Annotated in this window: 44 protein-coding genes, 7 tRNA genes, 5 rRNA genes and 2 riboswitches (1 of these 58 cut by a window edge); of the genes, 16 read left to right on the top strand and 40 right to left on the bottom strand. The window is 52.8% G+C overall.

Going from position 1 to position 57,671, the window contains the following annotated elements:
• Window positions 1-87 precede the first annotated feature (87 nt).
• The gene (locus ACXAD4_RS00295) at window positions 88-888 is read left to right on the top strand and encodes a Cof-type HAD-IIB family hydrolase (RefSeq protein WP_475237772.1); all 801 of its coding nucleotides are present in this window, start codon (window positions 88-90) and stop codon (window positions 886-888) included.
• Window positions 889-983: 95 nt separating this feature from the next.
• On the opposite strand, the gene ACXAD4_RS00290 is transcribed toward ACXAD4_RS00295, so the two are convergent.
• Complete coding sequence (locus ACXAD4_RS00290) at window positions 984-1,442, bottom strand: EVE domain-containing protein (protein WP_475237770.1); 459 nt, start codon at window positions 1,440-1,442, stop codon at window positions 984-986.
• Window positions 1,443-1,510: 68 nt separating this feature from the next.
• On the opposite strand from ACXAD4_RS00290, the gene ACXAD4_RS00285 reads away from it, so the two are divergent.
• From ACXAD4_RS00285 to ACXAD4_RS00270, 4 genes are all read left to right on the top strand, one after another.
• Window positions 1,511-2,554: a COG3650 family protein gene (locus ACXAD4_RS00285; RefSeq protein ID WP_475237767.1), complete on the top strand. Its 1,044-nt coding sequence runs from the start codon at window positions 1,511-1,513 to the stop codon at window positions 2,552-2,554.
• An 81-nt stretch (window positions 2,555-2,635) separates the two neighbouring features.
• Window positions 2,636-3,217 carry a tRNA-uridine aminocarboxypropyltransferase gene (locus ACXAD4_RS00280; protein WP_475237765.1) on the top strand — a complete coding sequence of 194 codons (582 nt, stop codon included), beginning with the start codon at window positions 2,636-2,638 and terminating at the stop codon, window positions 3,215-3,217.
• 93 nt (window positions 3,218-3,310) lie between these two features.
• Entirely contained in the window at window positions 3,311-4,741 is a 1,431-nt protein-coding gene (locus tag ACXAD4_RS00275) for a coniferyl aldehyde dehydrogenase (protein WP_475242671.1), read from the top strand.
• A gap of 19 nt (window positions 4,742-4,760) precedes the next feature.
• Window positions 4,761-5,330, top strand: a complete 570-nt coding sequence (locus ACXAD4_RS00270; protein ID WP_317524716.1) for a TetR/AcrR family transcriptional regulator — start codon at window positions 4,761-4,763, stop codon at window positions 5,328-5,330.
• A 73-nt stretch (window positions 5,331-5,403) separates the two neighbouring features.
• Here the strand turns inward: ACXAD4_RS00270 and ACXAD4_RS00265 are convergent, their stop codons facing one another.
• The 5 genes from ACXAD4_RS00265 to ftnA all read right to left on the bottom strand — a co-directional run bounded on the left by ACXAD4_RS00265 (window position 5,404) and on the right by ftnA (window position 9,746).
• Window positions 5,404-5,943: a DUF3332 domain-containing protein gene (locus ACXAD4_RS00265; protein WP_317524714.1), complete on the bottom strand. Its 540-nt coding sequence runs from the start codon at window positions 5,941-5,943 to the stop codon at window positions 5,404-5,406.
• A gap of 270 nt (window positions 5,944-6,213) precedes the next feature.
• Entirely contained in the window at window positions 6,214-7,401 is a 1,188-nt protein-coding gene (locus ACXAD4_RS00260) for a BaiN/RdsA family NAD(P)/FAD-dependent oxidoreductase (protein WP_475237763.1), read from the bottom strand.
• A 166-nt stretch (window positions 7,402-7,567) separates the two neighbouring features.
• On the bottom strand, window positions 7,568-8,695 hold the full coding sequence (locus tag ACXAD4_RS00255; protein ID WP_475237762.1) for a mechanosensitive ion channel family protein: 1,128 nt from the start codon (window positions 8,693-8,695) through the stop codon (window positions 7,568-7,570).
• 107 nt (window positions 8,696-8,802) lie between these two features.
• On the bottom strand, window positions 8,803-9,141 hold the full coding sequence (uspB, locus tag ACXAD4_RS00250; RefSeq protein WP_475242670.1) for a universal stress protein UspB: 339 nt from the start codon (window positions 9,139-9,141) through the stop codon (window positions 8,803-8,805).
• 77 nt (window positions 9,142-9,218) lie between these two features.
• Window positions 9,219-9,746: a non-heme ferritin gene (ftnA, locus tag ACXAD4_RS00245; protein ID WP_475237758.1), complete on the bottom strand. Its 528-nt coding sequence runs from the start codon at window positions 9,744-9,746 to the stop codon at window positions 9,219-9,221.
• A 297-nt stretch (window positions 9,747-10,043) separates the two neighbouring features.
• Here ftnA and ACXAD4_RS00240 point away from each other — a divergent pair, with 297 nt between their 5' ends.
• Both ACXAD4_RS00240 and ACXAD4_RS00235 read left to right on the top strand, forming a co-directional pair.
• The gene (locus ACXAD4_RS00240; RefSeq protein ID WP_107298897.1) at window positions 10,044-10,466 is read left to right on the top strand and encodes a universal stress protein; all 423 of its coding nucleotides are present in this window, start codon (window positions 10,044-10,046) and stop codon (window positions 10,464-10,466) included.
• Between the two features lie 172 nt (window positions 10,467-10,638).
• Window positions 10,639-11,514 carry a carboxylate/amino acid/amine transporter gene (locus ACXAD4_RS00235; protein WP_475237756.1) on the top strand — a complete coding sequence of 292 codons (876 nt, stop codon included), beginning with the start codon at window positions 10,639-10,641 and terminating at the stop codon, window positions 11,512-11,514.
• 248 nt (window positions 11,515-11,762) lie between these two features.
• Here the strand turns inward: ACXAD4_RS00235 and fre are convergent, their stop codons facing one another.
• The 6 genes from fre to trxA form a co-directional block, all read right to left on the bottom strand.
• Window positions 11,763-12,473, bottom strand: a complete 711-nt coding sequence (gene fre / locus ACXAD4_RS00230; RefSeq protein WP_475237754.1) for an NAD(P)H-flavin reductase — start codon at window positions 12,471-12,473, stop codon at window positions 11,763-11,765.
• A 9-nt stretch (window positions 12,474-12,482) separates the two neighbouring features.
• On the bottom strand, window positions 12,483-12,746 hold the full coding sequence (locus ACXAD4_RS00225) for a 2Fe-2S iron-sulfur cluster-binding protein (protein WP_107298894.1): 264 nt from the start codon (window positions 12,744-12,746) through the stop codon (window positions 12,483-12,485).
• A gap of 78 nt (window positions 12,747-12,824) precedes the next feature.
• Window positions 12,825-14,681, bottom strand: a complete 1,857-nt coding sequence (gene ubiD / locus ACXAD4_RS00220) for a 4-hydroxy-3-polyprenylbenzoate decarboxylase (protein WP_475237751.1) — start codon at window positions 14,679-14,681, stop codon at window positions 12,825-12,827.
• 178 nt (window positions 14,682-14,859) lie between these two features.
• Window positions 14,860-15,903 carry a hypothetical protein gene (locus tag ACXAD4_RS00215; protein WP_475237749.1) on the bottom strand — a complete coding sequence of 348 codons (1,044 nt, stop codon included), beginning with the start codon at window positions 15,901-15,903 and terminating at the stop codon, window positions 14,860-14,862.
• 225 nt (window positions 15,904-16,128) lie between these two features.
• A complete protein-coding gene (gene rho, locus ACXAD4_RS00210) occupies window positions 16,129-17,394 on the bottom strand; it encodes a transcription termination factor Rho (protein WP_317524705.1) in 1,266 nt (421 codons plus the stop codon).
• Between the two features lie 196 nt (window positions 17,395-17,590).
• Window positions 17,591-17,917, bottom strand: a complete 327-nt coding sequence (gene trxA, locus ACXAD4_RS00205) for a thioredoxin TrxA (RefSeq protein WP_107298891.1) — start codon at window positions 17,915-17,917, stop codon at window positions 17,591-17,593.
• A gap of 113 nt (window positions 17,918-18,030) precedes the next feature.
• Between trxA and rhlB the strand changes: the two genes are divergently transcribed.
• Complete coding sequence (gene rhlB / locus ACXAD4_RS00200) at window positions 18,031-19,335, top strand: ATP-dependent RNA helicase RhlB (protein WP_475237747.1); 1,305 nt, start codon at window positions 18,031-18,033, stop codon at window positions 19,333-19,335.
• 16 nt (window positions 19,336-19,351) lie between these two features.
• On the top strand, window positions 19,352-20,842 hold the full coding sequence (gene gppA, locus ACXAD4_RS00195; protein WP_475237745.1) for a guanosine-5'-triphosphate,3'-diphosphate diphosphatase: 1,491 nt from the start codon (window positions 19,352-19,354) through the stop codon (window positions 20,840-20,842).
• A gap of 70 nt (window positions 20,843-20,912) precedes the next feature.
• Here gppA and prlC read toward each other — a convergent pair whose 3' ends face one another.
• A complete protein-coding gene (gene prlC, locus ACXAD4_RS00190; RefSeq protein ID WP_475237743.1) occupies window positions 20,913-22,955 on the bottom strand; it encodes an oligopeptidase A in 2,043 nt (680 codons plus the stop codon).
• 210 nt (window positions 22,956-23,165) lie between these two features.
• Here prlC and ACXAD4_RS00185 point away from each other — a divergent pair, with 210 nt between their 5' ends.
• The 4 genes from ACXAD4_RS00185 (at window position 23,166) to ACXAD4_RS00170 (ending at window position 28,893) form a co-directional block, all read left to right on the top strand.
• Window positions 23,166-24,005: a 23S rRNA (adenine(2030)-N(6))-methyltransferase RlmJ gene (locus ACXAD4_RS00185; RefSeq protein WP_475237741.1), complete on the top strand. Its 840-nt coding sequence runs from the start codon at window positions 23,166-23,168 to the stop codon at window positions 24,003-24,005.
• 176 nt (window positions 24,006-24,181) lie between these two features.
• A complete protein-coding gene (gorA, locus tag ACXAD4_RS00180) occupies window positions 24,182-25,537 on the top strand; it encodes a glutathione-disulfide reductase (RefSeq protein ID WP_475237738.1) in 1,356 nt (451 codons plus the stop codon).
• 300 nt (window positions 25,538-25,837) lie between these two features.
• Window positions 25,838-27,202, top strand: coding sequence for a YjiH family protein (locus ACXAD4_RS00175; RefSeq protein ID WP_317524699.1), 1,365 nt, complete (start codon window positions 25,838-25,840; stop codon window positions 27,200-27,202).
• 317 nt (window positions 27,203-27,519) lie between these two features.
• Complete coding sequence (locus ACXAD4_RS00170; RefSeq protein ID WP_475237736.1) at window positions 27,520-28,893, top strand: hypothetical protein; 1,374 nt, start codon at window positions 27,520-27,522, stop codon at window positions 28,891-28,893.
• 71 nt (window positions 28,894-28,964) lie between these two features.
• On the opposite strand, the gene tatC is transcribed toward ACXAD4_RS00170, so the two are convergent.
• The 7 genes from tatC to rmuC all read right to left on the bottom strand — a co-directional run bounded on the left by tatC (window position 28,965) and on the right by rmuC (window position 35,051).
• The gene (gene tatC / locus ACXAD4_RS00165) at window positions 28,965-29,717 is read right to left on the bottom strand and encodes a Sec-independent protein translocase subunit TatC (RefSeq protein ID WP_107301567.1); all 753 of its coding nucleotides are present in this window, start codon (window positions 29,715-29,717) and stop codon (window positions 28,965-28,967) included.
• Window positions 29,718-29,728: 11 nt separating this feature from the next.
• Window positions 29,729-30,070 (bottom strand): Sec-independent protein translocase protein TatB, encoded by a 342-nt coding sequence (tatB, locus tag ACXAD4_RS00160; RefSeq protein WP_107301568.1) that lies wholly within the window; start codon window positions 30,068-30,070, stop codon window positions 29,729-29,731.
• Window positions 30,071-30,073: 3 nt separating this feature from the next.
• A complete protein-coding gene (gene tatA / locus ACXAD4_RS00155; RefSeq protein WP_317524697.1) occupies window positions 30,074-30,328 on the bottom strand; it encodes a Sec-independent protein translocase subunit TatA in 255 nt (84 codons plus the stop codon).
• Window positions 30,329-30,396: 68 nt separating this feature from the next.
• A complete protein-coding gene (gene ubiB, locus ACXAD4_RS00150) occupies window positions 30,397-32,031 on the bottom strand; it encodes a ubiquinone biosynthesis regulatory protein kinase UbiB (protein WP_475242669.1) in 1,635 nt (544 codons plus the stop codon).
• Complete coding sequence (locus ACXAD4_RS00145) at window positions 32,031-32,642, bottom strand: ubiquinone biosynthesis accessory factor UbiJ (RefSeq protein WP_475237732.1); 612 nt, start codon at window positions 32,640-32,642, stop codon at window positions 32,031-32,033. The genes ubiB and ACXAD4_RS00145 overlap by 1 nt, the downstream gene beginning before the upstream one ends.
• Before the next feature lie 7 nt (window positions 32,643-32,649).
• A complete protein-coding gene (gene ubiE / locus ACXAD4_RS00140) occupies window positions 32,650-33,405 on the bottom strand; it encodes a bifunctional demethylmenaquinone methyltransferase/2-methoxy-6-polyprenyl-1,4-benzoquinol methylase UbiE (RefSeq protein WP_475237730.1) in 756 nt (251 codons plus the stop codon).
• Between the two features lie 98 nt (window positions 33,406-33,503).
• A complete protein-coding gene (gene rmuC, locus ACXAD4_RS00135; RefSeq protein WP_475237728.1) occupies window positions 33,504-35,051 on the bottom strand; it encodes a DNA recombination protein RmuC in 1,548 nt (515 codons plus the stop codon).
• A gap of 264 nt (window positions 35,052-35,315) precedes the next feature.
• Between rmuC and ACXAD4_RS00130 the strand changes: the two genes are divergently transcribed.
• Window positions 35,316-36,215: a DMT family transporter gene (locus ACXAD4_RS00130; protein ID WP_475237726.1), complete on the top strand. Its 900-nt coding sequence runs from the start codon at window positions 35,316-35,318 to the stop codon at window positions 36,213-36,215.
• A gap of 133 nt (window positions 36,216-36,348) precedes the next feature.
• Here ACXAD4_RS00130 and ACXAD4_RS00125 read toward each other — a convergent pair whose 3' ends face one another.
• Complete coding sequence (locus ACXAD4_RS00125) at window positions 36,349-37,545, bottom strand: multidrug effflux MFS transporter (protein WP_475237724.1); 1,197 nt, start codon at window positions 37,543-37,545, stop codon at window positions 36,349-36,351.
• Window positions 37,546-37,667: 122 nt separating this feature from the next.
• Here ACXAD4_RS00125 and ACXAD4_RS00120 point away from each other — a divergent pair, with 122 nt between their 5' ends.
• Both ACXAD4_RS00120 and ACXAD4_RS00115 read left to right on the top strand, forming a co-directional pair.
• Window positions 37,668-38,615, top strand: a complete 948-nt coding sequence (locus tag ACXAD4_RS00120; protein WP_475237722.1) for a LysR substrate-binding domain-containing protein — start codon at window positions 37,668-37,670, stop codon at window positions 38,613-38,615.
• A gap of 155 nt (window positions 38,616-38,770) precedes the next feature.
• Window positions 38,771-40,558, top strand: coding sequence for an aminopeptidase P family protein (locus ACXAD4_RS00115; protein WP_475237720.1), 1,788 nt, complete (start codon window positions 38,771-38,773; stop codon window positions 40,556-40,558).
• A 106-nt stretch (window positions 40,559-40,664) separates the two neighbouring features.
• Here the strand turns inward: ACXAD4_RS00115 and thiH are convergent, their stop codons facing one another.
• The 19 genes from thiH to ACXAD4_RS00020 all read right to left on the bottom strand — a co-directional run.
• Window positions 40,665-41,777 carry a 2-iminoacetate synthase ThiH gene (thiH, locus tag ACXAD4_RS00110; protein ID WP_475237718.1) on the bottom strand — a complete coding sequence of 371 codons (1,113 nt, stop codon included), beginning with the start codon at window positions 41,775-41,777 and terminating at the stop codon, window positions 40,665-40,667.
• Window positions 41,778-41,787: 10 nt separating this feature from the next.
• Window positions 41,788-42,558, bottom strand: coding sequence for a thiazole synthase (locus tag ACXAD4_RS00105; RefSeq protein WP_475237716.1), 771 nt, complete (start codon window positions 42,556-42,558; stop codon window positions 41,788-41,790).
• The gene (gene thiS / locus ACXAD4_RS00100) at window positions 42,559-42,777 is read right to left on the bottom strand and encodes a sulfur carrier protein ThiS (protein WP_317524683.1); all 219 of its coding nucleotides are present in this window, start codon (window positions 42,775-42,777) and stop codon (window positions 42,559-42,561) included.
• 7 nt (window positions 42,778-42,784) lie between these two features.
• Window positions 42,785-43,546 carry a HesA/MoeB/ThiF family protein gene (locus ACXAD4_RS00095; RefSeq protein WP_475237713.1) on the bottom strand — a complete coding sequence of 254 codons (762 nt, stop codon included), beginning with the start codon at window positions 43,544-43,546 and terminating at the stop codon, window positions 42,785-42,787.
• 10 nt (window positions 43,547-43,556) lie between these two features.
• Window positions 43,557-44,786: a thiamine phosphate synthase gene (gene thiE, locus ACXAD4_RS00090; protein ID WP_475237710.1), complete on the bottom strand. Its 1,230-nt coding sequence runs from the start codon at window positions 44,784-44,786 to the stop codon at window positions 43,557-43,559.
• On the bottom strand, window positions 44,786-46,708 hold the full coding sequence (gene thiC / locus ACXAD4_RS00085; protein ID WP_475237708.1) for a phosphomethylpyrimidine synthase ThiC: 1,923 nt from the start codon (window positions 46,706-46,708) through the stop codon (window positions 44,786-44,788). Before thiC ends, thiE begins: the two co-directional genes overlap by 1 nt.
• 118 nt (window positions 46,709-46,826) lie before the next feature.
• Window positions 46,827-46,924, bottom strand: a riboswitch (TPP riboswitch).
• Window positions 46,925-47,034: 110 nt separating this feature from the next.
• Window positions 47,035-48,402, bottom strand: coding sequence for a voltage-gated chloride channel family protein (locus ACXAD4_RS00080; RefSeq protein WP_475237706.1), 1,368 nt, complete (start codon window positions 48,400-48,402; stop codon window positions 47,035-47,037).
• 83 nt (window positions 48,403-48,485) lie between these two features.
• Window positions 48,486-48,549, bottom strand: a riboswitch (Fluoride riboswitch).
• A 275-nt stretch (window positions 48,550-48,824) separates the two neighbouring features.
• Window positions 48,825-48,901: transfer RNA gene (locus tag ACXAD4_RS00075), tRNA-Trp, on the bottom strand.
• Between the two features lie 320 nt (window positions 48,902-49,221).
• A tRNA-Trp gene (locus tag ACXAD4_RS00070) sits at window positions 49,222-49,298 on the bottom strand.
• A gap of 36 nt (window positions 49,299-49,334) precedes the next feature.
• Window positions 49,335-49,411: transfer RNA gene (locus ACXAD4_RS00065), tRNA-Asp, on the bottom strand.
• Window positions 49,412-49,453: 42 nt separating this feature from the next.
• Window positions 49,454-49,569, bottom strand: a 5S ribosomal RNA gene (gene rrf, locus ACXAD4_RS00060).
• An 85-nt stretch (window positions 49,570-49,654) separates the two neighbouring features.
• A 23S ribosomal RNA gene (locus ACXAD4_RS00055) occupies window positions 49,655-52,542 on the bottom strand.
• Window positions 52,543-52,807: 265 nt separating this feature from the next.
• Window positions 52,808-52,883, bottom strand: a tRNA-Ala gene (locus tag ACXAD4_RS00050).
• 30 nt (window positions 52,884-52,913) lie between these two features.
• A tRNA-Val gene (locus tag ACXAD4_RS00045) sits at window positions 52,914-52,989 on the bottom strand.
• A 30-nt stretch (window positions 52,990-53,019) separates the two neighbouring features.
• Window positions 53,020-53,095 (bottom strand) — tRNA-Lys (locus tag ACXAD4_RS00040).
• 1 nt (window position 53,096) lies between these two features.
• Window positions 53,097-53,172 (bottom strand) — tRNA-Glu (locus ACXAD4_RS00035).
• A 92-nt stretch (window positions 53,173-53,264) separates the two neighbouring features.
• Window positions 53,265-54,817, bottom strand: a 16S ribosomal RNA gene (locus ACXAD4_RS00030).
• A 374-nt stretch (window positions 54,818-55,191) separates the two neighbouring features.
• A 5S ribosomal RNA gene (gene rrf, locus ACXAD4_RS00025) occupies window positions 55,192-55,307 on the bottom strand.
• An 84-nt stretch (window positions 55,308-55,391) separates the two neighbouring features.
• Window positions 55,392-57,671: ribosomal RNA gene (locus tag ACXAD4_RS00020) — 23S ribosomal RNA — on the bottom strand (it continues 608 nt past the right edge of the window).
• Together the 16S, 23S and 5S rRNA genes with 7 tRNA genes alongside form the textbook arrangement of a ribosomal RNA operon.

The following is a 57,671-nucleotide window of genomic DNA, read 5'->3' as shown; positions in this document are numbered from 1 at the left end:
CTTTTCTATTGGGGGAACTGGTTTAAAATTGCACTGTTTCCCCAATGCCATCGGCATTGGGCCTCTGTTCCTATCGCGAGAGGTTTCATGTACAAAATTATTGCATCGGATCTGGACGGCACCCTGCTGACGCCAGACCATAAAATTGCCCCATTTACCAAAGATACCCTCAACCAGCTCCACCACCAGGGCAAAGACTTTATCTTCGCCACCGGTCGCCACCACATTGATGTGGCAGGGCTGCGCGAGCAACTGGGGATCCCGGCTTACATGATCACCTCCAATGGCGCACGGGTGCACAACTGCAAGAACGAAGTGATCTATAAGCAGGACGTCCAACCCGAGGTTATCTCCGGCATTATTGCCATGACCAAACAGGATCCGGAGCTGAGAATCCATATCTACCGCAACGATGACTGGTTGTTGAACCAGGAAGATCCAAGCTTGCGTGAATTCCACGATACCTTCAGCTACCAACTGTTCGATGTTGAAAACCCACCGCTGGAAGGCGTTGCCAAGGTTTTCTTCACCCGCGACGACCACGACCATGACAAATTGGTTGATTGGGAAGACAAGATCAACGCCCAGTTCGGTGACAAGGCCAATGTGGCCTTCTCCACCCCATGGTGCCTTGAAGTGATGGATGCCAATGTGTCCAAGGGTCATGCCCTCGAAGCGGTGGCCAAAGAGAAAGGCTATACCCTGTCAGACTGCATAGCCTTCGGTGACGGGATGAATGATGTTGAAATGCTGACAATGGCTGGCAAGGGCCTGGTGATGGGCACCTCTCATGCCAAGGTCAAGGCCGCCCTGCCCGAAAACGAAGTGATCGGCAGCTGCAGCGATGAGGCGGTGGCGCACTACCTCAGCAACCAGTTGCTAAAATAAGATTCTGAAGTAAAAGGCTAAAGTAAGCGTTTTGCTGAGAATACCCAAAAAGGAAGCTACGGCTTCCTTTTTTAATATCTTTTGGCAATCAGAGATTAAAACTGCCCGGTCATCTGCAGGATTTCCTGCCACTGCGCCTCGGTCACCGGCATGATACTGAGCCGGTTTCCGCGCTTGACCAGCGGCATCTCTGCCAGTGCCGGGTTGGCTTTCATCCGCTTCAATGACACCAGGCGCAAATGATGGCGATATTCGATATCGACCATGATCCAGCGCGGGTTGTCCGGGTCCGATTTCGGGTCGAAATAAGGCCCTTCAGGGTCAAATTGGAAATGATCCGGATACGCTTCGCGTACCACCTCGGCAATGCCCACCACGCCGACATCCTTGCAGGAAGAGTGGTAAATCAGAACCTGATCCCCTAGCTTTATGTCATCACGCATCATATTTCGTGCCTGATAATTCCTGACACCTTCCCAGCAGGAAACTTTTTGCTGTTTGAGCGTGTCTATCGAAAAGGTGTCCGGCTCTGTCTTGAATAACCAATACGCCATTCTGATACTCTTTTATTTATCTGGTATAACTGACTTTATACCCCAGCCTATCACAACGAGGGATCCCGATGATACGCCGACAACTTCCCCTTGCTCCTATTGCAGCCTTACTGTTGCTGGCAGGGTGTGCCAGTGACCCATCTTCCGCCCCGACACAGGAGGAAGAAGCGCTTACCACGCCAGAGGTGACCACCAGCAGCGGCAAGGTACAAGCCTTCATGCTGCGCGGCCAGGTGATCCTCGGCCACGAAAGCCGCAGTATCCAACCGTGCGGCAGCAACCAGCAGTACTGGCTACATTTGCCGGCCGGTGATCTCCCTGCAGCCAATGCCGTCACACCGCCGGGGTATGAGCCGATGTACGGCGAATTTATTGGCTACCTCGAGCCCGCCCCGGAAGAAGGTTTTGCCGCCGACTACGATGCCCGCTTCAACGTCAAGCAGATCAATCTGCTGTCTGCCGAGATGCGCCAGGGGTGCCAACAACCACCGCGTAAAACCCGGGCCTTCGGCAATGAGCCCGGCTGGAGTATCGAAGTTGCAGGAGACACTGCCTCCCTCAACCGGATCAGCTACCCGACCCAGCAACAAACCATCACCAGCCGTGATATCCGCTCCGGACAGCAGATCTACAAAGGGCGTGATTTCACCCTTACCATGACCCAAGCCCAGTGCAACGACACCATGAGCGATGCCCTGTTCGGCTGGCAATCAACCCTCACTTGGCAAGGCATCGAATACACCGGCTGTGCCACCCTCGGGGCAACGGATGTCACCCAGCATTGGGTCGGCAGTTACCAGGGCCACAGCGAGCTGGGTACCACAGTGCTGACGACCACACTGAACCTGCTGCCGGATCACTCTGCGGTGACCGAATACAGTTACAGCGACGGCCAACCAGGCCTGCAAGAAAAAGGTTTCTGGCAGCAAGCTGGCGACGGCAAAGTGAAAGTCACCATGGCCCAGTACCAAGGCCGAAGGCTGATCAGCGAAAGACTATTTACCCGTGAGGATGGCCAGCTCACCACCCAGCAGGAAGTTATCAATGGCGAGACTTACGAGCTGGGCGAAAGCGGTCTGACACTGGATAAACAAAGCCCTATTCAGGACTAGGTATCAAAATGGAAAGCCTTCCATTTTTGCGCCGGGTTATGCCACACTGCGTGGCATAACCCACAGGCCTGACCCAGTACCATGACGACACCCTGCCCGCGCTGCGGCTTTAAGCACAACTGCATCTGCCATGCCGAGCCTGCTCTGAGCTGCCCGCACGCCTTTATCCTGCTTACCCACCCCAAGGAAATGGGCAAAGATACCAATACCGGCCAGCTAATGGAACGCAGCCTGCCTCATTGCCAGCGTCAGATGTGGGATCGGGTCAACCCTCCGCAAGCGCTGCTGGATATGCTGGCCGATCCGCAATACCAACCCTGGTTGCTGTTCCCCGGCGATGACACTATGCCTGCCAAGCCGTTCCGGAACGACCCGGACAAAATACCCTTGTTCATTCTGCTCGATGCCACCTGGCAGGAAGCCCGCAAGATGATCCGGCGCAGTCCCTGGCTGGCTACCTTGCCTCGGCTTGAACTAACCCCGAACGCCGATTCGTCTTACGCCCTGCGCCGCAACCAGCAACCGGGCAACCTGTGTACCTGCGAAGCCGGAATAGCCTTGCTGGTAACTGCAGGTTTCCATCAGGACGCCAGCCAACTTCAGCACTATTTCGACCGCTTTATCGATGTGTTCCACGCTGAGAAAAGCGGCCACAAGAAATAAAGCACAAAATACCAGCTCACAGACAGGTAAAGTCCTCTATACTAAAACCGACTGACTAGTCGGTTTTAAAAATAGGGAGACCAACCGATGACCGTGGCCGAAAATATCCAGATCCAGCCAGAGTACTGCACCGAGATGGATCGCATGCTTCACACCCAGCAAGTCGCGTTTTTAGAAGCGCCCATGCCTTCGCTTGACGAGCGCAAAAAGGTATTAACCGCTCTGAAGCAAGCTATCAAGCAGCATCGGGAGGCACTCTGCCAAGCCCTCGCGGATGACTATGGCCAGCGTCATCGCCAAGACTCCCTCGTAGCCGATATCGTTCCCTGTATCAACAACATTAACTACAGCCTAAAAAGGCTCAAGCGCTGGATGAAGCCTTCGCGGAGACATGCTGGACTAATGCTTTCCCCAGCCAAAGTAACGGTTCACTATCAACCTGTGGGCGTGGTAGGTATCGTGGTACCGTGGAACTTCCCGGTGATGCTCAGCCTAGGGCCGCTGATCTCCGCCCTAGCGGCAGGCAACCGGGCAATGATCAAGCTCAGTGAGTTCACCCCAGCGACCAACAAGGTGCTACGCAGCCTGATCGAAGATACATTCCAGCCCGAGCAGGTCGCCGTTTTCGAAGGCGAAGCCGATGCCGCCGCCCATTTCACCCAGTTGCCGTTTGACCACCTGCTGTTTACCGGCTCCACCGCCGTCGGCCACCACGTCATGCGGGCAGCCGCCAGCAACCTGACCCCGGTCACGTTGGAGCTGGGTGGCAAGTCGCCGGTGATCATTGCCGAAGATATACCCATCGACTTAGCCGTAGAGCGTATCTTGTTCGGCAAATGCATGAACGCCGGCCAGATCTGTGTCGCACCAGACTATATTCTGGTGCCCAAAGGCCAGACCAAGACCTTTATCGACAGCTTTATCGCGCAGTTCAACCGCCATTATCCCAATGGCGTCGACAATCCCGATTTCGCCTCGGTGATCAACCCTCGCCAGTACCAGCGCCTATGCCAGTGGCTGGATGAAGCCAAGCAGCTTGGTGCCGAAGTCTTCCCGTGCCACGAAAATGCCCGCAGCGATGACCGCCATCGTCTGATCCCCCACCTGCTCAGCAACGTCCCGGAACAAGCGACGCTGATGAATGAGGAAATTTTTGGCCCGCTGCTCCCAGTTATCGAGTATGACCAGATGGCGGATGCTATCCGCTTCATCCAGCAGCGCCCGCGCCCGTTGGCCCTGTACCTAATGAGCCAGGATCCGGCTGTCCAGCAGCAAGTCCGGGACTGCACCATTTCGGGCGGTATGGCTATCAATGAGACCCTGCTCCAGGTGGCAGCCGACGATGCGCCGTTTGGTGGCATAGGTCCATCGGGTATGGGGCACTACCATGGCAAGGAGGGCTTCCTGACGTTCTCCAAGGCAAAAACCGTCCTGACCCAGCACAAATACGCCACCACCGGGCTGATCAAGCCGCCGTATAACCGCTGGTGGCAGAAACTGATGCTCGGCTTCTTCATGCGCTGAGCCCAGTTCAAGGAAAACCATGAAAAGACAACAATTGCTCGATACCGCCCTGACCCTGTTTGTCACCAATGGGGTGCAGGCCACATCAACCGCCAGCATTGCCCGCGAGGCCGGTGTCGCGACCGGCACCCTGTTCCACCACTTTCCCAGCAAGCAGGATCTGGTCGATACCCTCTACCTCGAGGCCAAACAGGATCTGGCCCAGACTCTCGCTACCCCACCTGACAACGGCTCATTGCAAGAGCAACTACAGCTACTGTGGGGCAAGGCACTGGCCTGGGCCACCGCCCACCCCAACCAGCTCAAACTGATGCTGCAGCTCAATCACGATCCGGCCTATACCATTAGCCGCCATCAAGATCTGATGCTGACCACCATGGGGTTTATTGGCGACCGGGTCGAGCAAGCCCAGCAGCAGGGTCTGCTGGCCCCCTTGCCGATGCCATTGGTACTGAGCTTTTTCCGCCAGCACTTTCTCAGTACCGCCCAATTGTTTATCGAACAACCCGAGCTTGCTCAGCAGCCGCACTACCAACAAGGGGCTTTCCATATCCTCTGGCAGGGCCTGCAGCCAGCCAAACCTGAATGAGCAACAGGCAACGCGCATAAAAAACGGGAGCCAATTGGCTCCCGCTTTACTTTCGTGCAGTCCGAAGAGGCTACTAAGCCTGATTGCTGGCGTACTGGCTCAATTCATCAATACCCACGGCTGCAACAAACTCACCGTCTAGGTAGAAGTTCACATCGTCGCCAGCACGCTCACCGCGCAGTACCGCCTGCTCACCGCTCTGGTAAACCACGTTCATCTCCAGCGTGCGCTCGTCAATCTGACGGAAGCTCGCCGCAAAGATGTCGCTGTTCTGCACGCTTGCCAAAGGCACAGTCGTCAGAGATGAGTCAAGCTGACCATTTACTTTGAAAATCGCATCAACAGGGGTGTCTGCTACCGCCGGAGATTTACCGGTGATCGGGTTCTTGCCGGTCCAGAACTCAATGGTGTTGAAGATGAACAGATCCGCCGTCGCCGCAATACCGTACACAGGACCCAGCAGAACAAACAGGCCAGCACGGCCGTAACGGTTATCTACCGCACTCAGGTTGGCTTTTGTTACCAACTGAGAGGTGCCCATTTGACCAATACAACCAGAAAGTGACGTCGCAAGAAGGGTCATTACGATCGCTTTGGATGCGATTTTTTTCATTTAAGCTCTACTCCGCTAAGAGATGATGATAATCATAAAAAAGTGCGCGGATTATAGGCATTTTTAGGCGAGTTGCTAGCAAAAAAAGTAAAAACTTATTGCCATTTTACAGACGTGAAATCAGGGTAAGAACGGGGTAAATAAATGGTTAACCATCAATAGGCCACGTAATCATAAAAACCTAAAACAGTTGATGGGATAATCAATCCAAAAACAACACAGCGGTGCACTGCACCGCTGTATTTTAGCCGTCAAAAGTGCACTTGGGGATCAAGCATACTGACCGGCAACAAAGCCCGAGCTCCATGCCCATTGGAAGTTATAACCACCCAGCCAACCGCTGACATCCATCACCTCACCGACAAAGTACAGCCCCGGAACCTGTTTCGCTTCCATGGTTTTCGATGACAGACCATCGGTATCAACCCCACCCAGTGTCACCTCGGCGGTGCGGTAGCCTTCGGTGCCGTTAGGCGCAATGGTCCACTTATGGAAATAGTTGGCCATCGCCGTAATATCTTTCGGGTTGAACTGCTTGAGCGGCTTATCGACCAAATCGCCCCGCTCGATCAGCACTTCAATCAATCGCTTCGGCAGCAAACGGGACAGCGAGTTTTTTAGGCTCTGGTTCGGGTGCTTATCGCGCATCGCAGTTAGGGTCTCTTCCAGATCCAAGTCCGGCAACAAATCCACCGTGACTTTCTGGCCCGGCGTCCAGTAAGAGGAGATCTGCAACACCACAGGGCCCGACAGGCCGCGGTGGGTAAACAGCAGGTTCTCGCGGAACGTGGTACCGTCTTCGGCTTCCACCACCGCCGGGATCGCAATGCCCGACAGCTCTGCGAAGGCTTCCTTATCTTCTTTGTGCAAGGTGAAAGGCACCAAGCCAGCCGTGGTTGGCACCATCTTCAGGCCAAACTGCTCGGCAATCTGATAACCAAACGGGGTGGCACCGAGTTTAGGCATCGACAGGCCGCCAGTTGCGACCACCAGCGATTCACACTCGATTTGTTCGGTATTGAGCTTGAGGCTAAAACCGCTCTCGGTCTTGGCAATATCATGGACATCCACCTGGTAGCGTTGCTGTACCGTCGGCAGATCGCACTCGGCCAGCAGCATGGCTACGATCTCTTTGGCAGAATCTTCACAGAACAGCTGGCCATGATCACGCTCTTCGAAGGCAATGCCGTGCTTGGCGATCATCGAGATGAAGTCCCAGTTGGTGTATTGCGACAAGGCCGATTTGACAAAATGCGGGTTACGGCAAACATAATTATTAGCGGCAACATCGTAATTGGTAAAGTTGCAGCGGCCACCACCAGAGATCAGGATCTTGCGTCCCGGTTTCTTGCCATGGTCAACCACCAGTACAGAGCGCCCGCGTTTACCTGCCTCAGCCGCACACATCAAGCCTGCGGCCCCTGCGCCAATAATTACTACATCGAACTTATCTGCCATATATCTACCGTTAACGACCCGAGCAAAACGAACAAAAAAGGGATGCGGTAACCTTTGCTGGTCTGCATCCCTTATCAACGCGGCTATTCTACCCACCTACATCACGAATAGAAATAGGAAAAATATGCGAATATTGACCACCCGGTCCATATCCTAGCCACAAGATCTAAGCGGTCAACCTCGCTGAATCCCCTCTCCCACTAACACGCTCTAACTGGGTATTATCACCCTGGAGGCTCTCCGCCATGCGAATGGTCGTTGTCGGGAAAGCAAAATCAGCGCCGTGGCGATGGACAATCTTCACCACCTCCAGCATCACATCCTGCTGGATAGCCTTGTACTCCACCCATCCGGTGGTTTTGGTAAAGGTATAAATCAGGATGTCCAGCGAAGACGGACCATAGTTATCAAAGCTGACAATCAAGGTCTGGCGGGTATCGATATCCGGATGGGACGACAGCATAGCCTTGATGTCCTCAACCACATTATCGATCACCCCAGCATCCTGGTAGCGCAGGCCTATTTTCTGCTTGATACGACGATTGAGCATGCGGGAAGGGTTTTCCACCACGATAGAACTGAATACTGAGTTGGGGATATACAGCGGGCGCTTGTCGAAAGTACGGATCACCGTCATACGGAAGCCTATCTTCTCGACCACACCTTCGATTTCCCGATCCGGGCTGCGGATCCAGTCGCCGAGTTTAAACGGCTTGTCGAAGTAAATCATGATTGCGCCGAAGAAATTGGCCAGCAGATCTTTGGCTGCCATACCGACAATCAAGCCCCCCACACCACCGAAGGTCAGCACCCCGGACAAGCTCAGGCCAAGGTTCTGCATCATGGCCAAGCCACCGACGACCAGCACAACCAAACGCAGGATTTTCGACACGGCGTTGATACTGGTGACGTCCTTGGCGGTCAGGCATATCGCATTTTCGGCATTGGTGATAAGGCGCAACAATACCCAGGTAAACGTCCAAACCAGCATCAGATGCCTGACATTGGCGAGAAAATCACTGGAGTAGTCCGAGGTATTGTCGATAATCACCCCGAGGGAGAATGCTGCCGGCCAAAGCCAGATCAGCCAGCTGACCGGTCTTCTTATCGCACCGATTAGCGCATCATCCCACACTAGACGGGTTTTCTCCGCCGCTACCGACAGATGCCGGGTTACCAGCAGCCATGCCCCCCACAGACACGCGCTGAGCAGCAGAAGCAAGCCGACATTAGACATCCAGTCCTGGCTAACGCCTCTTTCCAACGCATTCCACCACTGATAAATATGATTCATAACAACCACCTAGAATAAACACGGTGGGTAAATTAGTTTCATATTTATACGTTGGCAATATTAATGCGTAATTTTATGCCTCTAACGCTGGTTTTATCGGCTGTTTGTTATATACCGAGGTACGCCACCACAAAGATGGAGACAAAGAACACCATCAAGTGAGTACTGGCAAGGATAAACAACCGCCGTACCTTAGAGCACTTTTCCATGAACACCGGATCATGGTGGTTATGGTACTGATGGCTGCGGATATAGTGGAATAACCGGATTTGCTTGGTGACATTGCCTTGAGATGAGAAAAAACCTCGGCCGTCGACCTGCTGGTAGAGAAGAGGATCGCATTCGCGCATGACCGCCAGTAAAGTACGCAAGGTACTGACATAGCGAGAAACATTCACCACAGCGACCAAAAAAAGTGCGAGTAAGATTGCGTCACCACTCATAATATAGCCCCCGAACAACGTGACTGATCAGCTGGCCATACTCTGGTGAGAAAGGGGCATGTCACATGCCCCTAGACGATTTAGCCAGCTTGTGTATCCATTACTGATGTCGATCCAGCTTTCGCCATTTCAGCGAGATCTTTGTCGATGAAGAACAAGGCCTTGCCGTCTTCGCCAACCAGCTCGATCTTATCAAGAATGCCTTTGAACAGTTTTTCTTCTTCGTGCTGCTCTGCCACATACCACTGCAAGAAGTTAAACGTTGAGTAGTCCTGGGTAGTAAATGCAACATGTGCCAACTTGTTGATCTTATCGGTGATCAGCTGCTCGTGTTCGTAAGTTTCACGGAACACGTCACCCAGTGATGCAAACTCGTGCTTTGGTGCTTCGATGGCGCCAAGAATTGGCAATGCACCGGTTTCACTGACGTAAGTGAAAAGTCGCTGCATGTGCTCCATCTCTTCAACGGCATGCTTGCGCAGGAACTCTGCCGCACCTTCAAAGCCCTTGTCTTCGCACCAAGCACTCATCTGCAGGTACAGGTTGGAAGAGAAGAACTCTAAGTTAATTTGCTCGTTGAGTTTATCGACCATTGCTTGAGCTAACATCGCACTACTCCTTTCTATTCTAGTGTATACCAATCTCATCGGGTGGTATGAAAACGCTGTTGTCACCATTGTCACAATGCAAAAGTGAGAATGCAACTCATCGTGCCCAGCGGCAAACAATCTACGACATGTTTTCGTCAGTCCAGCGAAATAAGTTAAAAAGTTTCAATAATTCAACTAATTCCACTGCTAAAATTATTTCGTAAAACAGCAGAACAAGTTGCGATCCCGGTAATATTTTTTCCTAAAATTAGGTGCTAGCATGAAGCAAAGCCCCTAAGTCAAGGAGTGAAAACTATGGCTTACAAACATATTCTGGTTGCTATCGACCTGTCCGATGACAGCCACGTTATCGTCGGCAAAGCCGCCGAGCTCGCCAAGGCACTGGACGCCAAATTGTCGCTCATCCACATCGACGTCAATTACGCCGAGCTGTATACCGGCCTGATTGATATCAACCTGTCCGACGCCCAAAACCGCATGGCCGACGAGGCCCAAAAACAGCTGCAGTCACTGGCCGACAAGGCCAATTACCCGGTGTCCCATACCTTGGTAGGCAGTGGTGATCTCAGCGAGGAGATCTGCCACGCTATCGATGACATGGACATCGAACTGGTGGTTTGCGGTCACCACCAAGACTTCTGGAGCAAAATCCTCAGCTCGGCCAAGCAGCTAATCAACCGCTCGCCGGTCGATATGCTGATGATCCCACTCAAGTAATTCAAGCGTAAACCTTCCTAGTTACGCCTGTCAGGCACAGTTCGATCACCGTGCCTGACGCTCTTCCAACCACAGATCCGATGTCGGTATCCACACCAATTGGCTGTATTTACCCTGCACTTTTTTCGCTACACTTGCCCCATCATTCAATTCACTACCCTGAACAAACACTATGGGATACTTATCCGCTGTTACCCTGCTCTGGGCTTTTTCCTTTAGCCTGATCGGGGTCTACCTAGCCGGCCAGGTCGATGCCTGGTTCTCGGTCCTGACCCGTGTCAGCCTGGCAGCACTGCTGTTTCTGCCATTCCTGCGCCGCCAGCACCTGCATCGCTCGCTGGCACTCAAGATAATGCTGGTTGGCGCTTTCCAGCTCGGCATCATGTACTGTTTTTACTACCAGTCATTCCTCTACTTGAGCGTACCGGAAGTCCTGCTGTTTACTATTTTCACCCCGATCTATGTCACCCTGATCTACGACATGCTGCACCGCCGCTTCTCGGCCTGGTACCTAGCAACAGCAGCCATCGCCGTTTTGGGCGCGGCAGTGATCAAATTCGAGGGGATCAATGAAGACTTTATTACTGGCTTTTTGATTGTCCAAGGCGCCAACCTGAGCTTTGCCATCGGCCAGGTTGGCTACAAGCGCATCATGGAGCAAGAGCTGCAGGAAATCCCCCAGCACACGGTTTTCGGCCTGTTCTACCTCGGAGCGGTGTGTGTCGCACTGCCGATGTTCCTGTTATTCGGTAACACCGAGCAGTTACCTGCAACCAGTACCCAGTGGGGCATCCTGATCTACCTCGGCACTATCGCTTCAGGTCTTGGCTACTTTCTCTGGAACAAGGGGGCGACATTGGTCAATGCCGGCGCGCTAGCAATTATGAACAATGCGCTGGTGCCAGCGGGTCTTATCGTCAATATCCTGATCTGGAACCGGGATGTCGATGTAGTCAGACTATCAATCGGTGGGGTGATCATTGTCGCGTCCCTGTGGTTCAACGAAACCTGGGTCAAGCGCAAGGTGGAGTTGGCAAGAGCAGCATAAGCGATACTGCAGTTTCAGATACAACTGTTTCGAATACAGCAAAGGCGAACCTTTTGGGTTCGCCTTTTGACTATTGGTTCTGTGGTTCTGTGGTTCTGTGGTTCTGTGGTTCTGTGGTTCTACAAAAAAATCGTAGAACCCAAAGGTACTGTCAAACCAGATAATTCACTAATTTATCGCTAGTGATCACTTTATACTGAAGTCTTAACCCATAGGGCCATAGGGCCGCTCTTAAACCATCGAGCCGCTTATATGAATGAAAACGCATCAGCAAACATACGCTCACGCTCGGCGCCTTTCTCGGCCGAGAACTGCTCACGGGCGGCCCCGGCCATTTCGAAACGGCCACAGATGTAGATATCGTACGCCGACAGGCTGACGAAATCGTCGCTCACCGCCTCCAGCACGTTTCCGGTTTTACCCTGCCAGTCTTCCGGTGCACTCTCGACCACAGGGACATAAGTCAGGTTGCCATGCTTATCGGCCAATGCCTTAAGCTCGTCGTTAGCATAAAGTTGACACTCATCACGGCCGCCCCAGTAAACGAAGATCGGCTGGCTGACACCGCGGCTCAGGCAGTTGTCCAAGATGCTACGCACGTACGAGAACCCGGTACCACCAGCAATCAGCAGCAGGGGCTTGTCGCTATCTTCACGCACCCAGGCTTCGCCGTGCGGCGCTTCGATTTCAATCGCAGTGCCATCTTCAAGCGCCGATTTCATGCGCTCAACCACCTCGATAGCATACGGGTTATGCTCGGCAGCACCGATATGCAGCTCCAGTTCGCCTTCGCGACATGGGCTGCTGGCGATAGAAAACGGACGCTTGTCCTTCTCGCCCATCACGGCCAACAGGTACTGGCCCGCTTTGAATTCAATGTTTTGCTCCGGGCGCAGCAGGATACGAAACGTATTACAGGCTAGCGGCTCGACGGATGTTACTTCGCACTTGATGGACATTCTCTTCCTCTAATCTAGCTGGAGTACCAAATCACTGTTTGCCATTGCCTGACACGCAAAAATCCAGCCTTCGGCCTGCTCCTTCTCGGTGAGCATAGGCTCGAGCTGGTAGCGGATCTCCCCTTGCTGCTTGCGGCACATGCACATAGCACAGGCGCCGACCTGGCAGCGGTTGGGAAAAGCAATGCCTGCGTTGAGCGCAGCCTCAAGCAATGTCTGTTCACCGTCGGTGGCAAACGTCACATCATGGGGCAGCAGGCGGACTTGGTACATACTTATTTTCTCACGCCCGGCTTTGGTGCCGGGCCTTGGTTAATGGTTCTGGTTATAGGGTTTGGCTTACTAACAAGGTTAACCCAGGATCCCCAGTTCATCCCAGATGGCATCCACTTTGGCAACCACCTCCGGAGACTTGACGATTGGAGTTCCCCACTCCCGGCTCGCTTCGCCCGGCAGTTTATTGGTGGCATCAAGGCCAATTCTGGCACCATGCTCTTCTGTTTGGTTAACCATCAGGGTATCACGGCTCGGATCCATCCGGGTGGTCACCGCCCAAATCACATCATTCCAATCGCGGGCATTAACATCACCATCGCAGACAATAATGAACTTGGTGTCTGTCTTGCCTGACAGCGTCGTCCAGATACTGTCCATTACCTGCAATGCCTGGCCCTCTTGGTCTTTATCGATTGTCACAATCGCCACGCCAGCGCACTCTGCCGTTGACGGCAGGTAGCAATCAATCACTGTCGGGAGCTGCTTGATTTCCTGCTCCAAGGCGTGATGATCTTGCTCAGCTTGCAGGCGGGGATAAGCCACAGCGTTGGCGGTTTCCGCATCCCACTTGCGGGTTGCATCCAGCCCCATTTTGGAGCCGAGCCCCACGACCGGAGAAGCAAAGTCCAACGAGTCAATCGGGGTTTGATCGATAAACAAGGTGTCACGCACCGGATCCATATCGCGGGACATCGCAGCCACCACACTGCCCCAATCTCGGGTATCGACATCTTCATCCACCACAATAACAAACTTGGTGTACATGAACTGGCGCAGGAAAGACCAGACGCCCATCATTACCCGCTTGGCATGGCCCGGGTACTGCTTCTTCATCGACACCACAGCCATGCGGTAGGAACACCCTTCCGGCGGCAGGTAAAAATCGACAATCTCCGGGAACTGCTTTTGCAAAATAGGCACGAACACTTCGTTCAATGCCACACCGAGCACAGCCGGCTCATCGGGTGGGCGGCCGGTATAGGTACTGTGGTAGATAGGCTCCTTGCGCATGGTCACATGGGTGATAGTGAACACATGGTGGCGCTCGACCTCGTTGTAGTAACCGGTATGGTCACCATACGGCCCCTCATCGGCAAACTCGTTTGGATCGATATAGCCTTCAAGCACGATTTCCGCACTGGCCGGCACTTCCAACTCATTGGTCAGACTCTTGACCACTTCGCTCTTGCGGCCACGGAGCAAACCGGCAAAGGCATACTCAGACAAGGTATCGGGGATCGGTGTAACCGCACCCAGGATAGTCGCAGGATCGGCGCCAAACGCCACGCTCACCGGAAATGGTTTGCCCGGGTTGGTTTCCATCCAGTCACGCAAATCAAGCGCACCGCCACGGTGAGCCAGCCAACGCATGATGATTTTGTTCTTGCCAATTTTCTGCTGGCGGTAAATCCCAAGGTTCTGGCGCTTTTTGTTCGGCCCCTTAGTAATGGTCAAGCCCCAGGTCAGCAGCGGTGCCACATCGTCGGGCCAGCAGCTCATTACCGGAATTTTATCCAGGTCTACCTCATCCCCCTGCCAGACAATATCCTGACACGGCGCACGGCGCAGCCGCTTGACCGGCATATTGAGCACCTGCTTGAACACCGGAAGCTTATCCAGCGCTTCACGGAAGCCTTTCGGCGGCTCGGGCTCCTTGAGGTAGGCTAGCAACTTGCCAACTTCCCGCAGTTCACGCACGTCGGTCCGCCCCATTCCCATTGCCACCCGGCCCGGGGTACCGAACAGATTCGCCAGTACCGGGACGTCATAGCCCACCGGGTTTTCGAACAACAGTGCCGGACCACCGGCCCGCAGGGTACGATCACAGATTTCGGTGATCTCCTGATCCGGGTCAACAGGCTGCTTGATGCGCTTGAGCTCGCCCTGTTGCTCCAGATAGTCAATAAACTCTCGCAGATCCTTGAACTTCATCGGTTTCGCGGCTACCTATCCTAAATACACCAGCACCCGGAGCTGGTTCCAGACACCGGGTACATATAATCATTATCAAAACATTATAACGACTTGTTAACGGTAGGACAGCGGAAAATCCGACCACTGCGATCCAACCCTTGCCGGACAGGAAGACTCGACACGCGGCCGGGCTAGATTATGGTAACTTGGCAACGGCCGAACGGAAATTCTTCTGCAATACCTGACTGCGACTAACCGACGCCAGTTGCTCGAGCCAGTCAAGGTAGCCGCTGCGGGCAAGTTCAGTTGCCACCAGCTCTCCGTCATCGACTTCGCTTAGCTTATCACTGAGAAAGTCCCTGGCCGCCACAGGTAATGGCTTGAGGGTGATCAGTGCGCGGTAGGCCTGGAGCTTCAACGTAGGGTTAATCGTCGCTGCCATCAACTGCTTGGTGGCATCCGGCTGCGGCGCAATACCAGCCAAACGATTAAGCTCAGCTAAGCTGTATTGATCACTGCGGCGGCGCCACAGCAGATGGTAGACACCGTCATCGCCCGAGGCGGCGGCGATGGCGGCAATCACCGCATTGTCCGGCAACCACAACAACTTGCTGTCCGAAGTAAATTGCTCGGCCAAGATATCGACGGCAGGCTGCGACAGCTCTGGCAACTGGGCAAGGAAGATATCGCGACGGGTCGCCTGGGCTTGGATATCCCCGGTCAACCACTGTGACAATTGCAGCTCACCGCGCTCGGCTTGCTCGACCATTTGTTGGGCCAGCAATTGCTGCTGCCAGCGGATCACCAAACTGCGGGCCTTGGCACCGTAATGAAAGGCCGATTTGGTCACCAGGTAGCCATCCCCTTGCTCGACCACATTGAACACCGGCATACGGGCTGCCTGCGCCTCAAGCCAATCGGCTTTGGCCTGATCCAGACCATTGGGTTTCTCCGCATAGTCGATGGCATAGTCAATCATCTCGCTGCGTACGGCTTCTTGCTGCAAGGGTGGCAGCGGGGACAAATGCGTTTCCAACAGCGCAAAGTCGCTGTTGTCGTAATAATGACGCAGGGCCGATACCCGGTTTTTAACCTGCAGGGAAGACTGGACTTGTTCAACGTCCTGTTGGGAAATTTCGGTTGGCTGAATGGCAATCTGAGCCTTGTTCTCGGCCGTTGCCTGGGCCGCTATCATCCCTACAGCCAGCAAACCTATCTGCATGCACTTTCCTAGTCGCATGTCACCTCCTTGGTGAAAAAAGATATGTCGGTTATCAGGATCATCCTGACCCAAAATCACAAGTTGATAACAAACACAGTATATCGATTTATCGGGGGCAATTACCAGCAAAGCTGCAATTGAACAACGATCAATTAAGGTTGCCAGTGTACCAAAAATAAAAAACGCCACAAGCGGTGGCGTTTTTCAAAACTGTGAGTCAAGCAGCAATTATGCTGACAGAAGTTATGACTTCTGGCGACGCATCGCGTCGAAGAACTCGTCGTTGGTCTTGGTCATCGATAGCTTGTCGATCAGGAACTCCATGCTATCGGTCTCACCCATAGGGTGAACAATCTTACGCAGGATCCACATCTTCTGCAGCTCGTCCGTTTTCGCCAGTAGCTCTTCACGACGGGTACCAGAGCGGTTGAAGTCAATCGCCGGGAAGACACGCTTTTCAGCAATCTTACGAGAAAGGTGCAGTTCCATGTTACCTGTACCCTTGAACTCTTCGTAGATAACCTCATCCATCTTAGAACCGGTATCAACCAGTGCCGTTGCGATGATAGTCAGGCTGCCGCCCTCTTCTACGTTACGAGCCGCACCGAAGAAACGCTTCGGACGGTGCAGGGCGTTGGCATCCACACCACCGGTCAGTACCTTGCCCGATGACGGGATCACTGTGTTGTAGGCACGTGCCAGACGAGTGATGGAGTCAAGCAGGATCACAACGTCTTTCTTGTGCTCTACCAGACGCTTGGCTTTCTCGATTACCATCTCAGCCACCTGTACGTGGCGTGATGCTGGCTCGTCGAAGGTAGAAGCAACCACTTCACCCTTAACCAGGCGCTGCATCTCGGTTACTTCTTCCGGACGTTCGTCGATCAGCAATACCATCAACTCACACTCAGGGTGGTTGTAGGCAATGCTCTGGGCAATGTTCTGCAGCAACATGGTTTTACCCGCTTTCGGCGGAGCAACAATTAAACCACGCTGGCCTTTACCGATTGGCGATGCCAAGTCCAGTACACGGGCCGTGATGTCTTCAGTCGAACCGTTACCACGCTCCATACGCATACGCTCGTTGGCGTGCAGTGGAGTCAGGTTTTCAAACAGGATCTTGTTACGCGCGTTATCTGGCTTATCGTAGTTAACCTCGTTAACCTTCAGCAGGGCAAAGTAGCGCTCACCGTCTTTCGGCGGGCGGATCTTTCCGGCAATTGTGTCACCAGTGCGAAGGTTGAAACGGCGGATTTGGCTAGGAGAAACGTAGATATCATCTGGACCGGCGAGGTAAGAACTGTCTGCAGAGCGGAGGAAGCCGAAGCCATCTTGAAGGATTTCTAGAACACCATCGCCAAAAATGTCCTCACCACTTTTCGCATGCTGTTTGAGAATTGCAAAGATGATGTCTTGTTTTCTCAAACGCGCCAGGTTTTCCAGTCCTAAGCTTTCGCCAAGCGCAACCAACTTAGAAATAGGTTGGTTCTTCAGTTCAGTAAGATTCATAGTGGTGGGTTTCTTGTCAGTCAAAATTGGGGTTCTATGTTAATTGAGATAAAGCTGACCAATGGGGCTGGTCAAGGAATGAACAAAATTACAATTTACGTGCAATAAGTTAGCACTAAAGATCTCATCCGTCTAGCATAGACGCAAGTCAAACCATGCACAACGAGAAATTGTGCACGGTTCGAGACAGAGTCGCTTACAGGTTCGCGTCTAGGAACTCTTTAAGCTGGCTCTTTGACAGGGCACCCACTTTGGTTGCCGCTACACCGCCGTCTTTAAACAACAGCAGAGTCGGGATACCACGGATACCGAATTTTGGTGGTGTCGCTGCATTCTGGTCGATATTCAATTTACCGATAGTCAGCTTGCCTTCGTACTCGTCCGCGATTTCATCAAGAATTGGGGCAATCATTTTACAAGGACCACACCATTCAGCCCAAAAATCGACTAGTACCGGGCCTGCAGCAGTAATGACATCGCTTTCGAAACTTGCGTCTGTCAGCTGCACAATCTTGTCGCTCATCTTCCACTCCAATGGTTGATTTTGTTAGCTGATTTGATTTTAACCAGCAAATCGATGCCCTATTTGAATGGAATCCGTTTCGTATTGCAACCCTAAGCTGATATTCTATACGAATGAAGACGACTCACATCACAGAGCAAAAATTTGCCGACCTGGGTTTAGAACCTCGGGTTTTACAAGGATTGGAAGCCAAAGGTTTCCATAATTGTACGCCGATCCAGGCGCTGGCATTGCCGGTAGTGCTCTCCGGCCGTGACATTGCTGGTCAGGCTCAAACAGGCACAGGGAAAACCCTGGCTTTCCTGACTGCGACTTTTAACTACCTGCTGCTAAACCCAGCAAAAGAGGATCGTAAGCAAAACCATCCTCGTGCCATTATTATGGCACCGACTCGTGAACTGGCGATCCAAATTTACAACGATGCCAAGCCTTTACTCGAAAGCACCGGCCTAACAGCAGGTCTTGCCTACGGTGGTGAAGCTTACGAGAAACAGCAGAAGAAACTCGAAGCGGGCGTGGATATCCTGATCGGTACCTGTGGCCGTATCATCGATTTCTACAAGCAGCGCGTGATTGACCTACGCTCTATCCAGGCAGTGGTTCTGGACGAAGCCGACCGTATGTTCGACCTTGGCTTTATCAAGGATATCCGTTTCTTGTTCCGCCGTATGCCTGCACCGCAGGAACGCCTGAACATGCTGTTCTCAGCAACGCTGTCTTACCGCGTTAAAGAGCTGGCGTTCGAGCACATGAACTCACCTGAAAGCGTGATTGTCGAGCCAGAGCAGAAAACCGGCCACCGCATCCAGGAAGAGCTGTTCTACCCATCGAACCAAGAAAAGATGCGTTTGCTTCAGAGCTTGATCGAAGAAGAATGGCCAGACCGCGCGATCATCTTTGCCAATACCAAGCACCGTTGTGAAGACATCTGGGCTCACCTGGCAGCAGACAAGCACCGTGTTGGCCTGCTAACCGGCGATGTTCCGCAGAAGAAGCGTGTTCGCATTCTGGAGCAGTTCACCCAAGGTGAAGTCGATATCCTTGTCGCAACCGATGTAGCAGCTCGTGGCTTGCACATCCCTCAGGTAACGCACGTATTCAACTACGACCTGCCTGACGATGCCGAAGACTATGTACACCGTATCGGTCGTACCGGTCGTGCTGGCGCCAGCGGCCATTCGATCAGCTTTGCCTGTGAACAATACGCCATTAATCTGCCGGCCATCGAAACCTACATCGAACATGCTATCCCACTGTCAAAATACGACTCGGAAGCCCTGTTAGATGATCTGCCGCCGCCAATCAGCGTACCGCGCTCACCACGCCAAGGTGGCAACCGCCGCAGCGGTGGTTCACAGCGCCAGGGACAGTCGCGCCAGCGCAACCGTCGCCGTCCGCAGCAGAACAAACAGCAGTAAAAAGATAGATATGCCTATGGAAAGAACAGTATCACCCTTGTACGCCGCCATTGACCTTGGCTCCAACAGTTTCCACATGTGGATCGTCCGGGAGGTCGCAGGCACCGTCCAGACCCTGGCCAAGATAAAGCGTAAAGTCCGCCTGGCTGCCGGCCTCAACAGCAAGAACGAGCTGAGTATTGAGGCAATGCAACGGGGGTGGGACTGCCTCAGCCTGTTTGCCGAACGCCTGCAGGATATTCCGGCAAGCAACATCCGTATTGTCGGTACTGCCGCATTGCGCACCGCCGTCAATGCCGAGGCCTTTCTTTCCAAAGCCGAGACGATTCTCGGCTACCCGGTCGATATCATTCCTGGCGAAGAAGAAGCCCGGATCATCTACCAAGGTGTAGCCCACACCTCTGGTGGTTGTGGCAAACGCCTAGTGGTCGATATCGGCGGGGCCAGCACCGAAGTCATTATTGGTGAGGGGTTTGATGCCAGTGCCCTGACCAGCCTCAAGATTGGCTGTGTGACCTGGCTTGAGCGCTATTTCAAAGACCGCTACCTCACCGAAGCCAACTTCGATGCTGCGATCGCGGCTGCCAAAGCGGCCATTGCCCCGATTGTCGAGCAATACCAGACACTGGGCTGGCAAACCTGTGTCGGGGCCAGCGGTACCGTCCAGGCCCTACAGGAAATCATGCTGGCTCAGGGAATGGATGAAATCATCACCCTGCAGAAGCTCAAGCGGATGCAGCGCCAGGCCATGCAGTACGAACGTCTGGAAGATCTCGATATCGAGGGACTGACCCTGGAGCGTGCGCTGGTATTCCCGAGCGGCCTGTCTATCCTGATCGCGATTTTCGAATCACTGGGTATCGAATCGATGACTCTGGCCGGCGGCGCTCTGCGCGAAGGCATGGTCTACGAGATGATGAGCCAGATGCGCCACAACGATGTCCGTGAGCGCACCTTGCAGAGCCTGCAGACCCGCTTCCAGCTCGACAGCATCCATGCCGGCAATGTCAGCGACACGGCCCGTGCTCTGTTGGCCAGCTGCCTGTCGGAGTGGAGCCTGGAGCCACAAGCGCACTATTTGCTTGATGCCAGTACCGCCCTGCATGAAATCGGCACCATGATCGAGTTCAAGAAGAGCGGTGAGCATGCAGCCTACCTGATCCACCATAGTGATCTACCCGGATTCACCCGTGCCCAGAAACACCTGATCGGTGAACTGCTACGCCGCTACCGCGAAAATCTGACCAGCCTACCGGAGCAACACGCCCTGTCGGCACACAGTGCAACCCGTCTGCTGCGTTTGTTGCGCTTGGCAGTGATCCTGTGTCACCGCCGTGACAGCAGCCACCAGCCGCCGTTCACCCTGCTGGCTAATGACAACGCTCTTAGCCTGTCACTGCCTGCTAGCTGGCTGGCAGCCAACCCGCTGACCGATGCTGAACTGCAGCAAGAAGCCACCCGCCAAAGCGACATGGGCTGGCCGCTGACCATCATCGCCAGCGAGTAACACGCACCACCTATAAAAAAAGCACCCCGCGGGGTGCTTTTTACTTTCTTGCGGTCTGCCTTCGCAGCAATTAGCCAGTGATACCGCTATGGCGGAGTAATGCATCAATCTGCGGCTCGCGGCCACGGAAGCGCTTGAACAAGTCCATTGGCTCCTCGCTGCCGCCACGCTCAAGAATACAATCAAGGAAGTCAGCACCGGTTTCGGTGTTGAAGATCCCCTCCTCCTCGAAACGCGAGTAAGCATCCGACGACAGTACTTCGGCCCATAGGTAGCTGTAGTAACCTGCGCTGTAACCACCGGCAAAGATATGGCTGAAGCTGTGCGGGAAGCGGCCGAATTCAGGGCTTGGTACGACTGACACGCGAGACTTGATATCCGCCAGTGTCTCCAGCACCTTGGCACCCACTTCAGGGTCGTATTCGGTGTACAGGGTGAAGTCGAACAAACCGAACTCAAGCTGACGTAGGATCCCCATCGCCGACTGGAAGTTCTTGGCAGCCAGCATCTTGTCCAGCATCTCTTTTGGCAGCGGCTCGCCAGTTTCGTAATGACCAGAAATGAATGCCAGTGCCTCTTCTTCCCAGCACCAGTTTTCCAGGAACTGACTCGGCAATTCAACCGCATCCCAAGGGACACCGTTGATGCCCGATACCGCAGGGACTTCGATCTGGGTCAGCATGTGATGGATGCCATGACCGGTTTCGTGGAACAGGGTGACCACCTCGTCATGGGTAAACAGCGCAGGCTTGTCGCCCACCGGCTTGTTGAAGTTACAAGTCAGGTAAGCCACTGGCACCTGCATAGTGCCATCCTGACGGGTACGGCGGACCATACATTCGTCCATCCATGCCCCGCCACGCTTGTGCTCGCGGGCATACAAATCTAGGTAAAAACTACCACGCAGCTCGCCTTGCGCATCGAAGATGTCGTAGAACTTCACCGACTCGTGCCAGGTATCAACACCCTCACGTTCTTTAACATCCATGCCAAACACACGCTTGAGCACTTCGAACAGGCCAGCAACCACTTTCTGCTCCGGGAAATACGGGCGCAGCTGCTCATCAGAAATGCTGTAGCGGTGCTGCTTGAGCTTCTCGGCATAGAAGGCAAAATCCCAAGGCTCCAGGTCTTCGGCGCCAAACTCGGTGCTGGCATACTCACGCAGCTCAGCCACTTCACGCTCGCCCTGCGGCTTGGCACGGCTAGCCAGATCGTTCAAGAAACCCAGTACCTGCTCGGTAGATTCCGCCATCTTGGTCGCCAGTGATTTCTCGCTGTAGGTGTTGAAGCCCAGCAGGCGGGCAATCTCGTGGGTCAGCTTGAGCTTTTCGGCAATAATTTCACTGTTATCCCACTTGCCGGCATTCGGGCCACGGTCTGAAGCTCGGGTGACAAACGCTTCGTACATTTCCTGGCGCAGCTCGCGGTTTTCGCAGTAAGTCATTACCGGCAGATAAGATGGAATATCCAGGGTAAACAAATACCCCTCTTTCTCCTTCGCCTCTGCTGCTGCCTTTGCCGCCTGCAAGGCCGACTCAGGTAAACCGCCCAGCTCGGCTTCATCAGCCACCAGCTTGCTCCAGCCCATGGTGGCGTCGAGCACATTGTTGCTGAATGTGGAAGACAGCTCGGACAGGCGCTTGCTGATCTCACCATAGCGATGCTGCTCTTTCGCTGGCAGGCCAATGCCCGACAGTTCGAACTCTTTCAGCGCATCGGTGATCGATTTCTGCTGTGCCTGGCTCAACTCGGCAAAGCTATCATCGGCTTTGATCGCTTTGAACGCGTCGTACAAACCCTTGTGCTGACCAACCCAGGTACCGTAATCCGACAGCATCGGCAGGCAGCTCTCGTAAGCTTCACGAAGCTCATTGCTATTTTTCACTGCGTTAAGGTGGCCAACCGGCGACCAGATACGGCTCAGGCGATCGTCAGTCTCAGACAGCGGTACGCAGATGGTCTCCCAGCTTGGTGCGGTATTAGCCGCCAGCACCTGCTCGACAGCTGCGCGGCAGTCGGCAATGGCCTGCTCGACAGCAGGTTTGACATGTTCAGGCTGGATCAGCGAAAACGGAGGCAAGCCCGTCATCGAAAGTAGTGGGTTAGTCATGCGCAATTCCTTAAATTAGTTATCCATTATTAAATGCGTCTTGGGGAAGCTAAATTCAATCCTTTCATCACGCTAAATCATCATCTTCCTGTTTAATAGTAAACTAGATCGCAGCACCGAAGACGGAAAGTCATCACGTCTACTGGCTATTCCCAGCCAATTGGCGATAATACTGGCCCTAATTATCCCTAGCCTGTCGAGATCCCAGCCATGCTGAGCTACCGCCATAGTTTCCATGCCGGCAACCATGCCGATGTGGTCAAGCACATTGTCCAGAGCCTGATCCTGGATGCCCTGAAACAAAAGGACAAACCCTTTGTATACCACGATACCCACTCAGGTGTCGGCCGTTACGACCTTCAGGATGAGCGCAGTGAAAAAACCGGCGAGTTCAAGCAAGGTATTGCCCGGATCTGGCAGCGTGACGACATCCCGGCCGAGATCGCCAGCTATATCGACGCTATCAAGGTACTGAACGAGGGTGATGAGCTGCGCTACTACCCTGGCTCACCGAAAGTTGCCCGTGCCCAAATCCGCGAACAGGACCGTATGGTATTGACCGAGCTGCACCCGAGCGACTTCCCGCTGCTGCTCCAGGAATTTCGTGGCGATCGCCAGGTCCGCATCTACAAGGAAGATGCCTTCGCCCGCCTCAAGGGTAGCCTGCCACCGAAAGAGCGCCGCGGCGTGGTACTGATTGACCCACCGTATGAGCTCAAGCACGAGTACATGGATGTGGTCAAGGCGATCAAAGAGAGCCACAAACGCTGGGCGACCGGTACCTATGCCATCTGGTATCCGGTGGTTTACCGCGAGAATATCGACAAGATGCTCAAGGGGCTGGAAGATCTGGGGATCCGCAAAATTCTGCAAATCGAGCTGGGCGTCGAGCCCGATACCGAGGAGCGCGGCATGACAGCCTCGGGCATGATTGTGATCAACCCGCCGTGGAAACTGGAAAGCCAGATGCAGGCGATTTTGCCTTGGCTCAAAGAGGCCATCGCCCCTAACCACGGCCACTACAAAGTGGAGTGGATCGTTCCGGAATAAGCGGCGATTTTGCGCTAACGGCTTGTAAGGCGGGGTTTTCCCGCCTTTTTTGTATCTGTTATTTTTTGTTCCAACTTTCTCGAACTCCCCCTCTCGTAACTCTTCCCATTCTTGATTACACTAGGGCAAGCACAGCAGGAGCTGTTACCAAATCAAAACAATATTGGAGTAAAGTCATGGCAAAGCATTTTGATTACATCTGTATCGGCGGCGGCAGTGGCGGTATTGCTTCGGCAAACCGTGCGGCAATGTACGGTGCCAAGGTGGCGCTGGTTGAAGCCAAGGCACTGGGTGGTACCTGTGTCAACGTCGGTTGTGTGCCGAAGAAAGTTATGTGGCACGGCGCCCAAATTGCTGAAGCTATGCACCTTTACGCCAAAGACTACGGCTTTGACGTTGACGTTAAAGGCTTTGACTGGAGCAAGCTGGTCGAGAGCCGCGAAGCTTATATCAGCCGTATCCACACCGCTTACGACAACGTGCTGGGCAACAACAAGATTGAAGTGATCAACGGTTTTGCCAAGTTCGTTGATGCTAAGACTATCGAAGTAAACGGTGAGCACTACACTGCCGACCACATCCTGATCGCCGTGGGTGGTGAGCCAACTATCCCGAACGTACCGGGTGCCGAGCACGGTATCGATTCTAATGGTTTCTTCGAGCTAAACGAGCAGCCTAAGCGCACTGCAGTGGTTGGCGCAGGCTACATCGCAGTAGAAATTGCAGGCGTACTGAGCGCGCTGGGTACCGATACCCACCTGTTCGTTCGCAAGGAATCGCCACTTCGTAGCTTTGACCCAATGATCATCGAGACCTTGGTTGAAGTAATGGACAAAGAAGGTCCAACACTGCACACCCACAGCGTACCGAAAGAAGTGGTTAAAGAAGCTGACGGCTCAGTGACTCTGCATTTCGAAAACGGCGAGTCGCACAACACCGATGTCCTGATTTGGGCTATCGGCCGTAACCCAACGACTGACAAGATCAATCTGGCTGCCACTGGCGTTGAAACCAACGATCGCGGCTACATTAAAGTTGATGAGTACCAACGCACTAATGTCGATGGCATCTATTGTGTTGGTGATATCATGGAAGGCGGTATCGAGCTAACACCTGTGGCTGTTAAAGCTGGCCGCCAGCTGTCTGAGCGCCTGTTCAACAACAAGCCAGATGCCAAGATGGACTACAAATTGGTTCCAACAGTCGTATTCAGCCACCCGCCAATCGGTACTATCGGTCTGAGCGAGCCTGAAGCTATCGCCCAGTACGGCGAGGAAAACGTTAAGGTTTACAAGTCTGGCTTTACCGCGATGTACACCGCTGTTACCGCAAACCGCCAGCCATGTAAGATGAAACTGGTTTGTGCCGGTCCTGACGAGAAAGTGGTTGGCCTGCACGGCATCGGCTACACCGTCGATGAGATGATCCAGGGCTTCGGTGTCGCGATGAAGATGGGCGCAACCAAAGCAGACTTCGACTCTGTAGTTGCTATCCACCCAACGGGCTCTGAAGAATTTGTGACCATGCGTTAATAGCGCTAAATGGCGTTAAGAAGGAGCGGTTATCGCTCCTTTTTTTATTGCCTTTTTGCTGTGCCTGGAGTTGCAGAACATGCAACGGCCTTAAAAGCGATAACAGGATCCTAAACCATAAATATCGTACGATAGCGAATAATAATGAATAAAAGCGCAGATATTGGCGAAAATAATTCCATTTCAAGGTGAAAAACTGTAATCTTGCCCGACCTGATTATGGAAGATCAGTGAATATTTATTCCAAAGAGAATAAAGCATTTATTTACTCTTAGCTTATCAATCAGTTAAAGGCCAAATATGCAGGATCAGGTTATTTCCCAAAACGGTAAAAAGAGCCCATGGCTCATGTTCCTCCTACCGTCGCTCCTCGGTGTCTTTCTTTTCATGGCACCTATCAGTTACCAGGATTCACTGACAATCCCTATCGCTATTCTGGCCAAATCGGTTCAGGCATTGTTCGATGGCATGCTACCAGCCATGGTGACCTTCGTGATCGCCCTAACCGGTGTCGCCTCGATCGCTACCAAGCTATTAAAGCCAAAAGCGGTGTTAGAGAGCAGCTTTTTGAGCGGCCTGCTTAACCCGTCTTTGCCTTGGTTCGTGGTCCAGCAGTTGGGCGCAATTTTTGTCGTAATGACCTATTTCGGCATCGGCCCTGAAATGATCCACCATGGTGATACTGGCGGCCTGGTTCTTAATGATCTTTTACCGGTGCTCTTTTCTGTTTTCCTTTTTGCCGGTTTGCTGCTGCCATTGCTACTTAACTTCGGCCTACTGGAGTTTGTCGGCGCCCTGTTCACCCGCGTCATGCGTCCGCTTTTCAACCTACCGGGCCGTTCGGCGGTAAACTGTATTGCCTCATGGCTGGGTGACGGCAGTGTCGGCGTACTGATGACCAGCAAGCAGTACGAAAGCAAAATCTACACCGAGCGTGAAGCGGCGGTGATCGGTACCACTTTCACGGCGGTCTCTATTACTTTCAGCCTAGTGGTCATTGCCCAGGTGAATCTGGAGCACATGTTTGCCCCGTTCTACCTGACCGTGTGTCTAGCAGGCTTGGCAGCGGCGGTAATTGTCCCTCGCCTACCACCACTATCGTGGAAGAAAGACCGCTACATCGACGGCCAGCCGCTAGAAGGCGATATCGAAGCCCTACCTGAAGGCAAGACCGTGATTGGATTTGGCCTTGAGCAAGCGTTGGAGAAAGCTTCTCAGGTGAAAAGCCTGCGCAGCATGGTTGCAGAAGGCGTGAAGAACGCGATTGATATGATCTTCGGCGTACTGCCTGTGGTAATGGCAATTGGTACCATTGCCCTGGTGATTGCCGAGAATACGCCGGTATTTAGCCTGCTAGGCCAGCCGTTTATCCCGTTCCTCGAGTTGCTGCGCATCCCTGAGGCAGCAGCAGCGTCTGAGACCATCGTGGTCGGCTTTGCGGATATGTTCCTGCCGTCTATCTTGGCTTCAGGTATCGAGAGCGACTTGACCCGCTTTGTGATTGCAGCAATGTCGGTGACCCAGCTGATCTACATGTCGGAAATCGGTGCATTGCTGATCGGCAGTAAAATCCCGGTCAAACCGTGGGAGCTATTCATGATCTTCATCCTGCGTACTCTGGTGACCCTGCCAGTAATTGCGATGATGGCGCACATCTTCTTCTAACAGAAAGCCATTTCGAACTCATAAAGCCAGCGCACTTGCCGCTGGCTTTTTTGTTTCCACCTCCCACCACCAACCTTCATCACTTCGCATCAATAAATTTCACCTAAACATCTAATTTAATTAACAAAAGTAGTCACCGAGCAAATCTAACCCTTTTGTATAGGCAATTATGTGCTGCCAATCACATATCATGCGCTAAGAAATTGATGTTAAAAGAATTTCACTCTATATATCGCTGCACTCATAAATGTTTGAGTAACCAATAAAACTAAAACAACGAACCATCAATATTCATTTTTGCATTACAAGGAAAACCAATGCATTTCAAATACTCAGCTATTGCAGCTTCGATGATTGCCGCCCTATCGCTAACAGGCTGTGGCAGTGATTCTTCTGATTCAAAAAACAACGACACCACGAACCCAGTTGAGCCAACAGCCAAGCAGATCAAAGTGATTGACGGGTATCTATCTCAAGCACAGGTTTGCGTCGACCGAAATAACAATAGCGCATGTGACGCCGATGAAATCGTCGGACTAACAGATAGTAATGGTGCTATTACTATCAAAGCTGAAGATGCAAAATACGCTGTTATCGCCCAAGCTATTGCGGGTAAAACCAGTGATAGTGATAAGGCAGGTCTACTTGGCAACAGTTATGAGCTTATCGCTGATGCCGACAGCAAAGTTGTCACACCATTCACTACTATGGCTGAAATTCAGGATAAAACAGTAACCACACTTGCGGCTGAACTAAACCTAGATGCCAGCATTATCTCTGGCGACTATATTGCAGCTAAGCAAACTGCAGAAAATAAAGATGCAGCACAAAAAGCCCATCTTATGGCCCGTAGCATGACGAACGAACTGGCACCAACAGTAACGGATAATGATGTTGAAGAACTGACAAAGTCGGCTGAGACAATTACCGATGCGATAAATACCAGCATCAACAATGACGATAACTTAGACGAAATTGTCATTGAAATTGATGAAAACGGTACCGCAGGCAAGACTGAAATGATCGCATCATTAAGCGATTATCTTGAAGGTAATACGCTGAGCTTCGTCAGCATGAACAAATACTATGCGCAAGACGAAGGTGTGTTTGAAATCACCCTCAAAGACGGTACGCTAACGGTTGTTGACGGAAGTGGTCAATCAATGACAGAGACATACACCATCGAAGGCAACTCACTTGTCCATGTCGAGGATGGTAATAAGAGTACTGAAGAGTTCATCTATGTTTCCGAGCAAACAAGCCTAGCGGTTACCCCTCAGAATGACCTCAATTTCTGGACAAAAGTTGATATCGCTAGTGCTGATTTTGAGTACCCAGCTATCACAGAAGCGATGATTACCGATCAAGTGTGGCACTTCGTCTCCGATGACTCAACCAGTCACAAGCCTTATCCAATGCTAGCGACAATGACTTTTGGTAAGGACAAGCAAGTCGTTATTTCAGAAGAAAGGGAAGATAACTTCACTATTGACTGGAGCATCAAGAACAATGAGCTTTTCCTCGACTTCCCTGAAGGCGACAACGACATGTACATCAAGTTGGTTACTAAAGACAGTAACATCCTGACTATTGTCGATGGGGAAGCACAGAATAAAGATCACTTCAGTCTGTTGGTGAAAGACAAAGCACTTGCCGAGTCTATCCTCGCTAAGTGGGGTGAGCAGATTTAATTTGCTTTCTCCAATAAAAAAACCGGCCTCGGCCGGTTTTTTCTTGCCTGCGATACAGGCTATCGAATGACTTACTGCTCTTCAGCCGCATCGTCTTCTTCTTGCTCGCGGACGTAGAAGCGCGAGAAGAACAAGCCGACCTCAAACAGCAAACACATCGGGATGGCCAGCAGGGTTTGCGAGATCATATCTGGCGGTGTCAGCATCATACCGACCACGAAGGCACCAACAATGATGTAAGGCCTTTTGGTACGCAGGCTTTCCGGATCCGTCGCCCCTGTCCAGCACAGCAAGATAATGGCCACCGGGATTTCAAACGCAATACCGAATGCCAAGAACAATGCTAGGACAAAGTCCAGGTAGCTGGCGATATCCGTTGCGACCGTGATCCCTTCCGGTGCTGTTTTAGTGAAGAAGCTAAATACCAGTGGAAATACCACAAAGTAAGCAAAAGCTACACCCGCATAGAACAGCAGCGAGCTGGAAAACAGCAGCGGCATGATCAGCTTGCGCTCATGCTTGTACAGCCCCGGAGCCACAAAGGCCCAAACCTGATACAAGATCATCGGCACAGCAATAAACACCGAGGTCACCAAGGTGAGCTTAATTGGCGTAAAGAATGGCGATGCCACATCCGTTGCAATCATGCTCGCGCCTTCTGGCAGACGTTCTACCAAAGGCGCTGAGATGAAGGCATAGATGTCGTTAGCAAACCACACCAGGCCAAGAAAAACCACAATGACACTCAGGATGGAACGCAACAGCCGGTTACGCAGCTCAAGCAAGTGGCTGAATAACGGTTGCGTATCTTCAACAGTAGACATAGTGACTTATATTAATCCTGCTTTTGAGAGGTCGTCGCCGAGGACTGCTCGTCTTTTTTGTCGCCATAAGGACGCTGCACATCGGATGCTGCTTTCTTCAGCTCCTCAACAGTATCCCTCAGCTCTGGCGAGAGATCTTTCATCCCCATTTGCTCGGCTTTTTTCAAGTTTTCCTGAAGTTCCTGGATCTTGAGTTCCTGGTTCAGTTCATCCTTGACCGAGTTCGCCATATTACGTGCAGCCCCAATCCAGCGCGATACACTACGTATCGCGACGGGTAGGCGTTCCGGCCCCAGTACAACCAATCCCACCACGGAGATCAGTATTAGTTCCCAGAACCCGATATCAAACACGTGTTAAACCTGCTCTTTGTCTTTCTGGCTCTTTTGAGCCTGATCACCCTGCTGTTCAGCCAGTTTCTTCTGGTCGAAGTCTGCATCAGCTGCCGCGTCTTTCTTCTCAGTTGAAGAATCTTCGTCGCTGATCGCCTTCTTGAAACCTTTCACGGCAGAGCCCAAGTCACCGCCCAATGTACGCAACTTCTTGGTTCCGAACAGCAGAACAATGATTAGTGCAATGATTAGCAATTGCCAGATACTGATACCACCCATGCTTGTTTTACCTCAGCTAATTGTGGTTAATAACGAATCGTTTATGTGTTGGCTGCCTACTTTACCGTCTATTTACGGCAAGCACGCCACCCAAGTAACCAAAACGTGACCCCCATTGCAGCACTGATAGCCGAATAGTTTTCAATATGATTACTAAAAAGTATGGCAGAACATACAACCAGAGTTGCACCAATGCCAAAGTAGAACCTTGCCTGGCCCTGGTAACGTCGACTCTCCATGAAGTTGTCGTAGAGTTTATCGATACGTTGGTTCAGCGCATTGCCTTGGCGCAAACTATCGTAAAGTAATTCCGGTAGCTCCGGTAATTTCTCCGCCCAGAATGGCGCCCGGGTTTTCACCCCGTCAATCACGGCCTGCGGGCCGACCTGACGAGACATCCAGTCTTCCAGGAAAGGTTTGGCGGTATCCCACAAATCAAGCTGCGGGTACAGCTGACGTCCCAATCCTTCGACATATAATAAGGTTTTCTGCAGCAATACCAACTGCGGCTGCACTTCCATATTGAAGCGGCGTGCGGTATTGAACAGGTTAAGCAGCACATGGCCAAACGAGATCTCGGCTAGAGGCTTTTCGAAAATCGGCTCGCACACGGTGCGAATCGCGAATTCAAACTCGTCGATATTGGTATCTTCCGGCACCCAGCCAGAATCTACGTGCAGCTCGGCTACCTTGCGATAGTCACGATTGAAAAACGCCAGCAGGTTTTCGGCCAAGTAGCGCTTGTCTTCGCGGTTCAAGCTACCGACAATGCCACAGTCGAGTGCTATCCACTGCGGGTTTTCCGGGTTTTCCCGAGCGACAAAAATATTGCCCGGATGCATGTCGGCATGGAAGAAGCTGTCACGGAACACCTGGGTGAAGAAAATCGTCACCGCATTTTCCGACAGCAATTTCATGTCTGTACCGTTGGCCACCAGCGCATCGATATCCGACACCTGGATACCATAGATACGCTCCATCACCAGCAGGTTTTCCCGGCTAAGGTCGGTATACACCTCAGGCACATACAGCATATGGCTGTCTTCGAAATTACGTCTGAGCTGGATGCCGTTAGCGGCCTCGCGCATCAGGTTCAGCTCGTCGAGCAAGGTTTTCTCATACTCACGGACAACCTCGACCGGGCGCAGGCGACGTGCATCCGGCAGTACTTTGGCCAACAAACCTGCCATGCGGTACATCAAGGTAATATCTGCCTTGATCACCGGCAGGATGTCCGGGCGGATCACCTTGAGCACCACTTCCTTGCCAGTTTCCTTCAAGGTCGCGGTATGCACCTGGGCAATCGACGCCGATGCCAGTGGCACCTCGTCAAAATCATCAAACCACGTCTCGAGCGGGCCGCCCAAGGCTTTTTCCATCTGCTGCTTGGCTAAGCGGCCATCGAATGGCGCGACCTGATCCTGCAACAGCGCCAACTGGTCGGCGATGTGCGGCGGGAACAGATCACGGCGGGTCGACATCATCTGGCCGAACTTGATCCATACCGGACCCAGTTCCTGCAACGCCAAGCGCAGACGCTCACCCAATGTCTTTTCCGGATGTTCGTTACGCAGCCAGAACAATGACTTACGCATTGCCTTTGGCAATTTGAGCCGAGGGTCTTCCGGCAGCAGCTCATCCAGCCCATAACGCAGCTGAACAGCGGTAATTTGGTATAAACGCTTTACTTCTGACAACACCATCATCGAGGCGCTTGCTCCATTAGGCGGTTCAGGCGTGCTTCACAGCGCGCTACGTCCATCTTCAGATCATCGACCTGATCGGCAAAATAGGCAATCTCCAACGCCTGCGGTGCCAAGCGCCACTCTTCGGTGATCACTTCAGCCAAGTCGCGTTGGCGTTTGGCCACTCCTTGCTGGATAAAGCGTGCGCCTTGTTTGGCACCGCTCACCAGGGTGTGGGCAACTATATCACCGGTATATTGCGATAATTTTTCTTCGACATCCGGCTTCAACCCACTGAGCAGTGCTGAAAACTGCTGGGCCAACTGGATATCCCCGTCCAGCGACAGCTTGTCGGCCTTGATCAGCTGAGTCAGGTTGGCTTGCTTACGGAGCTCAGGCAACACAGACAAGTTCAGGGCAAGCTGGCAGTCAGCTTCGCCCTCATAGGCTCCCAGCACATCGATCTGCTGGCTGAAGACAAAATACAGCTGCTTGCCGAACTCATTGATGGTGACGCCAATCACCTTACCTTTCAAACGGGCAAGGCGACGCTGGCTGTCTTCATCATCTTTCAGCAGTGTATTGAGCGATGTCTCGATCGCCCCGGTTACAAACGCGTCAACAGGCATGGGTTCCTCAGAATTTGTAGCCACGGTGCAGGGCAACAATGCCACCGGTCAGGTTGTAGTAGTTGGTCTGCTCAAAGCCGGCGTTCTGCATCATCCCTTCAAGGGTGTCTTGATCCGGGTGCATGCGAATGGATTCCGCCAGGTAACGGTAGCTTTCGGCATCGTTAGCAATCACTTCACCCATTTTCGGTAACAGATGGAAAGAGTATGCATCATAGACTTTCGACAGCGGCTCGATAATCGGCTTGGAGAATTCCAATACCAACAGGCGGCCACCTGGCTTCAGCACGCGATACATCGAACGCAGCGCCTTGTCCTTGTCGGTCACGTTACGCAGACAGAAGCTGATGGTAATACAGTCAAAGTAATCATCAGGGAACGGTAGCTCTTCGGCGTTGGCCTGAACATAGCCGACGTTGCCGACAATGCCGTTATCACGCAGTTTGCTACGGCCAACCTTAAGCATCGAGTTGTTGATATCAGCCAAGATCACCTGGCCGTCATCACCGACAATGCGCGAGAACTTGGCCGTCAGGTCACCGGTACCACCACCGAGGTCAAGAACCTTGTGACCACGGCGAACACCACTGCAATCTATGGTGAAGCGCTTCCACACTCGATGAACTCCCATCGACATCAAGTCATTCATAATGTCGTACTTGGCTGCTACCGAGTGAAATACTTCAGCAACCATTTCTGCCTTGTCTTCCTTGGCTACAGTCCGGTAGCCAAAATGGGTCGTCTCTAGTGTGGTGTCCGTCATGCTACTTCCGTCATGGTTAACGTTTTATTTCGCCCTAGTGTACTTGATGGTTGAGGTTTGCTCAAAGCACAACCTGCATCTATGTCCACACCGCACAATTACGCTGTCGGGCTATCCTCGCCAATTGCAGCCAATGCGTCGTCGGGCAAAGCATTATCATCCGCTGCCCCCAGCATTGCCCGCTCGGTCAACAATGGGCTGATATCGCGCTTAACCTCAACGCCCAACTGGCGGAAGCCCTCAGCCTGGCGGATCACGTTGCCGCGACCTGTCACCAGCTTGTTCATGGCGCCCTGATAGCTCTGGTTGGCCTTCTCCAGCGACGCACCCATGGCTTCCATATCAGTAACAAACAGGCGCAGCTTGTCATACAGCTTGCTAGCCCGCTCGGCGATCTGCTTGGCATTTTGATTCTGGCACTCGTTGCGCCATAGGTTGTTGATTGTACGCAACGCCACCAGCAAGGTGGTCGGACTTACCAACATGATGTTCTGATCCATCGCATCTCGGATCAGGCTAGGGTCGGCTTCAATCGCGGCCTGGAACGCCGGCTCGACCGGAATAAACATCAGCACATAATCGAGGCTCTGTACCCCGTGCAGCTGGTGGTAGTCCTTGCGGCTCAAGCCGCGGATATGGCTTCGGACAGAAGCAACATGCTCACCCAGCGCCAACTCCTGCTCGGCAACATTATCGGCGTTGAAAAAGCGCTCATAGGCAATCAGCGACATCTTGGCATCGATCACCACATCCTTGTTCTGCGGCAAATGCACCACCACATCGGGCTGGTAACGCTTGCCCTCTTCGTTCTCGAGGCTGATCTGAGTCTGGTACTCATGACCTTCCCGCAAGCCGGACTCGCTCAGCACCCGCGCCAGCACCACTTCACCCCAGTTGCCCTGCGCTTTGTTGTCACCTTTGAGCGCCTGGGTCAGGTTAACGGCCTCGCGCGCCATTTGTTCGTTGAGCTGTTTGAGATTATTGATCTCATGCACCAGCGTATGGCGCTCGCGGGCTTCCTGGCTGAAGTTATCGTTAACCTGCTTGCGGAAACCTTCGAGCTGCTCGCGCAGCGGCCCGAGCAGCCCTTCCATACTGATCCGGTTTTGCTGGTCGACAGTCCTAGTTTTTTGCTCGAACATCTTATTGGCCAGGCTCTCGAACTGAATCCGCAGCCTTTCTTCAGCATTTTCCAACAGGGCGATTTTGTCATCCGCCGCTTTCTGCTCTTCAAAATGACGGGCTTCCTGCTCGCGCAAATCCGCTTCGAGACCAGCGTTGGCCATCCGGCTATTTTCCAACTGCTCGGTCAAGTACTGCTTTTCGTTTCTGAGCGCTTCGAAATGGCGCATCTTTTCCAGCGCGGCAGCCAACCGGCCATGCATCTGGCGCAACTCGGCAGTCAGCCTATCGCGTTCGATATCCATTTCGTCGAGCTCCTGGTTGCGCTCATCAATCTGGCTCTGGAAGTGCTGCATTTTACTCTGGGCTAATTTCAACTCGGCTTCTGCCTGCTGACGCAACAGCGCCATTTGCTGCTGCCAGCGGTTTTTCACCAGCCATGCCGCGATACCCCCTGCCGCCACAGCGCCGGATAACCCCGTCACCATCGCCAAGCCATATCCCGACATCCACTCATTCATCATGCTTTGTTCCTGACTCTTTGATTAACCAGCAATTGATCTGCTTTTGCCAATAAGGCTAAGAGGATACTGGATAAATGTCCAGTTCCTATAGCACAGAAAACCACACCACAACTCTCCTATATGCATCCCACTATTCATCCCAGAATGAAGCTCACATTCCTTACAGCAATTTTCTGGTCGGCTCCCGTGCAATCGCATACACTGACGCCCTAACCTTATACTCCCTGCTGCCTTGCCGGCGCAGCTATTGATTATGGATGAACAATGAACGAACGTTACGCGCTCGGGTATGGCCTGGCAGCCGTCCTGCTGTGGTCGACCGTGGCCACCGCTTTTAAGATCACCCTTGATTTTTTTACCCCGATCCAGATGCTGGTTGCCGCCAGTGTGGTATCAGCCCTCGCCCTTGCCGGTATTGCGCTCTACCAAGGCAAATTGCACCTGTTGGGCCGGACCTTTATGGCAAGGCCGCTCTATTACTTGCTACTGGGACTGATCAACCCGTTTGCCTACTACCTGGTGCTGTTCAAAGCCTACGAACTACTGCCCGCTTCCCAAGCCCAGCCGCTCAACTACAGCTGGGCGATCACCCTGACACTGATGGCGGCGGTATTCCTCGGCCAGAAAATCCGCAAACAAGACTGGGCAGCCTGTGCACTGGGCTACCTTGGCGTGGTGGTGATTGCGACCAAGGGCGATGTGATGGCATTGCAGTTCGATAACCCAACCGGCGTCGCGCTGGCGCTGCTATCAACCCTGTTGTGGGCGATGTACTGGATCCTCAACACCAAGAACCAAGCCGATGCGGTTTTGGGCGTTCTGCTTGGCTTTTTGGTATCGCTGCCATTCTCTATCGGTTTGAGCCTTTACACCGGAGGCTGGACGGCAATCCCTTGGCAAGGCTGGGCGGCGGTGAGCTATGTCGGCCTGTTCGAAATGGGGGTAACGTTCGTGCTGTGGATCAATGCGCTCAAGCTGACCCGAAACACCGCAAGGATCAGCAACCTGATCTTTATCTCCCCGTTCATCTCGCTGATGTTGCTGGCGACTATTATCGGTGAGGAGATCCACAGCTCAACGTTGGTCGGCTTGGTACTGATTGTCTGCGGGCTGGTGATCCAGCAATGGAAAGGTAAAAAGCCACAGACAGAGTCTGCCGCATAATCGTTTAACAACTGAATAAAAAAAGCCTGCCACTATGTGGCAGGCAAACTAGTGAGTAAGGGTTGTCGAGACCCTGCGCCTTAAAAGGGACGGCGTCTTTTTATTATCGAGAGTTTTCTTTGCTGCCCAAGTCTCAGGCGGTAACCGGGGCGTGCCAGCGACGGCCCATCTTTGTCCACAACAGGAACAAGCCAGGGATCAGCAGCCACATCTGCAGCACCATCAAATCCGGTGAGCTCAAACCCAAACGCTGGGTCAGGCTAACCATGGCACCGGCACCACTCATCTGGAACAGGCCCAACAGCGCCGCTGCGGTACCAGCACGGTCACCAAACGGAGCCAGCGCTTTACCCGCCGCCGAGCCAAGCACAAAGGCAAAGCCAAACGAAGACATGAAAATCGGCACCATAAAGGCCCACGCCTCGGCAATATGGCCTACCAGCAGCATCAACACACCTGCCAGCACCAAGATCACCAGGCCGGTATTCAGCGTCTTGCGCGAACCGAAGCGGTCGATATATTTAGGCGCAACCATGCACGCCAGGATATTCAATGCGGCATTGATACCAAACCACAGGGTGAACTGGTTCATGCTCTGGCCAAGCTCAACCATCAACCATGCAGGTGCAGAAGTTACGTAGGCTAGAATCACAGCCATTGCTAGCATGCAGAGGCTGGCATGGTACAAGAAAGTCGGCTCACGAAGGACAGACCAGTAGCGAGACAGGCTTATCGCCGAGCCCGAGACATCAGTATCTGCCGGGCGGGTCTCGCGGAACAGCAGCAAAATAAACAAGCCTGCAACCAAAGCAAAACCAGCCATGAAACTGAAGTTGGCGCGCCAGCCAAACTGGTGAGTCAGCCATGTGCCCAGGAGAGGTGCCAATGCCGGGATAAAGCAGATCGCACCATTGAGGTAACTGATCATCCGACCGCTTTTCTCCGGACCGAAGCTATCACGTACCGCAGCAAAAGCAGCAACCGAGGTCGCACAAGCACCGAAGCCCTGCAATAGGCGGGCAACTAGCAACATATCCAGGGTTTGAGCTACATAGGCCAGAGCGGCGCTCGCACCGTAAATTGCGATACCACCAAGGGCAATCGGGCGACGTCCGATACGGTCAGCCAAAGGGCCTGCCAGCAACTGGCCGAGGCCAAGGCTGAACATAAACCAAGTCACGGTATCCTGAACCCGGGTCAAATCGACTGCAAAGGTCTCCGCCATCGCCGGTAGCGCTGGCAGGTAAATATCAATGGCAAGCGGGCTGAACAGCACCAGGGTCACCATCAAGGCCACCAGCCGTTTATCCGCAGAGTGTTTCGGTTGCATAGTATTATCCTGTTGAGCAATGGCGGCAGTTTACGGCTTTCGAGATATGAATAGAAATGGTATATATTCAACACCGATTTTCCATTTAGGAATATCATGGCCTTTACCGGGAGAAAGGTGTCGTGTCATTTGAAAAACTTGCCAGGTTGGATCTCAACCTATTGGTCTGCCTCCATGTTCTACTCGAAGAAGGCAGCGTTACACTGGCTGCCAAACGGCTGTGCCTGAGCCAGTCAGCTGTCAGCAAAAGCCTCAACCGGCTGCGTGAACAATTCGATGATCCTTTGTTTGTCCGTACTGCTCATGGCATGAAACCTACCCCACGCGCCATGGCCTTGATGCCAATGCTCGAACAACTGCTAAGGGATATCGAGCACCTGACAGCGCCAGCCAGTTTCGTGCCCCACACCAGTGACCGCCACTTTCGCATGGCGCTGGTCGAAAGTGCTTACCCGCTGTTTCTGCCACAGTTTCTCGGGGATATTTTCGCAGAAGGCCCGAATATCATCCTAGATACCCAGGCATGGGAGCCGAATACCTTTGACAAGCTAATCAACGGCGAAATCGACTTCGGGATCACTGGCAAGGATCTCAACCCCAAGGACGCGATGATGACTCTAATGCCGCCAAAGGGGATCGTGTTTACCGAACTTTGCCGCGACACCCAGTGCTGCTTAGTGCGCAAAGGCCACCCTATCCTGACGCAGACTTGGGACGAGGCATGTTATCTCCAGCAGCGCCATATCCAGGTGCGATGCGGCAATGATGACCGCTGGCTGCTCGACTACAAGCTGGCCGAGCGGGGACTACAACGGGATATCGCGATGTATGTTCCAGATTTCAACAGCGCTGCTAGCCTGTGCACCCATACCGACTTGGTGTTTACTGCCCCGAGCCATTTTGCCTCATACATCAGTGCCCAGCTCGACTTGGCGGTGTTGCCGCTACCATCAGCACTTCCTCCTATGGCCTACACCCTTTTCTGGCATCAACATCAAGAAAAAGACCCTGGTCATAGCTGGTTACGACAAATTATCACCTCACGCTGCCGTGATTTGTCTGTTAGCTAATTGCAGCTATTACGCAAAAGCGCTAATTTAGGGAGATCAGCCTGAACAGCCAATATTTCCTGCCCACCGTAAGTAATAGGCAGGGTTATTTGTTATTCAGGCTGCCCTTATAGCCGTCACACGGACGGTGACTCAGTGAAAGGAAAAATAAACACATGCAAGCAGTTATCTCGCAACGCGTCGCGCAGATCCGCCAGTGGCTGGAAGCAAACCAGCTCGACGCCTTATTGATCCCGCACGAAGATGAATACCTGGGCGAATATATCCCTGCCCACAACGAGCGCCTGCACTGGGCGACCGGCTTCACCGGCTCTGCCGGTATGGCTGTGATCGCCCGCGACAAAGCAGCGATGTTTGTCGATGGCCGCTACGTGGTCCAGGTGCGCAAGCAAGTACCGGGCGATGTTTACGAATACCGCCACCTGATCGACGAGCCGCCGATGCAATGGGCGCTGGACAACCTAGCGAAAAGCAGCAAAGTGGCAATTGACCCGCGCCTTCACAGCGCAGCATGGCTAGCCCGCACCCAAGCGCAAGTAGCAGACGAGCTGGAGCTAGTCAGCATTAGCGACAACCCAATCGAGCAGTTCTGGGCAGATCGTCCAGAAGCGACCTTGTCTCAGGCCAAGCTAATGGGATTGGATTTCGTCGGCCAGAGCAGCAGCGACAAACGTGAGCTCATTGCAGCCGAGTTGACCAAGCAAAAAGCCGATGCAGTGCTGCTTACCCAGCTCGACAGCATTGCCTGGCTACTGAACATCCGTGGCAGCGATGTACCAAGCCTGCCAGTCCTACTTTCTACCGCTCTGCTTCATGCTGATCAGAGCGTCGATTTCTACATTGACCCAAGCCGCTTGCCGGCAGGCTTTACCGACCATGTTGGCGAAGGCGTCCGTGTCAACGCACCGGAGGCACTAGAAGCCGGCCTGAAGCAACTAGCAGGCAAAGCTGTATTAGTTGACCCAGCCACCAGCAACGCCTGGGCCAGCCAAACCCTACGCGATGCAGGTGCCTCGCTGCTAGAAGCGGCTGATCCATGCTTGCTACCTAAAGCGGCCAAGAACCCGACGGAAATTGCCGGTATGAAAGCCTGCCATATCCGCGATGGCGTGGCCGTCAGCAAATTCCTGGCGTGGGTCGATAGCCAAGTTGCCCAAGGTAACCTACTTGATGAAGGTACCCTGTCAGACAAACTGTGGCAGTTCCGCAGCGAAGACAGCAGCTGCACCGATGTCAGCTTCGATACTATTTCCGCAGCTGCCGGCAATGCGGCGATGTGCCACTACAACCACAACAACCAGCCTGAGCCTAGCGTGCTGGAAATGGACAACGTCTACTTAGTGGATTCAGGCGGCCAGTACCCAGACGGCACCACCGATATCACCCGTACTATCGCTATCGGCGAGCCGGACGATGAAGTAAAGAAAACCTTCACTTTGGTGCTTAAAGGCCACATTGGCTTGGCTTCTGCCCGTTTTCCTAAAGGTACCACTGGCTCACAGCTTGATGCCCTTGCCCGCCAGCACCTATGGGCACACGGCTTTGATTACGACCACGGTACCGGCCATGGCGTCGGCCACTTCCTAAGTGTTCACGAAGGCCCGCAGCGCATTGCCAAAGTACACAACCCAACGGCACTACTGCCGGGCATGGTGTTATCGAACGAGCCAGGTTACTACCGTGCCGATGCCTTCGGGATCCGTATCGAAAATCTGGAGCTGGTTGTCGAAGTAGAAACGGCAGGCGATATGACCGTCATGGGCTTCGAGTCTCTGACCCGCGCGCCTATCGACCGTCGCCTGGTTGACTTGTCTCTGATGACAGATGCCGAGCAAAACTGGCTCAACAACTACCATCAGACCGTGTTCGACGTACTTAGCCCATCGCTGCAGGGTGATGATCTGGCTTGGCTTGAGCAGGCAACTGCGCCACTAGCCCGCTAATAGCCAGCTGACATCTGTTATTGGCACATCACCAACAACATAAAGAAAACGCCCGCACAGGTATGCTGTGCGGGCGTTTTTTCTTTTCATCACTTTATCTTGGCCGTTAGCCCGAATAGGCGTGGTGCCAATCTTTCCAAACGACCTCAAAACCACGTTGCTTGACCGCAGCAGCTACATCGGTAGCCGGTCGCTCATCGCTGATAGCAAACTGCTCGAGCTCCGGCTCATCATCGGCATAACCACCCGGCTGAGTCTTGGACTCCGCCGACATAGTGGTGATCCCCAAAGGCAGCACATTGTCACGGAACTGCGCTGACTCACGGGTCGACAGCGACAGCTCTACTTCAGGGTTAAGCAAGCGGTAGGCACAGATCAGCTGCACCAACTGACGGTCATTCATCACTGATTTTGGCTGCAGGCCACCTTCACATGGACGCAGGCGCGGGAAGGAGATCGAATAACGGGTCTGCCAGTAGGTACGCTCAAGGTAATCCAGATGTGCGGCGACAAAGAAACAATCGGTTCGCCACTCTTCAAGTCCAATCAATGCACCGATACCGATCTTGTCGATACCTGCCTTAGCCAGACGGTCCGGTGTTTCCAGCCGGTATTCAAAGTCCATCTTGTTGCCACGCAAGTGGTGCTGGGCATAAGTCGGGGCACTGTAGGTTTCCTGGTACACCATGACCGCATCCAGGCCAAGGGTTTTGAGCTCGGCATACTCGTCCTGATCCAGCGGTTGGACTTCCATTGCCAGATAACTGAAGTGGGACTTGATCGCTGGCAGTGCTTCGCGGAAATATTCCATTCCGACCTTGCGCTCATGCTCACCGGTCACCAGCAGGATACTGTCGAACTGCTTGGCCTTGATGGCCTCACACTCACGTTCAATCTCAGCCATGTCCAAGGTGCGACGTTTAATGCGGTTTTCCATTGAAAAACCACAATAGGTACATGCATTGGCACACAGATTAGACAAATATAGCGGAATATAAAACGACACCGTATGGCCGAAGCGCTTGCGGGTCAATGCGGCCGACTGCTGCGCCATCTGCTCGAGATAAGGCTCTGCCGCCGGCGAGATCAGGGCTTTGAAATCTTCCAGATCACGCTTGGGTTTACGCAGCGCCCGCTCGACATCTGCCGCGGTCTTGCCATAGATAGATAGCCGGATATCATCCCAGTCCAGCTGCTTCCACTCATCAACGAAACTCATCGCAAGCTCCTTAGGCCGGCTGATCCAAGAACGCCGTCAGCGGGCTGGAGGCGATGGCATGGTTAACCGTACCCGCCAAACCAGCTTCGTACGCCATACGGCCACTTTCAACTGCCAACTTGAAGGCACGGCCCATGGCTATAGGATCGGCCGCCGCCGCAATAGCCGTATTCACCAGTACTGCGTCCGCTCCCATCTCCATCGCTTCAGCAGCATGGGATGGAGCACCAATACCCGCATCAACAATCACCGGCACCTTGGCTTGGTCGATGATGATTTCGAGGAAATCGCGCGAAGCTAAGCCTTTGTTGGAGCCAATCGGCGCACCCAGCGGCATCACCGCCGCACAGCCTACCTCTTCCAAGCGCTTACACAGCACAGGATCGGCATGGCAGTATGGCAGCACGATGAAACCTTCACGAACCAGTTCTTCTGCAGCCGCCAATGTCTCGATCGGATCAGGCATCAAATACTTCGGATCTGGGTGGATTTCCAGCTTAAGCCAATTCGTACCAAGAGCTTCTCGGGCAAGCTTGGCGGCAAATACCGCTTCCTTGGCATTCTTGGCACCAGACGTATTTGGCAGCAGGTTTACCCCGGCATCAATCAACGGCGCAAGGATATCGTCATCACGGTTTTCAATATCTACGCGCTTAAGTGCCATGGTCACCAGCTCGGAGCCTGACGCAATAATCGATTCAGCCATTGCATGGCGGTTGGCATACTTACCGGTACCGGTAAACAGGCGTGACGAGAACGTCTTATCAGCGATAGTTAGCATTTATCCTCCTGCAATCGCTTGGAACAGGGCGATGCGATCGCCGGCGCTCAGTACAGTTGTTTCCCACTCGCTGCGGGCAACAATATCTTCATTCAAGGCTACAGCTGTGGCCTGTAGCGGCATCTCGAGTTGCGTCAACAATGCGCTGAGAGACTGCCCTTCTGGCACCTCTACCGGTTTATCATTGACCCGCACCTGGATCAGAGTCGCAGTCGTCATAGTGGTTCTATTCTCCCGTCCCGCAAACCGGGCACGATCTATCTGTTGGAAGTTGAAAGGCTTGCCAGCCCATCGTCAGACCATCGAACTGGCGCAGCGTGCCAAAGCCCACTTCACCAGCACCGGTCAGTAGTTTTATCGTTTCTAATGCCTGCAAATTGCCGACAGTGCCGACCACCGGCCCGGCGATACCTGAATTACTGCAGTTCTGCGGCTCATCAACAGCTCCCGCCTGACGCGGGAACAAGCAGTGATAGCAAGGCCCTTTACCCTGACGGAAATCAAAGGCCATCAGCTGCCCTTGCCAACGAATTGCCGCGCCCGATATCAAAGGCTTATTGGCCTTGAAACAGGCATGATTGACGGCATATCGGGTTGCTAGGTTATCGGAGCAGTCAAGCACGATATCAGCCAGCGATACCTCCATTGCCAACCGCTGATCGGCCAGCCGAGCTTTTACTGCCCGGATACGGATATGCGGGTTTAACGCCTGCAACTGATCCGCTGCCATCTGTGCCTTGGCTTTACCCTGATCGCTATCGCGATAGATCACCTGGCGCTGCAGGTTTGAGCTATCGACCGTATCGTCATCGGCGATCACCAAATTGCCGATACCCGCCCCAGCAAGGTACAAAGCCGCAGCTGAGCCTAAACCGCCGGCCCCCACCAACAACACCTGAGCATTGGACAGTGACTGTTGGCCTGGCTCACCGATCTGCGGCAGCATGATCTGGCGGTTATAACGAAGAAATTCCTGATCACTGAGCATGGTTGCCATCCTATTCGGCCGGGTTGCGCACTAAGATATCTTCAAACGCCGCAATAGCCTTCGCCGGGTCATCGGCTTGGGTGACAGCACGGACAACCGCAACACTACTTACTCCTGTTCGCCAGACTCTCTCAGCACGGGACAAGTCGATGCCACCAATCGCGACTGTCGGGAACGCGTCACCAATCAGCTTTTGGTAAAGGGCCAAGCGGTTAAGTCCCTGCGGTTTAGATGGCATATCCTTAGTGGTTGTCGGGAAGATATGGCCCAAAGCGATATAGCTAGGAGCAAACTCCGCCGCACGTAGAATTTCGTAGTAGCCGTGAGTCGATAGCCCAAGACGCAGCCCAGCCTGCTGAATCGCTGCTAGATCAGCCGTTTCCAGATCTTCCTGCCCAAGATGAACACCGTAAGCCTGGTTATCGATCGCCAGTTGCCAGTAATCATTCACGAATACCTGGGCACCATGCTGCTTACCGGCCTCAACGATCGTAGTGATTTGGGCAGGCAACGTAGGCTCAGAGGGATCTTTGATCCGCAGCTGGGTCGTTTTCACACCCAAATCAAGCAAGCGGGTCACCCACTGGGCCGTATCGACAACCGGATACAGCGCCAACTTATCGCGCTCCACCGTGGCAAACGGCGAAACGGCCACTTCTTTACTGACCCAGCCAAGTTCATCGCACTCAGGGTGGTTAGCCGTCAACGGACGCGGGAACAATGCGCGTATCATCGGCCAGCCAGTTTCACCATAGCCATCAGCATGGCTCTCCAGGTAACCTCGGGCATGGGCGCGCGATAGCGTGACCGCATCTTCCAGAGGGTAATCCAAAGCCAATGCAGCCAATAACATGGCGCGCTGTGGCTCACTTGCCCCGGCATGGTGGCAATACACCGCGCGGGCTTCACCAAGGTGATGCCAGATATCGACGCAGCCTTGCTCTGTCGGCAGGCCACAGACCACCAACGCCGGATTAGCCGCAACCTGCTGCTGCATCTCGGCCAGAGTCGGATAAGGGGCAATCCACTGATCGCGCACCTCCAAGCCCTGAGCCTCACTCTCGGACGGATTAAACGCCACCTTGAAGGTTGTCCCCTCAAGATGAATGTCTACCACCTCCGATCCACTCCATTCCATACTGACCGCTTCACCGAGCTGGTATTTATCGGCCGCTGCCAACAACGGCTCGATATGCATCAGTAATGGCGCCAAGTGATCGGGTAAACACAACGCGTTCATTAACTTTCCTCTTTGATTGGGTGATATAACTCACTCCCCTTGGCCCGGAATTCATCGGCTTTTTGCTGCATGCCCTCAAGGGGGTCATCCAGCATCTGCACGGCCAGCTCGCCGTCTTTCTCCAGTCCGCTGGCATACTCACGGACTTCTTGCGAGATCTTCATCGAACAGAATTTTGGTCCACACATCGAGCAGAAATGGGCGATCTTTCCGGACTCCTGAGGAAGGGTTTCATCATGGTAGGCTCGAGCCGTTTCAGGGTCTAAAGCCAGGTTAAATTGATCTTCCCAGCGGAATTCAAAGCGCGCCTTTGACAAGGCATTGTCTCGCACTTGAGCACCGGGATGGCCTTTTGCTAAGTCTGCCGCATGGGCACACAGCTTGTACGTGATCAGTCCCACCTTTACATCTTCTTTGTTAGGTAGGCCCAAATGTTCTTTCGGCGTGACATAACACAGCATGGCACAGCCATACCAACCAATCATGGCAGCACCAATACCTGAGGTAATATGGTCATAGCCCGGGGCAATATCTGTGGTTAGTGGCCCAAGGGTATAAAACGGCGCTTCATGGCAGTGCTTGAGCTGCTCTTCCATGTTTTCCTTAATCATGTGCATCGGCACATGCCCCGGCCCTTCAATCATCACCTGGACATCATATTCCCAGGCAATCTTGGTCAGCTCACCCAAGGTACGCAATTCACTGAACTGCGCTTCATCGTTGGCATCAGCCACCGAGCCAGGACGCAGACCATCACCCAGTGACAAGGCAATATCGTACTGGGCACAGATTTCACAAATCTCCCGGAAGTGCTCGTACAGGAAACTTTCTTTGTGGTGCGCCAAGCACCACTTGGCCATGATCGAGCCGCCTCGCGAGACAATACCGGTGACCCTTTTCGCTGTCATCGGGACATAGCGCAATAGGACACCCGCATGGATAGTGAAATAATCCACGCCCTGCTCAGCCTGCTCGAGCAAGGTGTCACGGAACACTTCCCAGTTGAGGTTCTCAGCAATACCGTTGACCTTTTCCAACGCCTGATACATAGGCACTGTGCCGATAGGTACCGGGCTGTTGCGGATGATCCATTCGCGGGTTTCATGAATGTTACGGCCAGTTGATAGATCCATAACGGTATCGCCACCCCAGCGGGTCGACCACACCAGCTTTTCCACTTCCTCTTCAATTGACGAACTAACTGACGAGTTACCGATATTGGCGTTGACCTTGACCAGGAAGTTGCGGCCGATGATCATCGGCTCGGTTTCAGGGTGATTGATATTCGATGGGATAATAGCCCGGCCTTCAGCAACTTCGCGGCGGACAAACTCAGGTGTTATTTCTTGTGGCAGGTTGGCACCAAATGCCATACCAGGATGCTGCTGGTTTAGCACCTCATCACGGTATTTCGCCCGGCCCATGTTTTCGCGAATGGCAATAAACTCCATCTCTGGAGTGATGATCCCCTGACGGGCATAATGCAGCTGGGTAACATTTTTGCCCGGTTTGGCACGGCGGATACGAGCCTGTTGTTCAAACCTCAGTTCATCAAGGGTGTCATCAGCTAAGCGCTCTTTAGAATACTGAGAACTTAGCTCGTCCAGCAGCTCAGTATCCCCCCGCTCCTCAATCCAACTTTCACGGAGCTTAGGTAGGCCAGCATAAATATCAGCTGGCTGCTCAGGATCGGTATAGAAACCAGAGGTGTCATAGACCCGTACCGGTTCATTAGGCTCGAAAACAGGGGACTCTTTGGTACCACCAACAAGGCTATCAGCCAGGGCAATCTCGCGCATCGGTACGCGGATATCTTCACGACTCCCGGTAACATAAATTTTCCGGGAATTCGGGTAAGCCTGGGTGGTCAGTGAGTCGATAAATTGTTTCGCTTCCAGTCTCGCTTGTTTGCGACTCGACATAGCAATTTCCTTTTTTGTCCATAACAGGGAAGTTGCTTGGCGGATGGGTGCGTAAACAAGAGGCTATACGTAGGGTGTATAGTGTCGTCTGATACTGCCACTGTGAATACAGTGATACAGAAGAGTCTCTCTTGTTCCCTTCGCAGGTATTAGCCTGATCAGGTTCTACGGATCCCGCAATGCGGTCTCAGCCAAATGGCACTCCGACAAGTTGAACTAGCAGTATATGAAAGGGGTTCCGCCTCGGCAAGGCAGAACCCACAGTTTTAATACTTATTTAGCAAAAACATTGCTACTTTTGCATAACACCACTGAGTGCTACAAATTTATTTGAAACGCTTCACAAGTGTCTTGAGCAATGACGAGTGGGTCTCCCTCAGTTCACCAAGCTTATGGGTGATCTTCGGCGCCCCTTCCAAATCAAAAAGCTTAGGTACTGCAACTCGCTGCGACGAGTAAATGCCGGTATGGCCACTGAAGTAGTAAGCGGTATAACACGCAATGGCAAAGTACAGCATGTGCTCAGCACCAAACAGTTCTATGCCCATAATGGTACAAGCGAGCGGCGTATTGGTTGCTGCTGCAAACACAGCAAGAAAGCCTAGAGCAGCAAACAGATCGACCGGTGCGCCCAGCACCCAGGCCATGGTATTGCCCAATGTCGCCCCAACGAAGAACAACGGAGTCACTTCACCGCCTTTAAAACCGGCAGCAAGGGTGATGGCTGTTAGTAACAACTTGAGTAGCCAGCTGTACCATTCAGCGCCACCTTCCTGGAAGGCCGTCAAGATACTCACTCCCCCTTCACGGCTCGAATAGACGCCCAACCCAATGTAGTCGTAGTTACCAATCAGTTGTACTGCACCGATGACAATCAAACCACCCACGACCACAATTAAATACGGGTTTTTGAGTGTCGCTTTGAAGATGTCTTTAAAGGCATGGGTCAGTTCACCGAACAGGTATCCTGCCAAACCAAAAACCACGGCAGCAATCACAATCTTAGCGATCATCAGCAGGTCTACTTTAACAGCATGTTCGAACAGAGTAATGGTTTCAAGGAAGTCTATCCGATAGTGGGTATGGTGGACTCCCCAAGCAGAACAAACGACATCAGCCAAGATAGCAGCAAACAAAGCAGGGATAATTGCATCATAGCGCAGGCGGCCTATCGCCAGCACTTCCAAAGCAAAGATGGCACCAGTCAGCGGCGTGCCGAATACAGCACCAAAACCTGCCGCCACACCGGCAATTAGAATCAGTCGGGTATCCGCATCATTGAGTTTGAACTTGCGAGCCAACCAGTGGGTCGATGCCCCGCCGATTTGCACTGCGGTGCCTTCACGCCCTGCCGAGCCACCAAACAGGTGGGTGATCACAGTGGTAATCAACACCAAAGGTGCCATTCGGGCTGGAATACCGGCACCGGGCTCATGGATCTCATCCATAATGAGGTTGTTACCACCCTCGGAATTTTTTCCCAAGTTGCGGTAGCAGTAAACGATCACGATACCGGCCAGTGGTAATAGGTATATAAGCCACGGGTTATCAATCCGGGTCGCAGTTGCCACACTGAGGATCCAAAGGAAAAAGGCATTGAGCGAGCCGACAATAACGGCTACGGGAATGATGAGTAGCGTCCAACGGAGGATCTGGACGAATATTTTAGGATTTGAACTTAATGGATGCGCCATACCATTTCTATCTTTATCTCGAATTACTCTCAAGGATAGATGCTATGGCAAATAACAAGCCCCACCATAGACGGATCTATCCTACTACAGCAGGAGTCATTATCTCGGTTGAGCGGTTAAAGGTGGAACTCCATCACCCGCCATGGCGGTTTCGCCAAGGCAATAAACAAATGCTACCGCTTATCCCTATTAACAACAAGAGAAATAATAAATTAGCAAAATGAAATGGCCCAACATTGCTTCGCAGAAGCAACATATGCAAAAAAGCCCCAGCACTTCTGCTGAGGCTTCGAAGGTGGCAGGGGGGACTGGGCCGGCATCCCGGAGATTCGAACTACTCCTAACACGCGCTGTTTTGCTATTAGCGGAATCCGAATCAATAATACGAAAAAGGCCTAGTCTTTCGACTAGGCCTTAGAATATGGCAGGGGTGGAGAGATTCGAACTCCCAACACGCGGATTTGGAATCCGCTGCTCTGCCAATTGGAGCTACACCCCTAATGTGTTAATCATTCTACTGACAATTCTCCGGAGATCAAACTGATTTTCACTAACCGAGTCACAGTATTGATTAATAAAGGAAAGTTAACAGAATAAGACTTGGCTTGCACTCCAACTCCCAACGTTTCTTCTCGAAAGCAACAGATGTAAAAAGCCCCAGTTTTACGACAGAGGCTTCAAAGATAGCAGGTGTGGACTGGGCCGGCATCCCGGAGGTTTGGGCTCTCAGCACGCGCTGTTTTGGTATTAGCGGAATCCGCTGCTCTGCCAATTGCACATACGAAAAAGGCTCCAGCATTTCTGCTAGAGCCTTGAAGATGGCAGGGGTGGAGAGATTCGAACTCCCAACACGCGGATTTGGAATCCGCTGCTCTGCCAATTGGAGCTACACCCCTGTAGTTATTTTAAAGACTTAACTTTGTCTGAATAAGTGGCGGAGCGGACGGGACTCGAACCCGCGACCCCCGGCGTGACAGGCCGGTATTCTAACCAACTGAACTACCGCTCCACTCAAATCACCGTGTGTTCAGCACGATAATCTAAATTGGAAGCCTGGCGATGTCCTACTCTCACATGGGGAGACCCCACACTACCATCGGCGCTATTACGTTTCACTACTGAGTTCGGCATGGGATCAGGTGGGTCCATAATGCTATGGTCGCCAAGCAAAATTCTTACAATCTTAGAAAGCTGATGTTCTCAACACTCATCCAAGTGTTTGCGGAGTCCGTAAAAACCCCTTGGGTGTTGTATGGTTAAGCCTCACGGGCAATTAGTACAGGTTAGCTCAACGCCTCACAACGCTTACACACCCTGCCTATCTACGTCGTAGTCTCCAACAACCCTTCAGGAACCTTATAGGTTCAGGGATGACTCATCTCGAGGCTCGCTTCCCGCTTAGATGCTTTCAGCGGTTATCGATTCCGAACTTAGCTACCGGGCAATGCGTCTGGCGACACAACCCGAACACCAGAGGTTCGTCCACTCCGGTCCTCTCGTACTAGGAGCAGCCCCTCTCAATCATCCAACGCCCACGGCAGATAGGGACCGAACTGTCTCACGACGTTCTAAACCCAGCTCGCGTACCACTTTAAATGGCGAACAGCCATACCCTTGGGACCGACTTCAGCCCCAGGATGTGATGAGCCGACATCGAGGTGCCAAACACCGCCGTCGATATGAACTCTTGGGCGGTATCAGCCTGTTATCCCCGGAGTACCTTTTATCCGTTGAGCGATGGCCCTTCCATACAGAACCACCGGATCACTATGACCTGCTTTCGCACCTGCTCGACTTGTCAGTCTCGCAGTCAAGCGGGCTTATGCCATTGCACTAACCTCACGATGTCCGACCGTGATTAGCCCACCTTCGTGCTCCTCCGTTACGCTTTGGGAGGAGACCGCCCCAGTCAAACTACCCACCAGGCACTGTCCGCACCCCGGATAACGGGGCGACGTTAGAACATCAACACTACAAGGGTGGTATTTCAAGGACGGCTCCACCGAATCTAGCGACTCGGTTTCAAAGCCTCCCACCTATCCTACACATGTAGGGTCAATGTTCAGTGCCAAGCTGTAGTAAAGGTTCACGGGGTCTTTCCGTCTAGCCGCGGGTACGCAGCATCTTCACTGCGATTTCAATTTCACTGAGTCTCGGGTGGAGACAGCGTGGCCATCATTACGCCATTCGTGCAGGTCGGAACTTACCCGACAAGGAATTTCGCTACCTTAGGACCGTTATAGTTACGGCCGCCGTTTACCGGGGCTTCGATCAAGAGCTTCGACCGAAGTCTAACCCCATCAATTAACCTTCCGGCACCGGGCAGGCGTCACACCGTATACGTCATCTTTCGATTTTGCACAGTGCTGTGTTTTTAATAAACAGTTGCAGCCACCTGGTATCTGCGACTGCCAGCAGCTCCAAGAGCAAGTCTCTTCACCGCCGGCAGCGTACCTTCTCCCGAAGTTACGGTACCATTTTGCCTAGTTCCTTCACCCGAGTTCTCTCAAGCGCCTTGGTATTCTCTACCCGACCACCTGTGTCGGTTTGGGGTACGATTCCTTACTATCTGAAGCTTAGAGGCTTTTCCCGGAAGCATGGCATCAATGACTTCACCGCCGTAGCGGCTCGACATCGGGTCTCAGCCTGGTGTAATCCCGGATTTGCCTAAGATTACAGCCTACACCCTTGAACCTGGACAACCGTCGCCAGGCCCACCTAGCCTTCTCCGTCCCCCCATCGCAATAGTAAGAAGTACGGGAATATTAACCCGTTTCCCATCGACTACGCCTTTCGGCCTCGCCTTAGGGGTCGACTCACCCTGCCCCGATTAACGTTGGACAGGAACCCTTGGTCTTCCGGCGAGGGAGTTTTTCACTCCCTTTATCGTTACTCATGTCAGCATTCGCACTTCTGATACGTCCAGCACACCTTACGATGCACCTTCAACCGCTTACAGAACGCTCCCCTACCCAATACATATAAATGCATTGCCGCAGCTTCGGTGTATAGCTTAGCCCCGTTAAATCTTCCGCGCAGGCCGACTCGACCAGTGAGCTATTACGCTTTCTTTAAATGATGGCTGCTTCTAAGCCAACATCCTGGCTGTCTGAGCCTTCCCACATCGTTTCCCACTTAGCTATAACTTTGGGACCTTAGCTGGCGGTCTGGGTTGTTTCCCTCTCCACGACGGACGTTAGCACCCGCCGTGTGTCTCCCGGATAGTACTTACTGGTATTCGGAGTTTGCAAAGGGTTGGTAAGTCGGGATGACCCCCTAGCCTTAACAGTGCTCTACCCCCAGTAGTATTCGTCCGAGGCGCTACCTAAATAGCTTTCGGGGAGAACCAGCTATCTCCAGGTTTGATTGGCCTTTCACCCCTAGCCACAAGTCATCCGCTAATTTTTCAACATTAGTCGGTTCGGTCCTCCAGTAAGTGTTACCTCACCTTCAACCTGCCCATGGCTAGATCACCTGGTTTCGGGTCTAATCCTAGCAACTGAACGCCCAGTTAAGACTCGGTTTCCCTACGGCTCCCCTAAACGGTTAACCTTGCTACTAAAATTAAGTCGCTGACCCATTATACAAAAGGTACGCAGTCACCCCGAAGGGCTCCTACTGCTTGTACGTACACGGTTTCAGGTTCTATTTCACTCCCCTCACAGGGGTTCTTTTCGCCTTTCCCTCACGGTACTGGTTCACTATCGGTCAGTCAGGAGTATTTAGCCTTGGAGGATGGTCCCCCCATGTTCAGACAGGATATCACGTGTCCCGTCCTACTCGATTTCACTCGCAATGCGCTACCGGTTACGGGGCTATCACCCTGTATCGCTGAGCTTTCCAGCTCATTCACCTGTCGCAAAACTAGCTTAAGGGCTAATCCGGGTTCGCTCGCCGCTACTGCCGGAATCTCGGTTGATTTCTCTTCCTCGGGGTACTTAGATGTTTCAGTTCCCCCGGTTCGCCTCGCAACGCTATGTATTCACGTTACGATAACTGCTTATGCAGCTGGGTTTCCCCATTCGGAAATCCAAGAGTATCGTGATTCTTACCATCTTCTCTTGGCTTATCGCAGGTTAGCACGTCCTTCATCGCCTCTGACTGCCCAGGCATCCACCGTGTACGCTTAGTCACTTAACCATACAACCCCAAGGGGTCTGTTCGTATGGCTCAACAACCAAGGTTGTCCATCTGAGTATTGATGAACTGTGTTTCGCCGGACTCTTACACAAGACACTTGAATGTGTGTTGCTTGAGAACTCGTTCCTACTTATTCAAGTAGAAACTATTAGTATTGAATTCGAAGAATTCAATTTACTAGTCAGCTTTCCAGATTGTTAAAGAGCATGTGTTTGTCTTTCGACATCCACTTTCTAAACACACTCACGAGAATGTTTTTAGAGAGTGGTGGAGCTATGCGGGATCGAACCGCAGACCTCTTCGCTGCCAGCGAAGCGCTCTCCCAGCTGAGCTATAGCCCCATCGAAATGGTATCTTTCAAGATGAAAGAGTGGTGGGCGATACCGGGCTCGAACCAGTGACCCCCTCCTTGTAAGGGAGGTGCTCTCCCAACTGAGCTAATCGCCCTCCGATGTTTTACATCTTCAAAGGAGAAGATGGTGGGTCGTGCAGGATTCGAACCTGCGACCAATTGATTAAAAGTCAACTGCTCTACCAACTGAGCTAACGACCCGTGGCGTCCCATAGGGGAGTCGAACCCCTGTTACCGCCGTGAAAGGGCGGTGTCCTAGGCCTCTAGACGAATGGGACTAAGTGTTTTCTAGGTTTGGGAACCTAGACATGTTCTTTACATTTCAACCAAGCAATCTGTGTGGACACTGCGTAAAACGCAGTCATATCGTTAAGGAGGTGATCCAGCCCCAGGTTCCCCTAGGGCTACCTTGTTACGACTTCACCCCAGTCATGAACCACACCGTGGTAAACGCCCTCCCGAAGGTTAAGCTATCTACTTCTGGTGCAGCCCACTCCCATGGTGTGACGGGCGGTGTGTACAAGGCCCGGGAACGTATTCACCGTGGCATTCTGATCCACGATTACTAGCGATTCCGACTTCATGGAGTCGAGTTGCAGACTCCAATCCGGACTACGACGTACTTTCTGGGATTCGCTCACTCTCGCGAGTTGGCCGCCCTCTGTATACGCCATTGTAGCACGTGTGTAGCCCTACTCGTAAGGGCCATGATGACTTGACGTCGTCCCCACCTTCCTCCGGTTTATCACCGGCAGTCTCCCTGGAGTTCCCACCATTACGTGCTGGCAAACAAGGATAGGGGTTGCGCTCGTTGCGGGACTTAACCCAACATTTCACAACACGAGCTGACGACAGCCATGCAGCACCTGTCTCAGAGTTCCCGAAGGCACCAATCCATCTCTGGAAAGTTCTCTGGATGTCAAGAGTAGGTAAGGTTCTTCGCGTTGCATCGAATTAAACCACATGCTCCACCGCTTGTGCGGGCCCCCGTCAATTCATTTGAGTTTTAATCTTGCGACCGTACTCCCCAGGCGGTCTACTTAACGCGTTAGCTCCGAAAGCCAGTGTTCAAGACACCAACCTCCAAGTAGACATCGTTTACGGCGTGGACTACCAGGGTATCTAATCCTGTTTGCTCCCCACGCTTTCGCATCTGAGCGTCAGTCTTTGTCCAGGGGGCCGCCTTCGCCACCGGTATTCCTTCAGATCTCTACGCATTTCACCGCTACACCTGAAATTCTACCCCCCTCTACAAGACTCTAGCCTGCCAGTTCCAAATGCTATTCCGAGGTTGAGCCCCGGGCTTTCACATCTGGCTTAACAAGCCGCCTGCATGCGCTTTACGCCCAGTAATTCCGATTAACGCTCGCACCCTCCGTATTACCGCGGCTGCTGGCACGGAGTTAGCCGGTGCTTCTTCTGTCGCTAACGTCAAACACATACGCTATTAACGCATATGCCTTCCTCACGACTGAAAGTGCTTTACAACCCGAAGGCCTTCTTCACACACGCGGCATGGCTGCATCAGGGTTTCCCCCATTGTGCAATATTCCCCACTGCTGCCTCCCGTAGGAGTCTGGACCGTGTCTCAGTTCCAGTGTGGCTGATCATCCTCTCAGACCAGCTAGAGATCGTCGCCTTGGTGAGCTCTTACCTCACCAACTAGCTAATCTCACCTGGGCTAATCCTGACGCGAGAGGCCCGAAGGTCCCCCTCTTTGCTCCGAAGAGATTATGCGGTATTAGCCATCGTTTCCAATGGTTATCCCCCACATCAGGGCATATTCCCAGGCATTACTCACCCGTCCGCCGCTCGCCGCCCATAAACGCACCCGAAGGATTGTTTATGTCGCTGCCGCTCGACTTGCATGTGTTAGGCCTGCCGCCAGCGTTCAATCTGAGCCATGATCAAACTCTTCAATTAAAGTTTTGGCTCAATGAATACTGTTATTACTTATTTCTAAGTAAGAATTGACTGTGCCGATATAGCCGAAGCTATTTCGATTTGGTCACTCAGTTTCATTGATAATGCTTTTGTTGACTATCATTTCACGAGTGCCCACACAGATTGCATGGTCAAATTGTTAAAGAACGTTGACTTTCAATGCCTTGGCGCTGTGCGCTTCAGCAAGTCAGGAGGCGTATAATACGCGTTTCTGATATCCAGTCAAGACAAAATTTTCATCTTTTTTCGCAGCTGGCGAAAAAGTAAAAACCTTCTGTTGACGTCGCTCACATTGCAATCAGTCGGAGCGAAAGAAAAGCCCGCTGTACCCAGCGGGCTTCCTATAAATCAAAGCCTGGCGATGTCCTACTCTCACATGGGGAGGCCCCACACTACCATCGGCGCTATTACGTTTCACTACTGAGTTCGGCATGGGATCAGGTGGGTCCATAATGCTATGGTCGCCAAGCAAAATTCTTACAATCTTGAAAGCTGATGTTCTCAACACTCATCCAAGTGTTTGTGGAGTCCGTTAAAACCCCTTGGGTGTTGTATGGTTAAGCCTCACGGGCAATTAGTACAGGTTAGCTCAACGCCTCACAACGCTTACACACCCTGCCTATCTACGTCGTAGTCTCCAACAACCCTTCAGGAACCTTATAGGTTCAGGGATGACTCATCTCGAGGCTCGCTTCCCGCTTAGATGCTTTCAGCGGTTATCGATTCCGAACTTAGCTACCGGGCAATGCGTCTGGCGACACAACCCGAACACCAGAGGTTCGTCCACTCCGGTCCTCTCGTACTAGGAGCAGCCCCTCTCAATCATCCAACGCCCACGGCAGATAGGGACCGAACTGTCTCACGACGTTCTAAACCCAGCTCGCGTACCACTTTAAATGGCGAACAGCCATACCCTTGGGACCGACTTCAGCCCCAGGATGTGATGAGCCGACATCGAGGTGCCAAACACCGCCGTCGATATGAACTCTTGGGCGGTATCAGCCTGTTATCCCCGGAGTACCTTTTATCCGTTGAGCGATGGCCCTTCCATACAGAACCACCGGATCACTATGACCTGCTTTCGCACCTGCTCGACTTGTCAGTCTCGCAGTCAAGCGGGCTTATGCCATTGCACTAACCTCACGATGTCCGACCGTGATTAGCCCACCTTCGTGCTCCTCCGTTACGCTTTGGGAGGAGACCGCCCCAGTCAAACTACCCACCAGGCACTGTCCGCACCCCGGATAACGGGGCGACGTTAGAACATCAACACTACAAGGGTGGTATTTCAAGGACGGCTCCACCGAATCTAGCGACTCGGTTTCAAAGCCTCCCACCTATCCTACACATGTAGGGTCAATGTTCAGTGCCAAGCTGTAGTAAAGGTTCACGGGGTCTTTCCGTCTAGCCGCGGGTACGCAGCATCTTCACTGCGATTTCAATTTCACTGAGTCTCGGGTGGAGACAGCGTGGCCATCATTACGCCATTCGTGCAGGTCGGAACTTACCCGACAAGGAATTTCGCTACCTTAGGACCGTTATAGTTACGGCCGCCGTTTACCGGGGCTTCGATCAAGAGCTTCGACCGAAGTCTAACCCCATCAATTAACCTTCCGGCACCGGGCAGGCGTCACACCGTATACGTCATCTTTCGATTTTGCACAGTGCTGTGTTTTTAATAAACAGTTGCAGCCACCTGGTATCTGCGACTGCCAGCAGCTCCAAGAGCGAGTCTCTTCACCGCCGGCAGCGTACCTTCTCCCGAAGTTACGGTACCATTTTGCCTAGTTCCTTCACCCGAGTTCTCTCAAGCGCCTTGGTATTCTCTACCCGACCACCTGTGTCGGTTTGGGGTACGATTCCTTACTATCTGAAGCTTAGAGGCTTTTCCCGGAAGCATGGCATCAATGACTTCAGTGCCGTAGCACCTCGACATCGGGTCTCAGCCTGGTGTAATCCCGGATTTGCCTAAGATTACAGCCTACACCCTTGAACCTGGACAACCGTCGCCAGGCCCACCTAGCCTTCTCCGTCCCCCCATCGCAATAGTAAGAAGTACGGGAATATTAACCCGTTTCCCATCGACTACGCCTTTCGGCCTCGCCTTAGGGGTCGACTCACCCTGCCCCGATTAACGTTGGACAGGAACCCTTGGTCTTCCGGCGAGGGAGTTTTTCACTCCCTTTATCGTTACTCATGTCAGCATTCGCACTTCTGATACGTCCAGCACACCTTACGATGCACCTTCAACCGCTTACAGAACGCTCCCCTACCCAATACATATAAATGCATTGCCGCAGCTTCGGTGTATAGCTTAGCCCCGTTAAATCTTCCGCGCAGGCCGACTCGACCAGTGAGCTATTACGCTTTCTTTAAATGATGGCTGCTTCTAAGCCAACATCCTGGCTGTCTGAGCCTTCCCACATCGTTTCCCACTTAGCTATAACTTTGGGACCTTAGCTGGCGGTCTGGGTTGTTTCCCTCTCCACGACGGACGTTAGCACCCGCCGTGTGTCTCCCGGATAGTACTTACTGGTATTCGGAGTTTGCAAAGGGTTGGTAAGTCGGGATGACCCCCTAGCCTTAACAGTGCTCTACCCCCAGTAGTATTCGTCCGAGGCGCTACCTAAATAGCTTTCGGGGAGAACCAGCTATCTCCAGGTTTGATTGGCCTTTCACCCCTAGCCACAAGTCATCCGCTAATTTTTCAACATTAGTCGGTTCGGTCCTCCAGTAAGTGTTACCTCACCTTCAACCTGCCCATGGCTAGATCACCTGGTTTCGGGTCTAATCCTAGCAACTGAACGCCCAGTTAAGACTCGGTTTCCCTACG

The sequence above is a fragment of the Photobacterium sp. AWH4_225 genome (assembly GCF_056158405.1).
The sequence above is the reverse complement of the archived record's forward strand: the minus strand, read 5'-3'. Positions and strand labels throughout refer to the sequence as shown.

Bases quoted from the DNA above. Each gene is read 5' to 3' on its own strand.
- ACXAD4_RS00295 (WP_475237772.1), top strand. From the start codon at position 88: ATGTACAAAATTATTGCATCGGATCTGGACGGCACCCTGCTGACGCCA.
- ACXAD4_RS00290 (WP_475237770.1), bottom strand. From the start codon at position 1,442: ATGGCGTATTGGTTATTCAAGACAGAGCCGGACACCTTTTCGATAGAC.
- ACXAD4_RS00285 (WP_475237767.1), top strand. From the start codon at position 1,511: ATGATACGCCGACAACTTCCCCTTGCTCCTATTGCAGCCTTACTGTTG.
- ACXAD4_RS00280 (WP_475237765.1), top strand. From the start codon at position 2,636: ATGACGACACCCTGCCCGCGCTGCGGCTTTAAGCACAACTGCATCTGC.
- ACXAD4_RS00270 (WP_317524716.1), top strand. From the start codon at position 4,761: ATGAAAAGACAACAATTGCTCGATACCGCCCTGACCCTGTTTGTCACC.
- ACXAD4_RS00265 (WP_317524714.1), bottom strand. From the start codon at position 5,943: ATGAAAAAAATCGCATCCAAAGCGATCGTAATGACCCTTCTTGCGACG.
- ACXAD4_RS00260 (WP_475237763.1), bottom strand. From the start codon at position 7,401: ATGGCAGATAAGTTCGATGTAGTAATTATTGGCGCAGGGGCCGCAGGC.
- ACXAD4_RS00255 (WP_475237762.1), bottom strand. From the start codon at position 8,695: ATGAATCATATTTATCAGTGGTGGAATGCGTTGGAAAGAGGCGTTAGC.
- ftnA (WP_475237758.1), bottom strand. From the start codon at position 9,746: ATGTTAGCTCAAGCAATGGTCGATAAACTCAACGAGCAAATTAACTTA.
- ACXAD4_RS00240 (WP_107298897.1), top strand. From the start codon at position 10,044: ATGGCTTACAAACATATTCTGGTTGCTATCGACCTGTCCGATGACAGC.
- ACXAD4_RS00235 (WP_475237756.1), top strand. From the start codon at position 10,639: ATGGGATACTTATCCGCTGTTACCCTGCTCTGGGCTTTTTCCTTTAGC.
- fre (WP_475237754.1), bottom strand. From the start codon at position 12,473: ATGTCCATCAAGTGCGAAGTAACATCCGTCGAGCCGCTAGCCTGTAAT.
- ACXAD4_RS00225 (WP_107298894.1), bottom strand. From the start codon at position 12,746: ATGTACCAAGTCCGCCTGCTGCCCCATGATGTGACGTTTGCCACCGAC.
- ubiD (WP_475237751.1), bottom strand. From the start codon at position 14,681: ATGAAGTTCAAGGATCTGCGAGAGTTTATTGACTATCTGGAGCAACAG.
- ACXAD4_RS00215 (WP_475237749.1), bottom strand. From the start codon at position 15,903: ATGCGACTAGGAAAGTGCATGCAGATAGGTTTGCTGGCTGTAGGGATG.
- rho (WP_317524705.1), bottom strand. From the start codon at position 17,394: ATGAATCTTACTGAACTGAAGAACCAACCTATTTCTAAGTTGGTTGCG.
- trxA (WP_107298891.1), bottom strand. From the start codon at position 17,917: ATGAGCGACAAGATTGTGCAGCTGACAGACGCAAGTTTCGAAAGCGAT.
- rhlB (WP_475237747.1), top strand. From the start codon at position 18,031: ATGAAGACGACTCACATCACAGAGCAAAAATTTGCCGACCTGGGTTTA.
- gppA (WP_475237745.1), top strand. From the start codon at position 19,352: ATGGAAAGAACAGTATCACCCTTGTACGCCGCCATTGACCTTGGCTCC.
- prlC (WP_475237743.1), bottom strand. From the start codon at position 22,955: ATGACTAACCCACTACTTTCGATGACGGGCTTGCCTCCGTTTTCGCTG.
- ACXAD4_RS00185 (WP_475237741.1), top strand. From the start codon at position 23,166: ATGCTGAGCTACCGCCATAGTTTCCATGCCGGCAACCATGCCGATGTG.
- gorA (WP_475237738.1), top strand. From the start codon at position 24,182: ATGGCAAAGCATTTTGATTACATCTGTATCGGCGGCGGCAGTGGCGGT.
- ACXAD4_RS00175 (WP_317524699.1), top strand. From the start codon at position 25,838: ATGCAGGATCAGGTTATTTCCCAAAACGGTAAAAAGAGCCCATGGCTC.
- ACXAD4_RS00170 (WP_475237736.1), top strand. From the start codon at position 27,520: ATGCATTTCAAATACTCAGCTATTGCAGCTTCGATGATTGCCGCCCTA.
- tatC (WP_107301567.1), bottom strand. From the start codon at position 29,717: ATGTCTACTGTTGAAGATACGCAACCGTTATTCAGCCACTTGCTTGAG.
- tatA (WP_317524697.1), bottom strand. From the start codon at position 30,328: ATGGGTGGTATCAGTATCTGGCAATTGCTAATCATTGCACTAATCATT.
- ubiB (WP_475242669.1), bottom strand. From the start codon at position 32,031: ATGGTGTTGTCAGAAGTAAAGCGTTTATACCAAATTACCGCTGTTCAG.
- ACXAD4_RS00145 (WP_475237732.1), bottom strand. From the start codon at position 32,642: ATGCCTGTTGACGCGTTTGTAACCGGGGCGATCGAGACATCGCTCAAT.
- ubiE (WP_475237730.1), bottom strand. From the start codon at position 33,405: ATGACGGACACCACACTAGAGACGACCCATTTTGGCTACCGGACTGTA.
- rmuC (WP_475237728.1), bottom strand. From the start codon at position 35,051: ATGATGAATGAGTGGATGTCGGGATATGGCTTGGCGATGGTGACGGGG.
- ACXAD4_RS00130 (WP_475237726.1), top strand. From the start codon at position 35,316: ATGAACGAACGTTACGCGCTCGGGTATGGCCTGGCAGCCGTCCTGCTG.
- ACXAD4_RS00125 (WP_475237724.1), bottom strand. From the start codon at position 37,545: ATGCAACCGAAACACTCTGCGGATAAACGGCTGGTGGCCTTGATGGTG.
- ACXAD4_RS00115 (WP_475237720.1), top strand. From the start codon at position 38,771: ATGCAAGCAGTTATCTCGCAACGCGTCGCGCAGATCCGCCAGTGGCTG.
- thiH (WP_475237718.1), bottom strand. From the start codon at position 41,777: ATGAGTTTCGTTGATGAGTGGAAGCAGCTGGACTGGGATGATATCCGG.
- ACXAD4_RS00105 (WP_475237716.1), bottom strand. From the start codon at position 42,558: ATGCTAACTATCGCTGATAAGACGTTCTCGTCACGCCTGTTTACCGGT.
- thiS (WP_317524683.1), bottom strand. From the start codon at position 42,777: ATGACGACTGCGACTCTGATCCAGGTGCGGGTCAATGATAAACCGGTA.
- ACXAD4_RS00095 (WP_475237713.1), bottom strand. From the start codon at position 43,546: ATGCTCAGTGATCAGGAATTTCTTCGTTATAACCGCCAGATCATGCTG.
- thiE (WP_475237710.1), bottom strand. From the start codon at position 44,786: ATGAACGCGTTGTGTTTACCCGATCACTTGGCGCCATTACTGATGCAT.
- thiC (WP_475237708.1), bottom strand. From the start codon at position 46,708: ATGTCGAGTCGCAAACAAGCGAGACTGGAAGCGAAACAATTTATCGAC.
- ACXAD4_RS00080 (WP_475237706.1), bottom strand. From the start codon at position 48,402: ATGGCGCATCCATTAAGTTCAAATCCTAAAATATTCGTCCAGATCCTC.